The following is a 57671-nucleotide window of genomic DNA, read 5'->3' on the forward strand; positions in this document are numbered from 1 at the left end:
TTCAAAGAGGTCGTGTGGCCTCTGCTGACGCCGGTTGTCAACACCAATCTGCTGCTGAATATCATCGGCTCGCTGCAGGCGTGGCAGCTCTTCCTGGTCCTCCTCGGATACCGCAACGGGACCCAAGTCCTGGGCTATCTAATTTTCGCTCAGGGTTTCGGTCAGACATCGGGGAGCACCTCAAGCGCATTCCGGCAAGGCTATGCCGCAGCAGCTTCGATCGTTCTATTCTTCCTGGTCCTGGTCATCGGTATGGCCGTGCAGACGATTCTGCGGCGTAGAGAAGAGAGGATACTGGGATGAACATCATGACTGCGAAACCTGCATCCAACCAGGCGTTCAAATCGAAGCGTACAGACTGGGGGCGCATCGGCGCGTATGCGGCCCTGGTGCTCTTTGCTATTATCTACCTCGGCCCCTTACTCATGCTGGTCAACACGTCCTTGAAGACTCTGCCGGAGTTCATGAAGAATGCGACCTCGCTGTCCTCTTCATTTAACTTCAAGAACTTCGCCGACGCCTGGACCAAAGCCAGCTTCCCCCGCTACCTGACAAACACGCTGATTTACACCCTGTCAGCGACAGCCATCTACGTCGTCACGGCAGTGTTTGTCGCGTTTCCGATCTCGCGCGGCTATATCAAGGGCGCCAAGTATGTGCTGACCATGTTCGTCATCGCCCTGTTCTTGCCCGTCGCCCTGATTCCTCAGTTTCAGTTGATGTTGCGCGTCGGGCTGTACAACAATCCGATCGGGTACATCATGCTGTTCCTGGTCAATCCGATTGGAATCGTCATCCTGGTCAACTACATCAAGACCCTGCCCAAGGAGCTGGATGAAGCCGCCGCCATGGATGGTTGCGGATACATGCGCTTTGTGCTCTCGGTGGTCTTTCCGTTGATTCAGCCGGCGGTTGCCACGGTGGCGGTGCTGCATGCCATTGGCATTTGGAACGAGCTGATTCTACCCACGATCTACCTGACCAATAAGGCCTACTATCCTATCACGCGCGGCATGATCGTATTCCAGGGCGTTTACGGCAGCAATTGGCCGACGTTAGCAGCCGCGGTCTTGATCATGACGCTCCCGATGGTGATCATCTTCCTGGTCTTGCAGCGCTACATCGTCTCAGGTTTGACCCAAGGGGCCGTCAAGGGCTAAGCTCAGCGACTCACCTGACCAAAGGAACTTCGAAGATGACATTCCAACCCTGGCAGCTCGTCTGGCATGATGAATTCGATGACGCTGAGATTGACCGCACGCGGTGGTGTCTGGAAACCGGTTACATAGGCGCAAGCAACGCTGAGATGGAAATCTACACGGACCGGCCCGAGAACCTGCGACTGCAAAACGGTATGTTGGTGATCGAAGCCCGCCAAGAGCTGCTTCAGGGTTATCGTTACACGTCTGGGCGTCTGTCAACCTGTGGGTTGCATGCCTGGACGTATGGCCGGTTCGAGGCCCGTCTCAAACTCCCGTTTGGGCAGGGCCTCTGGCCGGCTTTTTGGATGCTTGGCGATGACGTCGCCGAGACAGGTTGGCCCGAGTGCGGCGAGATTGACATCATGGAAGCGAAGGGCAAAGCGCCGGACATGGTGCGCGGCACAATCCACGGGCCGGGCTATTTCCGCGACGACAGCGTCGGCCTGGATTATTTCTTGAAAGGCCAGCGCTTCGCGGATGACTTCCACCTGTTAGCCCTCGAGTGGGAGCCAGATCAGCTCCGCTGGTACGTGGATGACAAGCTGTACAACACCCTCACCCCTGGGGATGTACCAGGGAAATGGGTATTCGATCACCCATTCTACATCATCCTCAATGTCGCTGTGGGTGGTTTCTGGCCCGGTTTTCCCGATGAGACCACGACCTTCCCACAGTTCATGCTGGTGGACTACGTGCGGGTCTACCAGCGGCGCTAGGTGCATAGACTGTTGATTCTGGGGACGGAGGACGACGAACATGAAGAGCGCGCTCAACTCGATTCTGCTCGCAACGGCCCTGATCGTGGCATTGACTGGCTGCGGCGCCGCACCCCAACCGCCCACCGCCACTCCTATCCCTGCGCCGCCTGGTTGGAAGCTGGTTTGGCACGACGAATTCGACGGCGCCGCCATCTCCAGCTCCAACTGGACCTATGACATTGGGGGTGGCGGTTGGGGAAACGGCGAGGCCGAATTTTACACTGCGCGTCCCGAGAACGCGCGCGTAAAGGATGGTCTGCTCCTCATCGAAGCCCTGAAGGAGAAATACGAAGGCTCGTATTACACTTCGGCCCGATTGAAGACCCAGGGACTTCAATCTTTCCAGTACGGACGGATCGAGGCGCGCCTCAAGGTGCCGAGCGGCGCCGGCTTGTGGCCCGCGTTTTGGATGCTTGGCGCGGACTTCGATGGAAAGAACTGGCCTGACTGCGGCGAGATTGACATCATGGAGTACGTTGGGCGCGAGCCTGATCTCATCATGGGCACGGCCCACGGGCCTGGCTATTCGGGCGCTTTGGGTTTCAGCAAATGGAACCGGCAAAAATACAACATTGCCGATGAATTCCACACCTACGCCATCGAGTGGCAAGCCGACCAGATTGACTGGTTTTACGATGGCGTCAAGTATCACACGCTCACTCGCGCCGATGTGGGCGACCGGAAATGGGTCTTCGACCACCCCTTCTTCATCATCGTCAATCTGGCCGTGGGCGGCCAACTAGCCGGCATGATCGGCCTCAATACCGCCTTCCCCGCGCAGCTGCAAGTGGACTACGTACGCGTATTCCAGGCTTCTACCCCCTAAAACCCCGCCGTTACGTTTGGAAGATAGGAAGCGAAATGAAAAACCAAAGATGGCTCATTGCTGCTCTGCTCATTGCAGGCATTGTATCGCAATTCGCGATGCATCCGCCATTCGCTCTCCCGGCAGCGGCTGCGGGACGGCCTGTCTCGGTCACTTGGTCGCCCATCACGTTCGATGATCCGGCGATCACCTACACGCTGACCGACTTCGGCGGCACCAGTTCGAGCGTGGTCCTCGATCCCGCAGGCGGCTCCAACAAGGTAGCGAAGATCATCAAGACGCTGGCTGCCGAATTGTGGGCGGGCACCACGATCTCGACCGGATCGAACTTCTCAGTGCCGCCAATCCCGTTCTCGGCGACGGACAAGATCATGACGATGCGGGTCTGGGCGCCGGCTGCCGGCATCCCCATCCGGCTGAAGGTGGAAGATGCGTCCGACCCCACGAAGAGCTGTGAAACCGAGGCGGTCACGACGGTAGCCAATGCCTGGCAGACCTTGACCTTCAACTTTGCCAACCAGGCCCCGGGCACCGCAGCTTTGAACCTGGCCTACACCTACAACAAGGTGTCGGTGTTCCCGAACTTTGGCTTGACCGGCGCGCAGATTGGCGCTGACACGACCTACTACTTCGACGACCTGGCCTTTGCAGGGTCATCACCCACGACGCCGACGCCCACACCGCCGCCGGCGAGTTGGTCGCCCATCACGTTCGATGATCCGGCGATCACCTACACGCTGACTGACTTCGGCGGCACCAGTTCGAGCGTGGTTCTCGATCCGGCGGGCGGCTCCAACAAGGTAGCGAAGATCATCAAGACGCTGGCTGCCCAGTTATGGGCGGGCACCACGATTTCAACCGGGCCGAACTTCTCGGTGCCGCAGATTCCCTTCTCGGCGACGGCCACGACCATGACGATGCGGGTCTGGGCGCCGGCTGCCGGCATCCCGATCCGCCTGAAGGTGGAGGATGCGTCCGACCCGACGAAGAGCTGTGAAACCGAGGCGGTCACGACGGTAGCCAATGCCTGGCAGACCTTGACCTTCAACTTTGCCAACCAGGCCCCGGGCACCGCAGCTTTGAACCTGGCCTACACCTACAACAAGGTGTCGGTGTTCCCGAACTTTGGCTTGACCGGCGCGCAGATTGGCGCTGACACGACCTACTACTTCGACGACCTGGCCTTTGCAGGGTCATCACCCACGACGCCGACGCCCACACCGCCGCCGGCGAGTTGGTCGCCCATCACGTTCGATGATCCGGCGATCACCTACACGCTGACTGACTTCGGCGGCACCAGTTCGAGCGTGGTTCTCGATCCGGCGGGCGGCTCCAACAAGGTAGCGAAGATCATCAAGACGCTGGCTGCCCAGTTATGGGCGGGCACCACGATTTCAACCGGGCCGAACTTCTCGGTGCCGCAGATTCCCTTCTCGGCGACGGCCACGACCATGACGATGCGGGTCTGGGCGCCGGCTGCCGGCATCCCGATCCGCCTGAAGGTGGAGGATGCGTCCGACCCGACGAAGAGCTGTGAAACCGAGGCGGTCACGACGGTAGCCAATGCCTGGCAGACCTTGACCTTCAACTTTGCCAACCAGGCCCCGGGCACCGCAGCTTTGAACCTGGCCTACACCTACAACAAGGTGTCGGTGTTCCCGAACTTTGGCTTGACCGGCGCGCAGATTGGCGCTGACACGACCTACTACTTCGACGACCTGGCCTTTGCAGGGTCATCACCCACGACGCCGACGCCCACACCGCCGCCGGCGAGTTGGTCGCCCATCACGTTCGATGATCCGGCGATCACCTACACGCTGACTTCGGCGGCACCAGTTCGAGCGTGGTCCTCGACCCCGCAGGCGGCTCCAACAAGGTGGCGAAGATCATCAAGACGCTGGCGGCGGAGTTATGGGCCGGCACCACGATTTCAACCGGGCCGAACTTCTCAGTGCCGCAGATTCCGTTCTCGGCGACGGCCACGACCATGACGATGCGGGTCTGGGCGCCGGCTGCCGGCATCCCCATCCGGCTGAAGGTGGAAGATGCGTCCGACCCGACGAAGAGCTGCGAAACCGAGACGACCACGACGGTGGCCAATGCCTGGCAGACCCTGACTTTCAACTTTGCCAACCAGGCCCCGGGCACCGCGGCCTTGAACCTGGCGTACACCTACAACAAGGTGTCGGTGTTCCCGAACTTTGGCTTGACCGGCGCGCAGATCGGCGCTGAGACGACCTACTACTTCGACGACTTGACCTTCGGCAGCGGTAATGTGCCGCCCGTCGGCGGCAACTCGGTCATCGTGGATGACTTTGAAGACGGGCTGCTGCCATCCGGCACGGATCCAAACGGAATCGGCGTTGACTTCATCACGTGGAATCACCCGGCGGCCAGCGCGGCCATCTCGATCATTGACAATCCGCCGGCGCAGGTGCCGGGCGCGGACGCGGGCAACAAGGTGCTGCGTGAGGCGCTGACCATCGGCGGCGGGCAGTGGGCCGGCTACACCCACGCATTTACGAATGCGGCCGCCAACCAATGGCTCTCCCAGGACTGGAGCACCTACGAAGGCGTCAGTCTGTGGCTGTATGGCAACAACACCGGCGGTTCGCTGTTCCTGGATGTCATGGACAACCGCAATCCCGGCTCGACGACCGACGACGCTGAGCGCTGGAGCGTTGATATCCCGGACAACTTCACGGGCTGGCGCTTCTTCCAGTTCGCCTGGGGCGATTTCCATCGCAAGGATATCGGCAACGGCGCGCCCAACGACGGCTTTGGCCGCACCGAGATTCACGGCTACGGCATCGGCGGCTACGGCTCTGTCCCCATGGGTTCGCAGGTCTACTACGTTGACGACGTTGGCGTGATCGTGCGCACCACCGCTATTGACGATTTCGAAGATGGGCTGCTGCCGTCCGGCACCGACCCGAACGGAATCGGCGTTGGTTTCATCACGTGGAATCACCCGGCGGCCAGCGCGGCCATCTCGATCATTGACAATCCGCCGGCGCAGGTGCCGGGCGCGGACGCAGGCAACAAGGTGCTGCGCGAGGCGCTGACCATCGGCGGCGGGCAGTGGGCCGGCTACACCCACGCATTTACGAATGCGGCCGCCAACCAATGGCTTTCCCAGGACTGGAGCACCTACGAAGGCGTCAGTCTGTGGCTGTATGGCAACAACACCGGCGGTTCGCTCTTCCTGGATGTCATGGACAACCGCAATCCCGGCTCGACGACCGACGATGCCGAACGCTGGAGCGTTGACATCCCCGACAACTTCACGGGCTGGCGCTCCTTCCAGTTTGCCTGGGGCGACTTCCACCGCAAGGATATCGGCAACGGCGCGCCCAACGACGGCTTTGGCCGCACCGAGATTCATGGCTACGGCATCGGCGGCTACGGCTCCGTCCCCATGGGTTCGCAGGTCTACTACGTTGACGACGTGACGATCTACGGCAACACGGGCGGCGGCCCAGCGCCGCTGCAAGCCCAGTTTGCCCTGACCCACTACACTGTGACCGAGGGCGGGCTGGCTACTATCAGCCTGACGCTTTCGACCGCGCCTACCCAGACGGTGACAGTGGGCTATCGAACGGCCGAGGCGTACGCCCGGCCCAACCGGAACTACATTCCGACCAGCGGCAGCGTGATCTTCGCCCCGGACGAGACCGAGAAGACTTTTACCGTGCAAACCCTGGCCGACGGTAAGCCGTCTGGCGATCAACAGGTCATGCTCAACCTGAGCAGCGTCACCAACGCCGCCTTTGGGTACCGACGCCGCGCGCTTCTCACGATCACCGACACCAATGCCGCCAATCCGGCCATGGTGGATGACTTCGAGGGGCATCACCCCTTCCAGGCCGAAGGCCGCGTCAGGCTGACGATCAGAGATATTCCTGCGGGCAGCACCCTGGCCGTGCCTGGCCAGGGGCCGTATGAGCAGGTGCTGAAGATCAGCGTGCCTGCCCCCGCTGAGGCGAGCAGTACGGCCAGCATCACTCGCACCTTTGCCGCCGGTCAGAACTGGAGCGGCTACGGCAACCTGGCATTCTGGTTCTACGGCGCCAACAGCGGCGTCCCCGTCAAGGTCAAGCTGTTGGACAACCAGGCGCCTACGCTGCCGCCCCCCTCGCAATGGGTGATGGCCTGGAGCGACGAATTCAACGACGTTGCCGGATCGCCGCCCGATGCCAATGCCTGGGGCTATGAGCTCGGCGACGGCACCATGAACGGCATTCCGGGCTGGGGCAACAGCGAGGAGGAGTTCTACTCCGACAGCCCCGACAGCGTAGCCATGGACGGCAACGGCAACTTGAGGCTCCGCTTGCAGTCGCTCGATCCCGCCACCACAGACAAGGTCTGCTGGTACGGCCCCTGCAAATACACCTCGGCGCGGCTGCTCACCAAGAACCGCACGGAGTTCCGCTACGGTCGCATCGAGGCTCGCGTCCTGGTGCCGTCGGGCGAGTCCGGCCTCTGGCCTGCTTTCTGGAGCCTGGGCACCAACATTGACCAGGTTGGCTGGCCGCAAGCTGGCGAGATTGACATCATGGAGTATGTCAGCCGCATACCGACCGAAATCTTCGGTACGATTCATGGTCCGGGCTACTCCGGCGGCAACGCCTATGGCAATACCTACAACTTTGGATCGCCGGTTGCGGCCGCCTACCACACCTATGCCGTGGAGTGGGCGCCCAACGAGATCCACTGGTACGTGGACGGCATCAACTACCATAACGCCACCCCGGCCAACGTAGCCCCCAACGAATGGGTCTACAATCATCCGTTCTACCTGCTGTTCAACCTGGCGATCGGCGGCAACTTCGGCGGCTCAATCTCGCCCAACCTGACCTTCCCACAGGATATGCTGGTTGACTATGTGCGGGTCTACCAGGCGGCGGACACGGCCGAGCGCTTCGAAGCGACGTTTGTTGACAACATTCCTGGCTGGCGCCAGATCGTCATCCCGTTCTCGGCCTTCACGCGCAGCGCGGTGCAACCGGCCGGCGCGCCCAACGACGGCCTGACGCTAACCAACATGACAGGCTACGGCTTCGATCTGCAGGTTGGCCAGAACGCCGCCCCAGACAGCCGCACCTTCCACCTCGATCAGGTGCATCTCACGATCACCGCGCCGACGGCCGTGACCATCGCTGAAACCAGCCGGACTCAACCGGCGCCGTGGCTACCCCTGGCGGCGGCGATGACGGTCCTGGCGCTGCTCGTCGCGGCCCTCGTCGTGCGACGGCGCCTCGCCTAGCTCTTCCGACGCCAGACGCCGGGCCGCATGTCACTATGCGACCCGGCGTCTGGTGGTCATCCCCTCCTGCAAACCGATTGCGATCTGGAATGCGACCCATGATGCACCTGCGACACTTTTGTACGGCCCAGAACACCGCCTATCGCCTCACCGAGCTGCCGCCCCTCACCCCAGGCACTGCCGCCGATGCGCCCGCATCCGTCCTGGTTGACCCGGCGGTGCGTTACCAGGAGATCGAGGGCTTCGGCGGCGCGTTCACCGAAGCCGCGGCGCTCACCTTCTTTCGTCTCCCGCCGCCGCGCCAGGCCGAAATTTTGCACGCTTACTTCGATCCTGTCCACGGCCTGGGCTACACCCTGTGCCGCACCCACATCAACAGCTGCGACTTTTCCCTGGGCAACTACGCCTATGATGAGGTGGACGGCGACGTCGATCTGCGGCGCTTTTCGATTGAGCGCGACCGCCGCGCGCTGATTCCGCTGATCCGAGCCGCGCAGGCGGCCGCGGGCCGGCCGATCCGACTGCTGGCCTCTCCCTGGAGCCCGCCCGCCTGGATGAAGACCAATGGCGATATGTGCCACGGCGGCAAGCTCAAGCCAGAATACCGCGCGGCCTGGGCGGCCTATTACGGCCGCTACATCCGGGAGTACGAGGCTGAAGGCATCCCCATCTGGGGCCTGACTGTGCAGAACGAACCACTGGCGACCCAGGTATGGGAATCGTGCATTTATACGGCCGAGGAGGAGCGCGACTTCGTGCGCGACTACCTGGGCCCAACCCTGGCCGCGGCGGGGTTGGGCAAAGTGCGCTTGTTGATCTGGGATCACAACCGCGATCTGATGGTCGAGCGCGCCAGGGCAGTGCTGTCTGACCCGGCCGCGGCGCAGTACATCTGGGGCATTGGGTTCCACTGGTACGTGCATGATCGCTTCGACAACGTGCTGTGGACGCATGATGCCTTCCCCGACAAGAGGCTGGTCTTCACAGAAGGCAGCCAGGAAGGCGGGCCGCACCTGGGCGAGTGGCACGTGGGCGAACGCTACGCGCACTCGATGATCAACGATCTCAACCGCTGGACGGCAGGTTGGATTGACTGGAACCTGCTGCTGGACGAAACCGGCGGCCCCAACCATGTCGGTAACTTCTGCAGCGCGCCGATCATTGCTGACACACGAACCGGCGAGCTGCACTATCAAAGCTCCTTCTATGCGATTGGGCATTTTGCCCGTTTCGTCCAGCCGGGTGCACGGCGCATCCTGTGCGCGACCTCGCATGACGCGCTGGAAGCAGCCGCATTTCTGAATCCCGATGGGCAAATGGTCGCCATCGTGTTGAACAGATCAGACGAGACGATCCCCTTTGCGCTGCAGACGCCTGGCGCCGAGCGCACCCGCGACCCTGACTTCGGCGAGCTCAGTCCAGCCGCGTGGTCGGCCGCCGCCCTCCCTCATTCCATCGCGACCTATGTTTTCAGGACAAAGTGAATTCACTTATGAAATCATACCATTTCGATCCTCTCGACCGTTTCGTCATCGAAGACTACGACACGATGCCGCCGTTCTCCAGCTTCCTGCCCGGCATCGCGGGGCCACTCGGCATTCCCCTGTGGGCGTTTTATGTCAACAGGGGTCAGGCCATCGCCAGCTTCGGCGTTGGCAGCAAAGATATGCCGATCATGGAGTTCCAGCCCGCAAACAAAGCCTATCAGATGGCGCCGTACACCGGGTTTCGCACCTTCATCAAACGTCGCGACGCCGCAGGCGAGTGCTACTATGAGCCATTTTCTGCGCTGATCCCGGCCTCATCGCAGGACGCAGCGCAGCGCAGCGAGAGCGTCCGACCATCCCGCCGGATGTCTATTGGCCCAAACGAGCTGGAACTGGAAGAAACGAGCGCGGCGCATGGTTTGCGCACCACCGTCCTCTATTTCACCCTGTCGGGTGAGCCGTTTGCAGGACTGGTGCGCCAGGTGACAGTGACCAATGTCGGGGCCGCGGCGGTGACGCTCGATCTGCTGGATGGCTTGCCCATTGTCATCCCCTTTGGCATCAACGACAGGCTCTTGAAAGATATCAACCGCACGGCTGAGGCGTGGATGGCAGTCACAAACCTCGAGAACGACGTCCCGTTCTACCGCGTACAGGCCAGCGTTGGAGATGAGGCTCAGGTAGAAGCAGTGGAGGCAGGGAATTTCTACCTGGCTTTTGCCGATGGGCCGGGCCTTCCCGGTCTCGGCCGCTTTGTTGATCCAACCATCGTCTTTGGGACCAACACAGCCCTCAGCTTTCCAGACCGCTTCCTGGCGCATCCGCTGGCCGAACTCCAGACCATGCGCCAGATCACCGTGGGTCGCACACCGTGCGGCATGGGCAGCGCGACGGCAACGCTGGCGCCTGGTGAAGCCATGACGCTGTATGCGATCGTTGGTCACGCCAGCGACGTGGCGCTCATCAATCGAGCGCGCGGCCGTCTCAGCCAACCCGCGTACATCGCCGCCAAACGCACGGAAGCGCAGGCGTTGGCGCGATCTCTCAGCGATCCTATAGCCACGCAGACCAGCGATCCCCGGTTCGATGCCTACTGCCGGCAGAGCCTGCTGGACAACACGCTGCGAGGCGGTTGGCCGGTGCGCCTGGGCAGGCACATCTATCATCTCTATGGTCGCAAACACGGCGATCTGGAGCGAGACTATAACGCCTTCTACCTGGCGCCGGAGTTCTACTCCCAAGGCAACGCCAACTACCGCGATGTCGCGCAGAACCGGCGCAGCAACGTGCTGCTCAAACCTGCCATCGGCGATTTCGACGTGCTGGCTTTCCTCGGGCTGATCCAGGCTGATGGCTACAACCCCTTGGTGGTCAACGGCAGCCGCTTCACGGTGCCGCCTGACCGCCAAGGCGACATTCTCAAGCTGGCCCGGCAGCCAGCAGACCTGGCGATCCTATTGGGCAGGCCCTTTACCCCCGGCGGGCTGCTGCAAGCCGTCACCGATCGCGGCATCGGGCTGACTGTCTCACCGCAAGAGTTCATCGCGGCTGTGCTGACGCAGGCCGATGCAAGCTTCGAGGCCACGTTTGGCGAGGGCTACTGGGTTGACCACTGGTTCTACATCCTCGATCTGCTCGACGGTTACCTGGCGGTCTACCCCGACCACCAGGACGAGCTGCTCTTCGGCAAACCGGTGGCGCCCTATTTCGACAGCCCCGCGTTCGTGCAGCCCCGCGCGGCCAAGACCGTGCTGGCCGATCATGGGAAGGTGCGCCAGTACGGGGCCGTGATCGTAGATGACGAGAAGGCCGCGCTGATTGCGGCTCGCCGACATACGCCTAACCTGGCGCGGACCGCGCACGGTCTGGGCGAGGTTTATCGCACGACTGTCTTTGCCAAGCTGCTGGGGCTGGCGGTGATCAAGTTCGCCACCCTCGACCCGCTGGGCATGGGGATCGAGATGGAGGCGGGCAAGCCGGGCTGGTGCGATGCACTCAATGGCCTGCCCGGCCTCTTCGGCTCATCGTTGTCCGAGACGTACGAACTGGGGCGGCTGCTCGACTTCCTGCTGGCGGCGCTGGCCGAGAAGGGCGCAGCAGGTGGATCGCCCGTGGAACAGGCCGATCTGTTAAGGGATGTGGGCGCAGTTGACCGCGTATCACGCTACGCGACGCCGATCGCGATTTTCGTTATTGGGATGCGACGGCGACGCGCGCGAGGCCTATCGCAGGACCGCACTCGGTTGGGCTTCGACGGACGCACGGAGACCATTGATTTCGCAACCCTGACGCCGCGGCTAGCCCTGCGAGACAAAGTGGCCTCAGGCATCGCCCGCGCAGAGGAGCTTACAGCCGGCATCCCGCCCACTTACTCACCTACGAAGCCCTGGCTTACGACACCTTTGCCGACGCCAGCGGCAGCCGCTGGCGGACGATCATGGTCGGCCCGCGGTGCGCGTGGGTTTCGCGCAGAGCGTCTGCCTCCTTTTGAAGGCCCGATGCACGCCCTAAAACCAAAACGGACCTTGCTGACGCCCGCGCCCTCTACCGCCAGGTCAAAGAAAGCGCTGTACGACCGCAAGCTGGGCATGTACAAGGCCAATGCGCCGCTGGAGGCCTGTTCGCGAGATCGGCTGGCTGCGCATTCACGCCGGGCTGGTTGGAAAACGAATCGGTCTTCTTGCATGGCCTACAAGTACCTGTTGGAGGTGCTGCGTGCAGGCTTGTGCGACGAGTTCTTTACCGATGCGCCGCGGCTCGGCGCCGTTTCTCGATCCCCACACCTACGGCCGCAGCCCGTTGAGAACTCATCCTTTCTCGTCAGCAGCGCCCATCCCGATGAGTCGCTGCACGGTCGCGGTTTCGTCGCCCGGCTGACCGGCGCGGCAGCCGAGTTCATCAGCATCTGGTCGCTGATGATGGCCGGCCCGCGGCCATTTTTCATGCAAGATGGGGATCTTTGCCTGGCCTTCAGGCCAGCTTTGCCTGGCTGGCTCTTCCGTGAGGATGGTGCACTTACCTTCACTTTCCTGGGTCAGTGTGAGATCGTTTACCACAAGCCTCCGGGCGCAGGCGACCCATCCACAGTCACAGCCGTAAAACTGCACTTGCCAGCAGGCCAAGAGATCAGCCTGCCAGGCGGCCTGATTGGCGCCCCGTATGCTGCCATGGTGCGCAGCGGAGAGATCAAGCACATTGAGATGACTTTGAGTGAGAAAACGCAATGACAAATAACAAAACCCTGGGCTGGCAGTTCATAGGCGACGACGGCGCCTTTGTCTTGGACGCGCCCCACAAGAACAGCTATCTCTATTTCCCGTTGGTGAACGAGGCCGGCATGATGTCTGTCGCCACGCCGACGCTGCATGGAGACGTCAAGACCGGGCAGAACACTTTTTTGACGATGCCAGTTTCGGTCGAAGATCTGCACAACACGCGTAGTGCGCGCAATTTCTGGGTGGCCGTGCCAGGCGCGTCCCCCTGGTCGGCCACCGGCAACTCCGCTCCGCAGATCAGCCAGACCTTTGTGGAGGATGGCGATGAGACGGTCATGCTGCGCGCCGGGCTGCTGTGGCACCAGGTCACGCGGCAGAACCGGCGCCTTGGCCTGACCGCAGAAGTCCTCAATTTCGTGCCTGCGAGTGATGACCAGGTGGAGCTGATGCAGGTAACGCTGACGAACAGCGGGCGCGCGCCCCTGACGCTCACCCCGACCGCGGCCATTCCGCTCTACGGTCGCTCGGCCGACAATCTGCGCGACCACCGGCACGTGACCTCGCTGCTGCATCGCATCCGCACTGTCCACCATGGCGTGGTGGTGCGGCCAACCCTCACTTTCGACGAGCGCGGTCACCGGCCCAATAGCGTGAGCTATGCGGTCTTGGGCGCGGAGGGGGACGGCGCGCCGCCGGTGAGCTTCTTCCCCGTGGTCGAGGACTTCATCGGCGAGGGCGGCAACCTGGAATGGCCGGCGGCGGTGGTGCAGCCGGGAATGGCCGGCCTACCTGCGGGGGCGGCCGTTGACGGCTATGAAGCGATCGGCGGGCTGCGTTTCGCGGAGGTCACGCTGGCCCCAGGGGAAGCGCGCACTTACATACTGATCCTGGCCGTGGACTTCGGCGAGCTCAGTCGGGCCGCAGCCGAGGCCGAGCCAGGTGAAGAGCTGGTGCGCCGTTACGGCAGCGCGGCCCAGACCGCGCACTGGCTGCAGGTCACAGCGGCCCACTGGCAGGACATGGTGCGGCCGCTGGCCTTTCACAGCGCAGACCCTCGCTTCAACGGGTGGCTCAAATGGGTGGCCGTGCAGCCGTTTCTACGCCGGTTGTTCGGCAACTCCTTTGTGCCCTATCACGACTATGGCCGCGGCGGACGCGGCTGGCGGGACCTGTGGCAGGACTGCCTGGCGCTGTTGATGTTGGAGCCGGAGCCGGTGCACGATCTGCTCTTCAGCAGCTTCGCGGGCGTGCGCGTGGACGGCAGCAACGCGACCATCATCGGCAGCCGGCCGGGTGAGTTCCTGGCCGATCGCAACAACATCCCGCGCGTCTGGATGGATCACGGCGCGTGGCCCTATCTGACCACGCGGCTGTACCTTGATCAGAGCGGTGACCTGGCGTTTCTGCTGCAAGAGCAGGCTTACTTCAAGGATGCGCATATCAACCGCTGCCAGGCGCGGGACGCGAGCTGGACGCCAGAGCAGGGCACGCAGCTGCGCACCCGCGGGGGCGAAATCTACCACGGCAGCGTGCTCGAACATTTGCTGATCCAACACCTGACCGCTTTCTTCAATGTGGGCGCGTCCGGCAACAACATCCTGTTGGAGGGCGCTGACTGGAACGACGGCATGGATATGGCCCGCGTGCGTGGAGAGAGCGTCGCCTTCAGCGCGCTCTACGCCAGCAACCTGGCCGACCTGGCCGAGCTGGTGCGCGCCCTGAAGCGATTGGGGGTGGCCGAGGTCGCGTTGGCCGCGGAGCTGCGACCGCTGCTCGACACCCTGGGCGCAGCCGTGGATTACGAGGATCCGGCCGCCAAGCAGGCCCGGCTCGCCGCGTACTTCGCGACGTGCGGACAGGCCGTTTCGGGCGACAAGGTCGGCATCACGCTGTCTGATCTGGCGCATGATCTGGAGACCAAAGCCGCCTGGCTCAGCCATCACATTCGGACGCAGGAGTGGATCACCGACAGCCACGGGTGCGGTTGGTTCAACGGTTACTACGACAACGAGGGCCGCCGCGTCGAGGGCGATCACCCGCACGGCGTGCGTATGACGTTGACCGGCCAAGTTTTCGCGTTGATGGGCGGCATCGCGACCGACGCGCAGGCGGCCGCGATCGTGTCCGCAGCCGATCGCTACCTGTACGACCGACGCGTCGGCGGCTATCGGCTCAACACCGACTTTGGCGGCATGCAGTTCAGCTTGGGGCGCTGTTTCGGCTTCGCGTTTGGTCACAAGGAAAACGGCGCGATGTTCAGCCACATGGCGGTGATGTACGCCAACGCGCTCTATCGGCGGGGGATGGTGCAAGAGGGCTTCAAGGTGTTGGATGAGATTTATCAGCAGTGTGCGGACTTTGGGGTCAGCCGCATCTACCCCGGCATCCCGGAGTATATCAGCGAGCGGGGTCGCGGCCTCTACCCGTGGCTGACCGGTTCTGCAAGCTGGTATCTGCTGACGCTGCTGACCGAGGCTTTCGGCGTCAAAGGAGACCTGGGCGATCTGGTTCTGGAACCGAAGCTGGTGGCCGCGCAGTTCGACGCCGCCGGCGAGGCTTCTGTGCGTTCGCAGTTCGCTGGTCGCGACCTCGATGTGATCTATCAGAATCCGCAGCGCCTGCAGTACCCCGCGTACCGCGTCCTGCAGGTGACCGTGGACGGCGCGGCTGCGCCGATCGAACGGCCGGGCGCGTCGGCGCGCCTCAGTCGCGACGTCATCGCGCAGTTGACGGCCGGCGCCGTGCATCGGGTGACCGTGAATCTAGGGGCGTGATGCGCGGACGTTTGAGCGTGCCAGGCTGCTGACAGGCGCCTGCCACGCGTGGCTGCCGTTAGTTCAAGCCCGCCATGGGAGCGCAATGTGCACCCGCGGCGGGCTTCTGATTATTCAATGTGGGATAGACATGGCAAATCAGAACAGGAACAGCCAGGGCCGTGACCCTGCGGCCAGCAGTATCCCGCTCACGAGCGTCTACACCAACAATCTGCCCGCGATCCTCGACCACTTTGGCATCAGCCTGGTGGTCAGCACGTACCAGGCGGGAAAAGTGATTCTGGTGCGCAGCGATGGCGGCGGGATCAACACCCACTTTCGCGACTTCAACAAGCCGATGGGCATCGCCGTGGATGGCCAGCGGCTGACGGTGGGGGGACAGAACACGGTTTGGTACTTCCGTAACATGCCGGCGGTGGCGCCCAAGCTGGAGCCGAAGGGCAAACACGATGCCGCCTATCTCCCCCGCCAGGTCCATGTCACCGGCGACATTGATATCCACGAACTGGCGTGGGGCAAGGAGGACCTCTGGATTGTCAACACCCGCTTCTGCTGCCTGTGCACACTGGAACCCGATCACAGCTTCACGCCGCGCTGGCGGCCACATTTCGTGTCGGCGCTGGCGCCCGAAGATCGCTGCCACCTCAACGGCCTGGCCATGGTGGGCGGCAAGCCCAAATACGTGACCGCGCTGGGCCAGACTGACACACCCGGCGGCTGGCGCGCGAACAAACGCGGCGGCGGCGTGCTGATGGATGTGGAGCGCAACGAAGTGCTCCTGGAAGGGCTTTCTATGCCGCACTCACCGCGCTTGTGGGCGGGGCGGCTGTGGCTGTTGGAGTCAGGGCAGGGCAGCCTGGCCTATGCCGACCTGCCGAACCATACCTGGCACACCGTGGCCACATTACCGGGGTTCACGCGCGGCATTGACTTCGCCGGGCCGCTGGCCTTCATTGGCCTTTCCCAAGTGCGCGAGACCGCGGTTTTCAGCGGCATCCCCCTGGTCGAGCGGCAGCAGGAGCGCATCTGCGGCGTGTGGGTGGTCAACGTGGAAACGGGCGAGACCGTCGCGTTCTTGCGCTTCGAGACGGGCGTGCAGGAGATCTTCGCGGTGCAGATCGTGCCGGCGCGCTACCCCGAGATGCTGGAGTTCGGCGACGAAATCCTCAACCACTCCTATGTGCTGCCCGACGCGGCCATGAAGGACGTGCCCGCGGTGCTGCAGGAGCCTTTGCCCGCGGCCGGCCCGGAGCAGCCGGCCGGCTTCGTCGAGGAGATCAACCGCGGCGCCGCGCGGCTGGACCAGGACAAGGTCGCCGAGGCGATCGTCCACTTCGAGCGGGCCAAGGCCCTCGCGCCGGAGCGGGCCGAGGTCTACAACAACCTGGGCAACGTCGCGACGGCCGAAAACCGGCTGCACGACGCGGTCGCGCACTACCAGCACGCCATCCGCCTCGACCCTGCCATGCCCGACGCGCACATGAACCTGGGCATGGCCCTGCTCAAGCTGGGCGATCTGCCGGCCGGCTTCCGCGAGTTCGAGTGGCGCTGGCAGACCCGGCAATTTACCCCCTTCATGCCGCCGCACCCGCGCTGGGACGGCTCGCCGCTGCCCGGCAAGACGCTGTTGGTGCACACCGAGCAGGGCGCGGGCGACGCCATCCAGTTCGTTCGCTTCGTCCAGCAGGCGCGGCCACGCGTGGGCAAGGTGCTGCTGATCGCGCCCGACTCGCTGAGCGCGCTCTTCGCCACCGCGGCTGGCGTGGACGAGATTCGCGGCGCGGGCGCGATTGCCGAGCAGGCTTTCGACGTGCACATCCCCCTGCTCAGCCTGCCGATGGTGTTGGGCGCCACGCTGCAGACGATCCCGGCGCAGACTCCGTACCTCTCGGTTCCACCCGATCGGCAGGTGAATGTCTTGAGGATGGGCGACGGACGACCAACGACGGGCGGTAAGTCGCCGCTGCGGGTAGGGATCGCCTGGGCCGGCAGCCCCACCCAGGGCAATGACCGCAACCGCTCCGCCCGCCTGGCCGATTTTGCGCCCCTCTTCGAAATTCCGAGCATCGAATGGCACAGCCTGCAAGTTGGCGAGAAGTCTGACGATCTGGACTCCTCATTCCTCATTCATCATTCATCATTCATCAAAGACTGGGCCGACACCGCCGCCATCGTTAGCCAGCTCGACCTGGTGATCAGCGTGGACACGGGGGTGGCGCACCTGGCCGGCGCGTTGGGCGTACCGGCGTGGGTCCTGCTGTGCTATGCCCCCGACTGGCGCTGGCTGCTGGAGCGCGCCGACAGTCCGTGGTACCCGTCCGCCCGACTCTTTCGCCAGCCGCGGCCCAAGGATTGGGCCAGCGTCATGGCCGAGGCCGCCGCAGCGCTGCGTGCGCTCGCTGCCCGTTGACGCCTTGCCAGCCGGCCTCAAAGGGGAGCACAGCATTCTCCTGGGTACTTGTACGCTATTTGCACAATACCCGGTTCTGCATATACTGCGCGCGGCAAGAAACCCACGACAGGAGGAGACACACCATGAAGGAAATCGAGCAAGGCGCACGGCAGCCGGACGCCCGGCAGGCCTGGCAGCAGGCCCTGGCCGAGGTCCCCGCAACCCCGGCTCTGAGCGGCGCGCTGCGGCGGCCCAGGGATGATCTGTTCAGGCGCTTCGCCGCCTGGTACGGCCGGCTGGGCAGCCGGCCGCGGGCCGAGCGGCGGCGCTGGCAGCGCCAGCTTGGCCTGAGCCTGGCCGGGATCGCGCTGCTGCTGGCCGTCAACGGCGCGCCGGCCGGCGCGATGGCTCCGGGGGCGACCATCAACGTTGATGGGGTCACATGCACGCTGACCGATGCCATTACCGCCGCCAATACCGACGCAGCCACAGGCGGCTGCACCGCCGGCAGCGGCGCAGACATCATCAACCTGCAGACGAACGTGACCCTGACGGCGGTGAACAACACGACCGACGGCAACAACGGCCTGCCGGTGATCGCCAGCGCGATCACCATCGAAGGCAACGGCAACACGATCAGCCGCAGCAGCGCAACTGCCTTTCGCATCCTGGCCGTGGCCGGCGGCGCCAACCTGACCCTGAACAGCGCCACGGTCAGCGGCGGGCTGGCCAGTGGGGGCGGCGGCATCTTGAACCGCGGCGCGCTGACGGTGCAGAACAGCACCCTCTCCGGCAACTTGGCCAGCAACGGCGGCGGCATCAGCAACTTGAGCACGCTGACGGTGCAGAACAGCACCCTCTCCGGCAACTCGGCCACCAGCACCGGCGGCGGCATCAGCATCAGCAACTTCAGCACGGTGACGGTCTCGAACAGCACCCTCTCCGGTAACTCGGCCACCTTCTACGGCGGCGGCATCCACAACCGCTACGGCACACTGACGGTGCAGAACAGCACCCTCTCCGGTAACTCGGCCAGGCGGGGCGGCGGCATCAGCAACTACGGCATCGCCAGCAGGGTGACGGTCTCGAACAGTACCGTCTCCGGCAACTCGGCCACCTACGTGGGCGGCGGCATCTATGCCGGCAGCGCGGCCACGGTGACGGTCTCGAACAGCACCCTCTCCGGCAATTCGGCCGGCATCAGCGGCGGCGGCGTCTTGAACAACGGCGTGTTGAGGGTGCAGAACAGCACCCTCTCCGGCAACTCGGCCGTCAACGGCGGCGGCATCTTTAACGGCAACCCTGGCGGCAGCGGGCTGACGGTCTCGAGCAGCATCGTAGCGGCGCAAACTGGGGGCAGTACAGATTGTGCTGGTTTCCTTGTCGCCTCCGGCGGCTACAACATCGAGAGCGCCACAACCTGCGGGTTTGCCGGCACGGGCGACCTGCAGAACCAGAACGCCGCAGCGCTGGCCCTGGGCGCGCTGGCTAACAACGGCGGGCCGACGCAGACGCGGGCCCTTGGCGCGGGAAGCGTGGCGATCGACCACATTCCGATCGGAACAAACGGCTGTGTCGCTGGGACGAGCACCGACCAGCGCGGACTGCCGCGCGCCGGCGGCGTGAACGCGGGCGGCTCAGCCTGCGACGTAGGCGCGTACGAATATGCATCAACGGCGCCGACTCCAACCCCAACACTGACGCCGACCGACACGCCGACGGCGACGCCAACCGACACCCCAACGGCCACGCCGACCGACACCCCAACGGCCACGCCGACCGATACACCCACGGCGACGCCAACCGACACCCCGACGGCCACCCCGACGGCGACGCCGACCGACACCCCAACGGCCACGCCGACCGATACGCCAACGGCCACGCCGACCCACACCCCGACAGCGACGCCCACGGCGACGCCAACCGACACCCCAACGGCCACGCCGACCGATACGCCAACGGCCACGCCGACCCCTGGCTCGCCGACCGGTGTTGAGTTGAGCAGCCTGGACAGCGGCTCGACGCGCAGCCCGGTGAGCGCCTGGCCGATGGTGGTCCTGGCGACGCTGACCGGCGCGGCAGCCCTCCTGCGCCGCCGCAACGCTCGCTAAACCAGCCAGGGTCCACCTGCTGACCAGATCAGATGTGGCCTCACCAGTTTGAATCAAGACGAGATAGACCGTGGCGGTCTATCTCGTTCTGCTTCGTGCGCAATCGTGGTCAAGGTGCGAAATATCGGCTCAGGCTCAATCAGCTTCGCCTCCCTGTGGCTCTGGACCGTCGTCGCCATCCGGATGATGCGTATGTTGAAGAATTATGCTGGATCGGGTACAATCAGCGCAGGAGATAGCACCATGCCCTACCAAATTTCTGATCCTGTGGACATTCCGCGCCTGCAGCAAATCCTGGATGGGTTACAGGTCGAGATTGACGAACGGGAGCGAGCGACCGCGGCGTTGGCGCGCAAGAACGCCGAACTCTATGACGCGCTGCAGCGGCGGCTGGCCGAGAGCGAGAGCTTCAACCGCGTCCTGGTGAGCTTGCTGCAGAAGACGGTCCTGGAACAGGTGCTGAACATCGTCTGCACCGAAGCCCAGGGCTTAGTGGGAGCGACGGGCAGCGCGGTCCTGCTGCTGACCGACCAGGCCTGGCTGGAGGTCAAGCACCGCCTGGGCAAGCCGTTGGCGGCGGTCGAACCGGTGCCGGTGGATGGCTCATTGGCGGGTCAAGTCGTGCGCCAGGGCGCGCCCGTGCTGCTGAATGATCCAGCTTCCTTCGAGCGGGTCCAGGTCTACCAGTGGCCTTCGGATCTCACGGCGCTGCTCGCTGTGCCCTTGCACGTCAATGGCGGGGTCATCGGCGTGCTCGACGTGGTGAATAAGGCGGGCGGCTTTACCGAGGACGATGTCCCGCTCATGTCCGTCTTTGCCAACCAGGCCGCGATGGCCATCGAGCACGCGCGGCTGCAAGAGCAGGCGGAGCAGTTGGCCGTGCTGGCAGAACGGCAGCGGTTAGCCCGTGAGCTGCACGACTCGGTCACCCAATCGCTCTACAGCGTGACCCTGTACGCCAACGCCGCAGCCCTGGCGCTGGCAGCCGGCAAGGTTGATGTCACGGCCGGTTATCTACAAGATCTGCAGGAGACCGCACAAGAGGGGATGCGCGACATGCGGCTCCTCATTTTCCAGCTGCACCCGCCGGTGCTCGAGACGGAAGGGCTGGTGGCCGCGCTGCAGCTGCGCCTGGCGGCGGTCGAGGGTCGCGCTGGGCTGCAAACTGAGTTCCACGTCGAGGGAGAGCGGCGGCTGCCCATTGCCATTGAAGGCGACCTCTATTGGATCGCGCAAGAGGCGCTCAATAATGTGCGCAAACATGCGGCGGCCCGGCATGTGGCCGTGCACCTCTACTTCACCGCGGCGACCACTTCCCTCGAGGTGGTGGATGACGGCGTGGGATTCGATCCGCAAGCGGTGCCGGTCGAGGGTCGGGGCGGCCTGCGCACGATCGCTGAACGCGCCGCGCGCGTCGGCGGAAGGTTGACGTATGAGAGCACACCAGGCGAGGGCACACGGGTGAAGGTTGAGGTGACCATATGACAGAAGAAAACGCTCGATTGGCAAAACCGAGCGTTCGTGTCTTGATTGTTGATGACCATGCGATCGTGCGCAAGGGCATTCGCGCGCTGCTCTCTGAAGCCGACGGCTTCGAGGTGGTGGGAGAAGCCGACACCGGGCAGGAAGCGGTGCTGCGCGCGCAGGAGACCCAGCCTGACGTTATCCTGATGGACCTGTTGATGCCGGGTATGGATGGCATCGAGGCCACGCGCCAGATTACCAGCCGTCAGCCACAGACGCGCATCCTCGTACTGACCAGCTTCTCCGCGGACAGTAAAGTTTTCCCCGCAATCAAAGCGGGCGCCCTAGGTTACTTACTCAAGGACTCCTCGCCTGAGGAACTCGTGCGGGCCATCCGCCAGGTGCATCGCGGCGAGCCATCGCTTCACCCAACCATCGCCCGCAAGCTCCTGCAAGAGATCGCGCGGCCGGTTGAGATGCAGCCGGCCCCGGAAGCGCTCACACCGCGCGAGATGATGGTGCTGCAATTGATTGCCCAGGGACTGAGCAACCAGGAGATTGCGGACCAGATCGCGGTCAGCGAGCCGACCGTGCGCACCCATGTGAGCCGTATCCTGGGCAAACTGCACCTGGCCAGCCGCACGCAGGCCGCGCTCTACGCCGTGCGGGAAGGATTGATGGACCCGACGACAGCGGAAGAGGCGTAGCCGCCGCCACGACGTTTCTCATGGAACGTCCACATCAAACCATGTACATCAAACGTACCAAGGGCTGCCTTCCCAGGCGGCCCTTTTTGCTGTGCAAAGTCAATCGTAATCGCAGACGACAAGACCCATCGCTTCCGATATACTACGGCCAGAAAGAAGAGCGATCCGCCAGGTTGCTGGCGGAGACAGCCTTCTCGTAGAATCAGGAAAGGGTTGGATCATGGGTATTCTTGCATGGATCGTCGTTGGTTTGATTGCTGGTTGGTTGGCCGGCCAGGTGATGCGCGGTGGGGGTTATGGCCTGATCGGCGACATCATCGTGGGCATTGTGGGCGCCTTGATCGGCGGCTTCCTGGCCTCAACGTTGTTGAAGATGCCAGATGCCGTCAACGGTATCAACGTTACCAGTATCCTCGTCGCTTTCATTGGCGCGGTGATCCTGATTGCCATTCTGCGGATGGTGCCCGGCGGCCGCAGACGTTAGTCAAAATTAGCCGGTGAATCTGCACTCTGCAGTTCACCAATCTGGAGGGAACTATGTCGAATAACACACAAAAGGCCAAGGATGCCGTTCAAGACGTGAAGAACACCGTCAAGGATGCTGCTCACGACGCCAAGGATAAACTCGAAGACACCGTACGCGACGCCAAGCACAAGGCTGAGGACATGGCGCACGACGCCAAGACCACGGTCGGGGACATGGCGCACGACGCTAAGGCCACGGTAGGGGACATAGCGCATGATGCCAAGACCACCGTCCAGGGCATCGCTCACAATGCCAAAAAGGACGTCAAGGCCGCAGCTAATCGCAGCAAGCGCAGAATCGGCCGCTAAGCAGCTCCCCGCCCAGGTTATGACGCCCGACGAGGCGACAGCGACCCCGCCCTGCTGCCTCGTCGGCCCGATGCCGCTGCCTTTCTGCTCAGGGGCCGTCCTATATGTGGTTTATCAATAGGAATGTACACGGGTCGTGCCAGTGAAGGACGCCCCGGGAGAGGGCAATTATCATGGTCGTACACAACACTTCGCCAGTCCCCAAGATGGGCGGGATGCCCACCAAGGCCCGCCATATAATCTTGATGCGGGTGATGTTCTGCCTCGCGCTTTGCGCCCTCATCGGCGGTCTCGCGCCGCTTGCAGCCGCTTCGTATCGTGATACGATGGCTTCGCCCCAGGCGAACACACCCGGCCCCGATGCGTCACAGGCCACCTATCGCGCCATCAGCCAGCGAGATGGCGCCACGCAGGTGCAGCGCAGCACCGACGCCGGCCGCACCTGGGCGGACGCGGGCATGGTCCCAGAGCGTGTCTTGCAGTTGGTGTCCAACCCTGTGAACGATAATGTCGTATTCGCTCGCACCGGCACAAACGTCTGGCGCAGCGAGACCGGCGGCGCCAACTGGACCAGTGTGGCTTCGCTGCCTGGCCGGCCGCTGGCGCTGACGATGACCGGCCATTCCGACCCATCGGGCGTGCTCTTCCTGGGGACTGATACCCAGGGCCTCTATACCAGCCTGGACAGTGGTCGAACCTGGCAAACGGCCGGCGGCCGGCTGTCCCAGGTAGGAGCCGGTTCACTCGCGATCAGCGCCCTGGCGGTCAGCCCCGGTGATGAGCAGGTCGTCTATGCCGCGGCAACCTTTAGCATGGCTACGCCTCAAGGCCTGCACAGCATTCAGCTCGCATTCATCAGCGTGGACGACGGCCGCCATTGGTTTGAAATGACGCCGGCGCAGCGCCTGGAGCATTCCATCACGCAGCTAACCCCGCTTGCTGGTCCGCTGCTCGCCGTTTTGATTCCAGGCGCCCTGGGAACTCAGGTGGTTGGTTTGGACGTAGGCCTCCCGTTCGCGGCCGGACTCTCTGCCTCCGACCCCAGTCTGCGCGCCGCGACTGCGCGCACCATCGGATTCTCTCGCAATCGCGCGCTGCTGCCCATCCTTCTCCTGCACCTGCGCGATCCTGACCTGTTTGCCGGCGACCAGGTGGCTGAGGCCATCGGCCGGCTGGGCGACGCGGCCGCTGCGCCGTTGCTCATGCCGCTCCTGTCTGACGCTGACGAGGCCATCCGCGGTCGCGCAGCCACGGCCCTGGGCTGGCTGCATCTTGAAGAAGCGATCCCGCCATTAGGCGCCATGCTGCGGCACGATGGGCCCTGGGCCGGCCGCCACGCGGCTGAGGCGCTGGCCGCCATCGGGACCCCGGCGGCGATGGCCGCGCTCACGGCGCCGCTTGCCGACCAACCGATGACGCCGGCGCGGCACGCGGCGATGGGCGCGCTGGAGAAGGCCGGCCAACCTGCCGTGACCGCGGTGGTGGCCGCCCTCAATGATTCGAGCGCGGTGGTGCGCACGAATGCCGCAGAAATGCTCGGTTGGCTCAAACCACCCAGCGCGGTGGCCGATCTGGCCCGTTTGCTCGCAGACCCGGACCCCGCGGTGCAAGCCCAGGCCGCCTGGGCTTTGAGTGAAATCAACACCGAGCCAGCGCGCCTGGCGCTCAATCCGGCGCCGGCTGCACTGCTGGTCGCGCCAGTCCCACCGGCCGCCGTCGTTATGCCGGCTGACGCCTGGACCCTGGCGGCGATGGTAGCCCTGCTGCTGCTTGGGCTGCTCGCCATCGTGCTGATTTGGAAGGGGCCGCGGCCGACATCGCACCTGGGGCATACGTGATCTGGCATTTTGATTCAGGCTTGCAGAACGAGCGCAGGAAATGTTGAACGCTGACCAGGGAGCGCAGGGGAGTGCCGAGTGACATGGGCATGTTGAAAGCAAGGCAGTCAGCCACGCAGTCGCAGTCCAAACCGAGAACCGCCCATTGGCCGTGGCTGGTGGTCGTGGTTCTCGTGCTGGCCGGCGTGGTGGTGCGAGAGACCGTCGTGCGCGCGAGCGGCGCCACGCCGGGCACGGCCGTGACGCGAGAAATCACCAACGCGCCGGCTCGGCTGACGCTGCGCGATGGCATTGCCGGGTATGAACTCGATTACCCGGCCGGCTGGCGTGTGGAAGAGAAGGAAGGCGGGCTGACGACCCTCTACTCCTACCCGGCCACGACGGAGGTGGGCGTGGTGCAGGCGCCGCAAAGCAAGATTGAGATTGCGCCCACACCCGACGTTTCTCCGGGAAGCCCCGCTGGCGTAACCACCCTGGCGCAGTTGGCTGCACAATTGATGCAGGCGCACGAAGGCGCGCCGCCCATCTTGCGCCAAATGGTTATCAACGGCATCCCTGCAGTGCGCGCCGACATCGTTACCTTCAGCGGCGAGCCCGCGCGCGTCATCCTGATCGTCCTGGACGGACAGGCCCTGCAGGCCGTCGGTTACGGCGATTTGGGCGCCTTCGATTCCATTATGTCAACGTTGCGACGGGCGCATCCCGTGGTATAATGAGACCAGAGTCTGAAGACTGGAGAAACTTCTATGCCAACAACATCACATTCGGATCAACAGCATCGTGTCATCTTGCAGAACATTGCCCAGCGCGCGATGCTGGAGCGAGGTTTACTGCCCGATTTTTCGGCCGCGGCGCTGGCCGAACTGGACAGGATTCAGGCGCCCGCAGACGTGCACGATGGGTCTGTTCGTGACCTGACGGACCTCTTGTGGGCTTCCATTGACAACGATGACTCCCGCGACCTGGATCAGCTGACTGTTGCTGAGACTCTCCCCGGCGGCAGCGTCAGGATCAGGGTGGCCGTGGCGGACGTGGACGCGCTGGTCAAGAATGGATCAGCCATTGACGAACACGCGCGCCACAACACGACTTCGGTCTACACAGCGGCCCAGATCTTCCCGATGCTGCCGGAAAGGCTTTCCACCGATCTTACCTCCCTGAATTTCGCTGAAGCGCGCCTGGCCGTAGTCGTGGAGATGGTGATCGGCGTGGACGGCTCCCTGCAAGGCTCGGACATTTACCGGGCGCGCGTCCGCAATCAGGCGAAGCTGGCCTACAACAGCGTGGCCGCCTGGCTGGATGGGCGCGGCGCGATCCCAGATGGACTTGCCGCCGTGAAAGGTCTGGCGGAGAATCTGCGCGTGCAGGATCGGATCGCCCAGAGTCTGAAGAATTTGCGGCACATCCACGGCGCGTTGAGTCTGGAAACCATCGAAGCGAAGCCGGTCTTCGACGGCGACCAAATCCGTGACCTGGAAGTCGAAGAGAAGAACCGCGCCAAGGAGATCATCGAGGATTTCATGATCGCAGCCAACGGCGTGACCGCGCGCTATCTCGCGGCCGCGAAATTCCCTTCCATCCGCCGTGTGGTGCGCATGCCCAAACGTTGGGACCGCATTGTGGAGCTGGCCCAGGAACACCAGTTCAGGCTGCCTGCGAATCCAGATTCAAAGGCGCTGGATGAGTTTCTGGTTAAGCAAAAAGCAGCCGATCCACTGCGCTTCCCTGACCTCTCTCTCGCCGTGATCAAACTGCTGGGCGCGGGCGAATATATCGCCGAGCTGCCCGGCGACGCCGCCCCAGGGCACTTTGGCCTCGCGGTCAAAGACTATGCCCATTCCACCGCGCCAAATCGCCGTTACACTGACCTGATCACGCAGCGCCTGTTGAAAGCCGCCGTCGCGGGCCGCGCGGCGCCATACAGCTTTGCGGAACTGGACGAGTTGGCGAAGCATGTCACCGCGGAAGAAGATGCCGCCAACAAGGTTGAACGACAGGTCGGCAAATCCGCGGTCGCGATCCTCCTGGAATCGAGGATCGGCGAGCAGTTCGACGCCATTGTCACGGGCGCGTCCGACAAAGGCACCTGGGCCAGGCTGCTCACCATCCCGGTGGAAGGCAGGGTGGCGCGCGGGTTCGAGGGCGTGGATGTAGGCGACCGGATTCGCGTGCAACTGATGTCAGTGGATGTTGAGCGCGGCTTTATTGATTTCAAGCGGGTGGGTTCATCACGACGTTGATACGGAAATAGTGAAGTCTGTTTCGGAGTTACCAGATGAAACCAATCAGCCTTCTTCCCGGAAAATCCCAGGCCCAACCATCTGGGACGATTGCAGCCCTGGCGGCCTATTGGACGCTTACCAGCGAGCAGCTTTTTGCCGCCCTGCACACCAGCCAGAATGGCATCCAGCAGACTGATGCGGAAGGCCGCATCAAACAATACGGGCTGAACGCGCTCAAGGCGCAGCGCCAAACCACCGCATTTTGGCTGCTGTTAAGCCAGTTCAAAAGCCCGCTCGTTCTGATCTTGATTTTCGCCGCGATTGTCTCCGCCTTTGTGGGCGAGTGGACCGACGCCATCATCGTGCTGGCCGTGGTCATCGGCAGCACGATGCTCGGTTTTGCGCAGGAGTACCGGGCCAGCAAAGCGGTTGAGCAACTGCGTTCGCAGGTGACCATCAAATCAAGCGTGTTGCGCGACGGCAAACCGCAGATGCTGCCCTCCGAGCAGGTGGTTCCAGGTGATGTGGTTCTGCTCTCCGCGGGCAGCCTGATTCCAGCCGATGGGGTTGTGCTGGAGGCCACCGACTTCTTTGTGAACCAGGCGGTGCTGACGGGCGAAACGTTCCCCGTGGAGAAATCCCCGGGCATTGTCCCGGCCAAAGCCAGCCTGGCCGAACGCACCAACAGCGTCTTCATGGGCACCAGCGTGCGCAGCGGCATGGCCCATGTTTTGATCGTGCAGACTGGCAAAGCCACCGTGTTTGGTCAGATTGCTGAACGGCTCAGCCTGCGCCCGGCGCAGACCGAGTTCGAACGCGGCGTCCAGAAATTCGGCTACCTGCTCACCCAGGTGATGCTCGTGATGGTGGTGCTTGTCCTGGCGATCAACATCTTCCTCGCCAAGCCGCCCATTGACTCGCTGCTCTTTGCGCTGGCGCTGGCCGTTGGCCTGGCGCCCGAACTCCTGCCCGCAATCATCAGCATCACCCTGGCGCACGGCGCGCAGCAGATGGCCAAACGCGGCGTGATCGTGCGCCGCCTCAACGCGATTGAAAACTTCGGCAGTATGGACGTGCTCTGCACCGACAAGACCGGCACGCTCACCGAAGGCGTCGTCCGCCTGGATGGCGCGCTCGACCCGGATGGGCAGCCATCCACCACCGTTCTGAACTACACCTATCTCAACTCCCAGTATCAGACCGGGATGGACAATCCACTGGACGACGCCGTCAGCGCCTACGCCCAACAAGCCGGGGCCAAGAGCGGCGCTGAGCAAAAGGTTGATGAAATCCCGTATGACTTTGTGCGCAAGTGTTTGAGCGTCGTCACGGCCAATGCCCAGGGCGAGCGCACCTTGATCACCAAAGGCGCGCTGGAAAACATCCTCAAAATCTGCACGCAGGTTCAGGCTGGAGATGGCAGCCATGCGTTGGATGAGAAAACGCTGGCCGCGATTGATGAGCACTACAGCGCATGGAGCGATAAGGGCTTCCGCGTGCTGGGCGTGGCCATCCGAAGCCTGGACGGCCAGGCCGCCTCCTATTCGAGCGCCGACGAAAAGGGAATGACCTTCATCGGTTTCCTGCTGTTTTTCGATCCGCCAAAGGCCGATGTGGAGCAAGCCATCGTTGATCTGGCGCAGCGCGGCGTAGATCTCAAGATCATCACGGGCGATAATGAGAAAGTAGCCCGGCATGTGGCCGAGGCTGTGCATCTGCCGATCACCGGCGTACTGACTGGACGCGCGCTGAACGACATGACCGACGAGGCGCTCTGGCACGCCGCCGAGCGCACCACGATTTTTGCCAGCGTGGATCCCAACCAGAAAGAGCGCATCATCCTGGCCCTGCGCAAGACCCAGCACGTAGTTGGTTACATGGGCGATGGCATCAACGATGCGCCGGCGCTGCACGCGGCCGATGTGGGCATCTCCGTGGACACGGCCGTGGATGTGGCCAAAGACGCCGCCGATTTTGTGCTGCTCAAGCAAGATTTGGACATTCTGCGCGAAGGAATTGACGTTGGCCGCGTAACGTTCGCCAACACGCTCAAGTACATACTGACGACCATCAGCGCCAACTTCGGCAATATGTTCAGCATGGCCGGAGCTTCGCTGTTCCTGCCGTTCCTGCCCCTGCTCGCATCGCAAATCCTGCTCAACAACTTTTTGTCGGACATTCCCGGCACCACCATCGCCAGCGACAACGTGGATCCGGAGTGGGTGGCGAAGCCGCGACGCTGGAATACCGTCTTCATACGCGACTACATGGTGCTCTTCGGCCTGGTCAGCTCGGTCTTCGATTTCCTGACCTTTGGCGTGCTCTTGTTCGTCTACCGCGCTTCGCCTGCGGAATTTCGCACCGGCTGGTTCATCGAGTCGCTGTTGACGGAATTGGTCATCGCGCTGGTCGTGCGCACACGCCGTGTGTTCTTCCGCAGCCGGCCGGGCAAGCTGCTGTTGGCGAGCACGCTGATCGTTATCGGTATCACCCTCGTGCTGCCGTATGTGCCCTTCAATTTCCTGTTTGGCTTCATTCCACTGCCGGCGCCGCTGATGCTGATGATGCTCGGTCTGACGGCGCTGTACGTCCTGGTCACTGAAATAGCCAAAAAGGTGTTCTACTCGCGGTTGGAAAATGCGATCGCCTGATTCGTCCAGGCGTGTCTTCGAAACTTACAAAAGGTAGGGAAAGTATGGCGCTCTATCCACCCTCGCAGCCGTATCACTGGACATTTCGCCGCGTCATGTGGGCGACGCTTGTTCTCGTCCTTGTCGTGCTTGGTTTTTGGCTGCTCTATCGGTTCAACCAGGTCATTTTTATCTTGTTCATCGCCATCGTGATGGGCACGGTGATCAGGCCGCTGGTGACCAGGTTGCACCAGCGGGGACTCCCCCGGATGGCAGGGGTCATTCTTGTCTCCCTCTTGCTGCTCGCCCTGCTCATCGGCTTCGTGCTGTTACTATTCCCGTTGATTGTCGAACAGGGTGCGACGATTGTGGCCGCGGCGCCGGGCTATTACCAAAACCTGCGTGCGTGGATGGCGCACTATCCCAATCAATTGATCGTGCGCCTCGGTGAGTTCCTCCCCGTCACACTGCCAGGCTTGACGCCGACGCCGCAAACGGGGCCGCAGATGCTGGCTTCTGCCAGTCACGCGTTGGGTTACGTCAGATCCGCGGCCAAGATCATTTTTACGGCCATCGTCATTCTGCTGCTGGCCTTTCACTGGACGCTGAATGGCCCGCGCACCATTCAGTCGCTGTTATTGTTGGTCCCCAAGAACCATCGCGAGAGCTTCAGCGAACTCGTGTCGGCCATGGAGAGCAAGGTGGGTTTCTACATCGCCGGCCAAGGCGTCCTTTGCCTGGTCATTGGCGTCATGGCGCTGATTGCCTACCTGATCATCGGCTTACCGAATGCCCTGGTGCTGGCGCTTGTGGCCGGCGTGCTGGAAGCTGTACCGATGGTGGGGCCGCTGCTTGGCGCCGTCCCTGCGGCGGTCATCGCTCTTTCCATCTCGCCTTCCAAGTTGATCTGGGTCATCGTCGCCACGATGATTATTCAGCAGTTGGAAAACAGCTTGCTGGTGCCGCGCGTCATGCGCAGAGCCGTAGGGGTCAATCCGTTCGTTTCCTTGCTGGCATTCTTTGCCTTTAGCTCTCTGCTCGGCATCGCCGGCGCACTGATGGCGATTCCCATGGCTGCCATTCTGCAGCTCTTGCTCGATCGCTTCGTGTTTCATCCCACCGCGATGGAGCCGGAGGTTACGGCTGGCCGTGATTATGCCAGCCGGCTGCGCTATGAAGCGCAAGACCTGGCTCAAGACCTGCGCAAGCAGGCGCGGCTGCAGAAGGGGGGCACGGACCTCAGAGTCAAGCAGATTGATCAGGTGATGGACGAGATTGAAACCATTACAACCGATCTTGATGCGCTGCTGGCGCAGGTTCGACCTGTAGGTGCAACATGACGAAGCAATTGGTAGGGTTCGGCGTGGCGGTGATGACCACGCTGCTGGCGCTCGTGGTGCTCTGGCAATTCCGCGGCGTCGTCGTTTACGTGTTGATCTCGCTGACGCTGGCGGCCGTGCTGCGCCCATTGGTTCAGCGCCTGGTCGGGCGAGGCCTGGCTGCGCGCGCAGCCTGGATTCTGCTCTACCTGGCGGCCGTGGGCGGTTTCGGTTTCCTGCTCTTCCTCACCGGCGAGGCCGCCATCAATGAGATTCGGCTGTTGGCCCATACGGTGTCGGTGCAGGATGAGTGGAAGCTGCCGGTGTGGCTGGCCGGCAGCACATTCCAACCGACGCTCGCCGCCGCGTTGCCCGCGCCGAGTAAGCTCTTCGAGGCGCTGACAGGCAGCCAAGGCCAGCTGGTGCTTCCGGCCATATTCGGCTTTTCGCAGAACATTGGCAATGTCGTCAGCGGCGTACTCGTGATTCTGTTCTTGAGCCTCTATTGGACCATCAATCAGGTTCATTTTGAACGACTCTGGCTCTCGTTGCTCCCATCGGGCCAACGCACAGAGGCGCGCAGTATTTGGCGGACGATCGAGCGCGACATCGGCGCTTATCTGCGCAGCGAGATCATCCAGAGCCTCCTGGCCGGACTGCTGTTGGCTTTCGGCTATTGGCTGCTCGGATCTCCATACCCAGCGCTCTTGGCGGTGGCTGGCGCCCTGTTATGCCTGATACCCGTGGTTGGAATCGCTCTGTCGGTCGTCACCGTACTCCTGGTTGGGCTGTTGACCAGTGTACAGCTCACCGTGCTGACGGCGCTCTATGCGCTCGTCGTCCTGATTGCTTTGGGGGCAATGGTCAAGCCACGGCTTTTCAATCGCCGATGGGATAATCCCATTCTGACCGTCGTGCTGCTCATTGCCCTGGCGGACGTTTTTGGCTTTGTCGGCATCATCGTCGCTCCGCCTTTGTCTGTTGTCTGCCAGATCCTGTGGAACCGTCTGGTCAGCCGCCGTGCGGCTTCAGGGGCGGCGGCCCAGGTTTCAGACCTCAGAGAACGGGAAGCGCGCCTTCGGGCCGCCATCGAAGCCATGCAGGATCCTCCGCCCCCTTTGGTGACCAGCAGCATGGAGCGGCTAACCCATCTGCTGGTGAAAGCCGAACCCATTTTGCAGGCGGCTTTGCCGGCTGAGTCTCCCAATCTACTGCTGCCCCTTGCGCACCCGCCCGAGCCGAAAGCCTGAAATGGCCGCGCCCAAAATGCCGAGAGGCCTGGCGCGGCTGCAGCAGCAGGGCATCCGCCGCGCCCACCGGTTGGATGAGCGGACGCACGGTTGGTTAGGGATATTGACGCGCGCGGCCAGCGAATCGCTCAAGCCCGATTCGGCGATTACGGCTGCGGCGATTGCCTACTTTGCCCTCTTCTCCCTATTTCCCCTCACCCTTCTGAGTATTTCGATTGCCAGCTTCACGCTGGGCCCGCTGATGGACCAGCACCTCGTCATACGAAAGCTCGAGTTCATCACACCTGCCCTCGGCCAGTTGGTCGGCCCGAACATTGACCAAATCATTCGGGCGCGCGGCCCAGTGACCGGCATCGCGTTGGTTGGTCTGATCTGGTCGGCCTCGACCGTTTTTTACACGCTTACCCAGACCTTGAATCAAATTTGGGGCAATAAACAAAGTCGCTCGATTTGGAAACGACGCGGCCTGGCCATCCTCTTTGTCCTCGCCTTCGTTGGCCCCGCGCTCTTCCTGGCTTCGTTCGCCAGCAGCATGCTTGCCAGCCTCCGCACGCTGCTGCCAAACCAGGTCATTCCGATCGGGGCCGGCATCAGCCTGGCGTTGGCTATCTTGCTCGATGTGGTCTTGTTCATGGTGCTTTACATCATGCTTCCCCATGCGGCTGCCACCTGGCGCGAGATTCTGCCCGGGGCAATCGGGGCCGGCCTGCTCTGGGAAGTGGCCAAGAAAACCTTCTTGCTCTTCGTTTCCACCTACATCTCTGTTTCGAACCTGGTTTATGGTTCCGTGGCAGCCATTGTCGCGATCCTGACCTGGGCCTATGTGAGCAGCGTGATCTTTCTTTTTGGCGCCTACGTGAGCGTCTCCTATTACCAGCGCCAGCAGCAGCGCCCAGAAGGGGACAAACCGTAATCTTACGCCCGCGCCGGAGATACATCGAACAGCATACAACAAAAGTTGCACAAGCCGCCCTGTGGGCGGCTTTTATGCGACGAAAAGCCTGGCGTTTGCGCTGACGCCAGAACGGCGCGCTTCTGCTATGCTATGCGCGGAAGAAATGACGACGAATAATCACACAGGAGAAGCAACATGGACAACCATAACCACAATGTCGAAACAGAAAACCCCAATCACGATGTCGAAGATGAGAACAATGTCCGAGAGCCATGGAACTTTTGGATCGGCTTGCTGGTCGGCTTGCTGACCGGCGGCCTGGCAGGCGCAGTGGCGGCGCTGCTGTTGGCGCCCCAATCAGGGAAGAGAACGCGGACGAAGCTCCTGCGACAGGGCGATGAACTGCGCCAGCAGGCGGCCGAAACCGTAGAAGACGCGATGGCGCAAGCCCGCACCAATGTTCGCCATGCCCAGCGCGATGTACGCAAGCAGGCAGCCGAGCTGGAGCAGCGCGGTCAAGCCATACTCGACGAGCAAAAAGACAATCTGGCTACCATCGTCGAGGCCGGGAAAAACGCGCTGCAAGGTAACCGGGCCTAAATGGGTCGTCTTATCGTTTCGTTTCACCGAGGAGGTATCAATCATGCTTAAGCCCATTCGTTTGGCAGTGGTCCTGCTCGTTGGGATCACGCTTCTGACTGCAACGGGCAGCCCCTTGTCTCAGATGGCCGCGGCTGCGCGTCCATCGGGTACCTCACCGATACTCGTGGCGGCGGAGAGTTACTCGGTTTTGGGTTACTCGACCGTGACCAATACTGGCCTCACCACGGTGACCGGAGATCTCGGTGTCTATCCAGGCTCCGCAGTAACTGGCTTCCCTCCGGGAACCATCGTCCCCCCGGGCATGATCCATGCCGCTGATGGGCACGCGGCTGCGGCTCAGCTCGATAACAGCGCGGCATTCGGCTTTCTGGACCAGCCGTGCGATTTCACCTATCCCAGTGGGCAGAACTTAGCCGATCTCTCCCCACTCGTGCCGGGCGTCTACTGCGCTCTCGGCTCCTTTGAACTGACTGGCAATCTAACCCTCACAGGATCCGCTGGCGTCTGGATTTTCAAATCCAGTTCAACGCTCACGACGGCGTCTGGTTCCTCTGTGACCGGCGGCGACCCCTGCAATGTCTGGTGGAGGGTCGGCAGTTCCGCCACGCTGGGCACCGCCTCTGAGTTCAGAGGAAACATCCTTGCGTTCGCGTCCATCACGCTGACGAGCGGCGCGAACCTGAACGGGCGAGCACTGGCGCAAAATGGCGCGGTGACGTTGGACACCAACAACACCTACCTGAGTTGTCCCGTGGCCCCGACGGCAACCGTGACCGCTACCTCTACGGGGACGCCCACGCCCACGGCGACGGCCACCCATACGCCCACGGCGACGACCACCCGTACGCCCACGGCAACGGCCACCCGTACGCCCACAGCGACGGCCACCCGTACGCCCACGGCAACGGCAACACTCACCCAGACGGGTACACCCACGATAACCGCAACGGCAACTGTTACGGGCGCCCCGACCAACACGCCCACACCAACTGCGACCATGACCTGGACGGCCACGCCCACGCTCACGGCGACGCCAACTTCTACGAGCACGCCGACCCCAACCAACACGCCGCCGCCCACAGCCGTGGAACTGCTCTATTTCATGGTGAGCTGGGATGGACAGACCGTTGTCCTGAATTGGGCCACCGCAGCGGAAATTGACAACTATGGCTTCAATCTGTACCGCGCGCCCGTAGACGATTTCTCGCTGGCTCAACGGATCCACTTCGAGCCGTCGGCCATCCAGGGCGGCGCTGGCTCCGGCGCGACCTATCGCTATCCCGACATGCCTCCGGTTCAAGGCACATGGTGGTACTGGCTGGCCGACGTTGACACCCAGGGCGCCGAGACGGTCTACGCCCCATCCATCGCCATCGCCCTGCAGTTCCGGACCCAGATCTATCTGCCCTGGATTGGGAAGCGTTAGCCGCAGCTGTGCTCTGCCTGAAGGAGGATTCCATGAACCGCCATACGCTTGTCTACCTTGTCATGAGTCTGTTCATTGGCCTGACAACGGTTTCGTTGCTCTTCGACGCCCTGCCGCTCGCCCAGGCTGACGCCTCGCTGGCGCCCGTCGGCCTGACCGAAACCTTTACGCCGACCGACACGCCGATTACGCCAGCGCCAACCGAGACGCCAACAATGACGCCAGCGCCAACAGAGACGCCAACGATGACGCCGGCCCCGACAGAGACGCCCACGATGACGCCAGCGCCGACAGAGACGCCCACGATGACGCCAGCGCCGACAGAGACGCCGACAATGACGCCGGCGCCAACACAGACGCCGACGATGACGGGCACGCCGATACCAACAAGCACGCCGGGCCAGGCGCCGACAAACACCCCAGCCCCGTCGCCTACCGGCACGCCGACGGCCTTTGTTGGTTTGCCCGTCACCGGCGCTGCTGCTCCCCAGGGCGAAGCGTTTCCCTGGCTCCTGATGTGGGCCGCGGCGGCGGTTGGCAGCCTCGGCCTTCTGGCCTTTGGCCTGAGTAACCGGGCGCGCCGCCCCACGCGGCGCTAGGGTCACACCAGGCATGTTCCGCATCCGCCGGTGGGTCGTCACCCTGCTGGTTTTGGCGCTGACGTCTGGAAGTGCGGGCGACCTGGCACATGCCTCGTCGCCCGCACCCATGTTCCAGGCATCCTCCCCCGTGGTGAACGCCCTGGCGGACGGATTGAGCCTGGAATGGCGCGCGGCCCTGCCTGACCTCAGCCGCGGCGCCGACGGAACCGTTTCGGTCAACATCTCCGGTTATGCCCAAACCGATACGCCCGGCGCGCCGCTGCTGCCGCTGACCTCTGTGCTTGTGGCCCTGCCCCCAGGCGCGCGCCCCGCATTCCAAATCATCCAGGCAGAAGCAACCGATCTGCTTCTGCCCGGCCCAGTGGCGTTGGCGCCGCGTCCGGCAGGCGTTCGACGTGACGCAGACGGTCAGGTCATCGGCGGCGCCTTTACCGCCAACACAGGTGCGTTGGCTGATGAGGTTGACGCGCTCCCGCTCTCAGAAGGGCGCTCCGAACCAGGCGATGGTCCTATCACGCTGACCCTGCTTGGCGCCTTGCGCGGCGTGTCCATTGCCCGGCTCACCTTTTTTCCAGCGCGCCCCGCAGCGAATCAACTGCGCGCCACGACACACATTCACGTTGTGCTCAGATTCAATGCCAATGCTGCTGAAGACCAGGGTTCGTGGCCGCGCTCTTCTATGTCCGCGCCAGCGGATCCGCTCCTGGCAGTCTTGAGGCGCTCTGTGATCAATCCAGAGCAAGTCCAGCCTTCCCCATTACCTTCCATCCCCGCTCCGATCCCGAGGCAGACCGGGCCGCCGCGCGCGATCATCTCCGTGGCGCAGCCCGGCCTCGTTGCCATTTCCTACGCCAGCCTGGCTGCGATCGGTTTTCCCCTCGTGGGCCATGACCCGCAGTTTTTACATCTCACCCGCGCAGGGGCCGAAATTGCTATGCAGTGGGACGGCGACGGGGATGCGGTTTTCGAAGCGGATGAGCGGCTGCTGTTTTTTGCTGACCCCCGCTTCAGCCGGTGGACGACCGCCGATGTTTACTACCTCACGGTCGGCGATCAACCCGGCCTGCGCATGGCGAGCCGGCCGGCCAATCCCGCGCCGCGGCCCACCGGAACCGCCTGGCTCACGCAGACGATCGAAATCAACGCGCTTTATACGCCAACCTGCTATTGCGGGCGTCTGTCGCCGGGGCGCGACGGCGATCGCTGGGCGTGGGATGATGTGCGCCAGCCCGATCGCGGCCACCCCGTCTATCCCTTTGGCGCGCTGCCTGCCCTGGATGCGACGCAGCCCGCGACCGTCACCCTCTGGCTCATGAGCTACACCGACCTCCCCAACCTGGCGCCGGATCACCGCGTGGACGTTGCTCTCAACGGGTTTGATCTGGGCCGCATCGCCTGGGATGGTCGGCAAGCCATCACGGCCACGCTGGCTGTGGCGCCGGGCGTGCTGGACGCGGCCAACAACGTCCTCAGCCTGCATCTGCCTGGGGTGGGCAGCATGGTCGAAGGGATGTGGCTCGATGGGTTCGCGCTGCGCTACGCGCGGGGAAATAGCTCCACGGGCGCTTCGGTTCTCTTCGCGGGGGCTGGCGAGCCGCGCACGTACAGCCTGGGGCTGGCCTCGACCGTCGGCCTGCGCGGCTACGATGTGACGCGCCCGGAAAACCCGGTGAGCCTGCTTGGGATCGCGCCAGCTTCCATCAGGGTGACCGATCCCGCTGGCGGCGGCGTCCACCGTTACCTGCTGACCTCGGCGGCGGCGATTCAGCCGCCGGCAGCCATGCGTCTTGCCGTAGAGTTGCAGCCAGGGCGCGGAGCCGATTATCTGATCCTTTCCTCCTCCCTTTTCATGCCGGCATTGACCGATTTGATTGCGCTGCGGCAGAGCCAGGGTTTGCTGGTGGCCGTCGAAAACCTGCAGGCGATTTACGATGCCTTCGATGGCCGCCCCACGCCCGCGGCGATTCACGCCTACCTGCAAAACGCCTACCAGACGTGGAACCCGCGGCCGGCGTACGTGTTGCTCGTGGGCGACGGGTCGTTCGACCCCAAACTCTATCGCGCCGATTCAAAAGCAACATTCTTGCCGCCTTACCTGGCTGACGTGGATCCGTGGATGGGCGAGACCGCGGCCGACAACCGCTATGCGCTGCTCGACGGCGACGGCGACATCTTGCCCGACCTGCTCGTGGGCCGTCTGCCGGTCAATACGCTGGCAGAAGCGCAAATCGTCGTGGACAAGATCGTGCGTTATGAAACCGATCCAATGCCCGGCGGATGGAACAGCCACGTTGTCTTCGTCGCGGATGACGCGGACGACGCCGGGGACTTTGCCGCCGACGCCGACCAGTTGGCTGCAGCGTTCGTGCAAGCGCCATTCACCCCCCACCCGATTTACTATACGCCGCCAACCATGACCGTTGCGGATACGCGTCAGTCCATCCTCACGCGTTGGAACGGAGGCGCGGGGCTGATCTTGTACAATGGGCACTCGTCGGTGCGCCAGTGGGCCGCCGAGCGCCTTTTTCACCGCGACGATGTCCCTGCGCTGCACAACGCCCGCCGATGGCCCGTCGTCCTGGAAATGACCTGCTTCACCGGGCGGTTTCACGAGCCGGGCGGCGCAACCCTGGATGAAACCCTGCTGCGCGCCGCAGACGGCGGCGCGGTGGCTGTCTGGGGTGCGACCGGTTTGGGCGTCGCCACCGGCCACCAATCCTTGGCGCAGGGTTTCCTGGCCTCGACTCTGCAAGGCCATGAAGGGACCATCGGCGTGGGAACATTGGCTGGCAAGCTGGAATTGGTGGCGAGCGGTTCGAGCGCGCTGGACCTGGTAGACACCTTCACCCTGCTGGGCGACCCAGCGACGAACCTGAACCTGACTCTCGTCCCCTGGGCCAACAACGCTTATTTTCCGGTTATTCGTCTGAATCTGGCGCCCCGCATCAGCCAGGCGTATCTTCCGGTTATCCATGCTGCCAGCATGAATTGATTTCACTTTCCCGCCCCAGGAAAGGCGAACCATCATGCAGGAGTCCAAAAATGAAAGCTGCGCCCGCTCGAAATCTACGCTGAACATCGTACACCAAAAGTTGCGCGGGCTGCTTTCGGGGTCTGCCCTTTTGCGACGAAAAATCTGGCGTTTGCGCTGATGACAACGCGACGCCCCTCTGCTATGCTATGACGCAAGGAAGAGCATTCTTCCAGAGCGTTGACGGCGAGAGCTGTCTCTGAAAAAAAGGAAGGGTAGAACCATGGGTATTCTTGCATGGATCGTCGTTGGGTTGATTGCTGGCTGGTTGGCCAGCCGAGTGATGAAGGGTCGCGGCTCCGGCCTGGTCGGCGACCTGGTGCTGGGGGTGGTAGGCGCCCTGTTGGGCGGCCTCATCGCGTCGACGCTGCTCAATATGCCGAATCCTGTGAACGGCATCAACGTCCCCAGTATTCTCGTGGCCTTCCTCGGCGCGGTAATCCTCATCGCCATCCTGAGGGCCGTTTCCGGTCGCCGCAGGCTGTTTTAAGTTTGACACTCAAGTTGAATCGGGAGGTTGAAACATGGCGCGCTACGAATTTGTGAAGGGCTTGCCTGTCATCACGATGGCAGAGGGCAAGCAAATTGGTAAGGTTGACGACCTGGTCGTTGATGCTGAGCGCAAGGCGGTCAGGTGGCTGCGCATTCGCAGCGGTGGGATCGGGATACTCGGCGGGGAGCGGCTGTGGGTATCGGCCGACGCCGTGCATGGGGTCGGCGAAGATGCCATTACGATCAACGCCGAAGCCGACGCTCGAACTCCTGCCGATGCGCCCGAAGCCCTCGCTTTGGTCAAAGCCAAGCGTGAGGTCATTGGCAACAAAGTGATGACTGAGAATGGGGAACGCTTGGGCGAGGTGCGTGACTACGAGTTTGACTCAGGTACTTTCGCCTTGACCTCTCTGTCTGTCCCGCCAGGCATGAACGTTGTTGGCGAGATTCTGACCATCCCAGGCGACAAGGTGCTTGCCATCGGGGAAGACTCCATTGTTGTCGCAGGGGACTCGGTGAAGCGGTTGCAGGGGACCGCAGACCTCGTGAACCAGCCGTCCGTCTGAGCGCAGACGGACGCTGCAATTGCGGCCGGCAACGCGCCGGTTCTGAACCTATGGCGCACGTTGAGGAAAGGGAAACATCATGAAAGGCTTTGTGCAAGACATCGAGAGCCTCGCCGTCAAGAATGACGATTTTCGCCGGGTGCTGTACACGGCAAAGCACTGCCAGCTCGTTCTTATGGCGTTGAAACCCAAAGAAGAGATCGGGGCGGAAGTCCACACGCTCGACCAGTTCTTTCGCGTGGAGGAGGGGACCGGCGAGGCAATTCTCGATGGCGTTCGGAATGCGATCGGAGCGGGCTACGCCGTGCTTGTTCCGGCGGGAGCGCATCACAACATCATCAATACCGGCAGTGTTCCACTGAAGCTCTATACGCTCTATGCGCCGCCGAATCATCGAGATGGCGTCGTCAACCCAACCCGCGCCGATGCAGAGGCCGACGACGAACAGTTCGAGGGCGAAACGACAGAATAGAGAGATTAACGGCAATCGGTTGAGTGGAATGAGAAAGTCTCGAATAATCACACTGGAACATGACTGAAAATACGCCGGGCTAAGACAGGCGAGCGAAGAAGATGACGCGATGGCAAAAAAAACTATTCAGTTCATAGAATCAAGCGTTCGCGTCTTGATTGTTGATGACCATGCCATCGTGCGCAAGGGTATTCGCGCGCTGCTTTCTGAAGCCGGCGGCTTCGAGGTGGTGGCTGAAGCGGACAACGGCCAGGCAGCCGTGCTGCGTGCGCAGGAGAGCCAACCCGATGTCATCCTCATGGACCTGCTGATGCCAGGCATGGATGGCATCGAGGCGACGCGGCGGATCATCAGCCACCAGCCACAGGCGCGCATCCTCGTGCTGACCAGCTTTGCAGCCGACAACAAGGTCTTCCCCGCCATCAAAGCCGGCGCTATGGGGTATCTACTCAAAGACTCTGCTCCGAGCGAACTCATACGGGCGATCCGCCAGGTGCATCACGGCGAGCCATCGCTCCATTCGACCATTGCCCGCAAGTTGTTGCAAGAGATTGTACACCTGGCCGATCTGCAGTCGGCGCCCGCTGCGCTCACCCTGCGCGAAGTCGTGGTGCTGCAGTTGATCGCCCAGGGCTTGAGCCACCAGGAGATTGCCGATCGGATCGCAGTCGCTGAGTCCAGGATACGCGCCTACGTGAACCGTATTCTTGCCAAACTGCACCTGGCCAGCCGCACCCAGGCTGCGCTGTACGCGGCGCGGGCAGAGTTGATGGATGAGGGCGAGACTGAAGAGGGGTAGCCGCATCTACCATGTTCTTCATGGAACCTGTCCACCAAACACCGTACATCAAACGTATCAAGGGCTGCCCGTGGGGGCTATGTTTCTGTTACGAAAAATGTGGCGTTTGCGCTGATGACAGGGTCGCCCTCTTATGATACACTATGTACATGAGGAACAGCGACCCGCCAAGGTTATGGGCGGAGATCGCCTTCTCTCTTGGAGGGTGCATGATGACAATTGGACAACGTGACGAGCAGGCCGCCGATGTTGGCCCCCTGAATGTAAGCACAGGCAGCACTGCCCGCACAACGGCGCAGCAGACGGAGACCTTCACCAGCGACCCGTACGCTGTGCGACGCGAGGGGACCCTCAGAGTCCAGAATGGCATTTATCTGCTTTTTGGAATTCTGGAGGGGCTGCTGGCTATCCGCTTCGTCTTGCCTCTACTGGGCGCGAACCCGGCCGCAGGCTTTGCGCAGTTCATCTACGGCGTCACGAAACCGTTCCTCGCCCCGTTCGTGGGGCTGTTTGGGACGACGCGCTTTGGGAACAGCGTGTTCGAGGTGAATCCACTGGTGGCGATCCTCGTCTACGCACTGATCGCGTGGGTGCTAGTGAAGGCGATAGGGCTGGTGATCGGCGATACGCGGCGTGGCGTGCGCACGACATCAAGCCAAATAGACACGCGTGTCAGATAGATCTGTTTGATAGGTAGTTCACGATTTCACCCATTTGGAGGAAAGTATGTTTACCCACATTAAGAATGCTGCTCAGGACGTGAAGGATAAGGTCGAGGATGTGGCTCACGACGTCATGGACAAGGTCGGGGACGCTGCTCACGCCGTGAAGGACAAGGTCGAAGATGTGGCTCACGCCGTCACTGGCAAAGCCGAGGACGCTGCTCACGACGCGAAGGGCAAAGTTGAGGACGCCGCTCACGATGTCAAGGGCAAGGTCGAGGACGCTGCTCACGATGCCAAGGGCAAAGTCGAAGACACCGCTCACGATGTCAAGGGCAAAGTCGAAGACGCTGCTCACGACGCCAAGGGCAAGGTCGAAGACGCTGCTCACGACGCCAAGGGCACGGTCACGGATGCTGCTCATGATGTCAAGGGCAAGGTCAAGGACGCTGCTCACGATGCCAAGGGCAAGGTGACGGATGCTGCTCACGATGTCAAGGGCAAGGTCACGGATAAGGCTCACGATGTCAAGGGCAAGGTAGAAGACGCTGCTCACGACGCGAAGAGCAAGGTCGAAGAGGCTGTTCAGGACGCGAAGAGCTGAGGGCAGTTGAGCGGTATCCTTCTACCATGAAAGTAACTATTCAGGCAGCGCGCCGTGGCAAGCGAGCGGCGGCACGCCCTTGCGGCCCGAATTCATTCGGCGGCTGCAGTCGGCGCAGGATGCCTGAATAGTTACCCATGAAAAACCATTCTATAGGCGGCGCGGCCAGCGGTCTTGCCGCTTATAGAATTGGGCCATCTGATGCCTTGCCCAAACGGGCGTGTGAGGCAAGAAGGAGGCTACGAACGATGGACGAAATCAAGCGCATCCTCATCTTGATGGCTGACGCAGGTTCCGGTCACCGCAGCGCAGCCGAGGCAATTGCAGAAGCCTTGAAGGAACTGCACGGCGCAGAATGCCTGGTGGAGATCGTCAATCCGTTGGATGATGCCCGCACGCCAGGTTTTTTGCGCGATAGCCAGACTGCTTATGACCAAATCGTGCAGCGCATGCCGGAGCTGTACAAGCTCGGCTATGACCTCAGCGACGCGCCCTTGCCCACGGCTGTCATGGAGAGCGCGCTGACGGTCGCCTTGTTCGACATCATGCGCGATCTGGTGCGCAGCCGCCGGCCGGATGCCATTGTGACGGTCTACCCAGACTATCTCGCGCCGCTTGGCGCGGTCTTCACCCTGGCCGGGCAGCACGTGCCCCTCATTACCGTGGTCACGGACCTGGTGACGGTGCACCGATTATGGTTCAACGACAGCAGTGATCTTTGCCTGGTGGCAACGCAGGACGCGTATGATCTTGCTGTCGGATCCGGTCTCGCGGCGGACAAGGTCAGGATCACCGGCATCCCGGTTAATCCCAAGTTATCAAGCGATGTACGCGCACCAGCGGCCATCCGCGCCGCTTTGGGCTGGCAGCCTGACGTGACGACCGTCCTGGCCGTCGGCGGCGCGCGCGTCTTGCACCTGGTGGAGACGCTGCACGCCCTGGATCAAGCCGGATTGCCGCTGCAAATGGCGGTGGTCAGCGGCGGCGACGACGAGGTCTATCGGCAGTTGTGCGACACAGACTGGCATACCCCGACCCATGTTTATGACTTTGCGGAGGATATGCCCAGCCTGCTGCGGGCAGCCGATGGCATCATCTGCAAGGCCGGTGGGCTGATCGTCTCCGAAGCGCTGGCCTGCGGGCTGCCGATCTTGCTGGTCAGCGTGATCGAGGGCCAGGAGACTGGCAATGCCGAGTATATCATCGCGGGCGGCGCCAGCGAACGCGCTGGCAGCCCAGCCGAAGCCCTGGAGATCATGCGCCGCTGGCTCGACAACGGCAGCGAGCTGCTGGCTGAGCGCGCCCGCAAGGCGCGCGGGCTGGGGCGTCCCCGTGCGGCGTATGACGTGGCCGAACAGGCGTGGGCTGCGGCTGTGCGCGGCCCTTATCCTTCTCCCGATAACGAAAAACTGCCCAGGCTGACCAGCCTGCTCAATCTATTCAACCTCCCCCGGGGAGACTGAACGGGAAGGAGAGCTTCATGAGCAACAAGAAGAAAATCAGCGGTATGGGTGCGATCCCGCACGCCGGGGGAGTCGCGTTTCGGGTGTGGGCGCCCAACGCAAAGCGAGTCTCCGTCGTCGGCTCGTTCAACGGATGGGACGGTCAGAAAAATCCCATGCGCGCCGAGGGTAATGGTACGTGGTACATTGACATTGCCAACGCGCGCGTTGGTGATCAGTACAAGTTCTTGCTGACAACCGCGCTGGGCGAGTTGATGCGCATTGACCCCTATGCCCGTGAGGTGACCAATTCAGTCGGCAACGCGATTATCTACGACTCGAGCTTCGACTGGAAGGGGGATGACTTCCAACTTGCGCCCTGGAACGAGCTGGTTATCTACGAGCTGCATGTCGGCACCTTCAACGAGAAGGAAGACAACGTGCCCGGCAAGTTCGCCACGGTCGCATCCCGCCTTGGGCACCTGAAGAAGCTCGGCGTCAACGCCATCGAGATCATGCCCATCGCCCAGTTCGCGGGCGAACGGTCATGGGGTTACAACCCTTCCCATATTTTTGCGGTTGAGACCGACTACGGCGGCCCCCTGGGGTTCAAGCGATTCGTCAAGCGCGCCCATGAGCAGGGCATCGCGGTGATTCTCGACGTGGTTTACAACCACTTCGGCCCCAGCGACCTCGATCTGTGGCAGTTCGACGGCTGGTCCGAAAACGGGCGCGGCGGAATCTACTTCTACAACGACGAACGGGCGACCACGCCGTGGGGCGACACCCGGCCCGATTATGGACGCAGCGAGGTCCGCCAATACATCCTCGATAACGCCCTGATCTGGCTTGAGGAATACCACGTGGATGGTCTCCGCTTCGACGGCACCGTTTACATTCGGACCCCCGCCGGCCCAGGCAGCCCTGACCTGCCCGAGGGCTGGAGCCTACTGCAGGACATCAACAGCTTGGTTGCTCAGAAATTCCCCGGCCGCCTCACGATTGCCGAGGACTTGCAGAACAACGCATGGCTGACCGCGGACGTTGCGTCTGGCGGCGCCGGATTCGGCTCGCAGTGGGATTCCAACTTTGTCCACCCCATCCGCCAGGCGGTAATTGCGACACAGGATGAGCAGCGCTCGCTCGCCGCCATCCGCGACGCGCTCTGTTATCGCTACAACGATGACGCCTTCGAACGGGTCATCTACAGCGAATCGCACGACGAGGTGTCGAACGGCCAGGCGCGCGTGCCGCACGAGGTCAACCCAGAGGACCCCACGGGCTGGTACGCACAGAAACGTTCGACCCTGGCCGCGGCGATGGTCTTTACGGCCCCCGGCATCCCCATGCTCTTCCAGGGCCAGGAGTTTCTCGAAGGAGGTTGGTTCCGCGACACCGTCCCGGTGGACTGGGATCAGCGCGAGGAGTTCCAGGGCATCGTGCGACTGTACCGTGATCTCATCCGGCTGCGGCTGAACCGCAGCGGCTGCACGCGCGGCCTCTGCGGGCAGTTCACGCAGGTCTATCACCTGGACGATGATCGCAAAGTGATCGCTTTCCACCGTTGGGACAAGGGTGGACCCGCGGATGACGTCGTGGTCGTGGCTAACTTTCTCAATGAGCTGCAGGATGGCTACGTCATCGGCTTCCCGGCTGCAGGAAAATGGAAGCTCCGATTCAACAGCGATCGGCAGGATTACAGCGAAGCCTTCGAAGGTCATGCGAGCACTGATGTGGTGGCCGAAGCGGGCGAGTACGACGGCCTCCCCTTCCACGCCGCGCTCTCGATTGGCCCCTACAGTGTGTTGATCTTCTCGCAATGATCGAGCGCGGTTTTCCAGCTGGTCACCAGCGCCTTTGGCCTGAATGCGCCGGCCTGCGACTTCAACAAGGACGGAACCGTGAACGTGGCGGATATTCAGTTTGCGGCGAATCGCTGGCGGATCGGCTGCTAGACGATAGCCGGGGCGTGGGCGGTTGAATCCGCGGCTACCGTTACGAAGACTTCGGCGAGCCGTCGGCCGCTGCCGACTGGCAGCAACCGCCGCAGGGCGGTTTTGTCGTTGTTGCAGCGACTTCAGTCGCCCGGCGTGTACAACAAACGTGAAGGAGCCAGCCCGGCAAGTCATTCGTATGTCACACAGACAACCATCGTTTGTGCTGATGACCGGGCCGCGCCGTTCGGCTATACTTTCACTGATGATAATCGTAACCCACGAGATTAATGATCGTACAAGAGCGCCCACGGGGCAATGATCGCACAAAGGAGTTCAGATGATGGTAGACGAGACTAAAAAGACCGATGAATTGGCTGCTCACATTGAGGGGATTACCCCACCGGCATCTGCGGCCAAAGACGCGACTGCAGCGCAGCCTGCTCGCGCTGGAACCGGGCCCGCGCACAAGCGGCTGTCTTATGGCGAACGCAAACATCTGCGGCGGCAAAAGCAGGCCGGTGAGATCAAAGTAACGCCGCGGCGCTAACGGTTTCGTTCAGGTCGCAAGTCACTACCCGGAAGAATTTTGCAGACAAGACGCCAAGAACTGTTTTCTCTTGGCGTCTTCGCGGTTCCCCACACTTGTACATTTCCAAATACCGAACTGCCAAGACGCAAAGGCATTTTCGTGCATGGTGGTGCGCCCAGGGCATGGCGGGCTGGTTTGAACAAACCGATGGCGGTTTCATTTGACAAACTCCGCTCTGCGCGAGATACTTTGCGCAATTTGTCACTTAGTGTGGGCCGACGAGAGCGTCGGCCCACAAAGTCTATCTTGCGACATCGAAGGAGATGCCATGCCAAGCACCGTCTATTATGCTTCGCCCCGCCAAACGCGGCTGGAAGCCAACGAAACGCTGCCGATCAAGCTGGACCTGATCGTGGACAAGCTGGGAATACGCGACCGCGTCAAGGGTGAGAATGTGGCGATCAAGATGCACCTGGGCGGCAACGTCGGCTACTCGACCTTGCACCCGGTGTTCGTGCGGCGTGTGGTGCAGGCGGTCAAAGAGGGCGGCGGCCGACCTTTCATCGTGGATCTGAACTGGTCCGCGGGCGACGCGGCCGGCCGCGGCTACACCCCTGAAACCCTGGGCTGCTCGATCTTCCCCATCGGCGGCATGGACGAGCATTACTACTACCGACATACGCACCCGTTCAAGAACCTGAGCGAGTGGATGCTGGGCGGCGGCATCCAGGATGCAACATTCCTGATTGACCTCTCGCACCTCAAGGGCCATCCGTCGTGCGGCTTCGGCGGCGCATTCAAGAACCTGGCCCTGGGCTGTATGATGCAGCCAACGCGCGGGGCCATGCACGACGCCTGTCATTTCGATCCGTACTGGTTCCCTGAGCGCTGCCCCGATCCCCAGGTGCGCGCAGCCATCATCGCCGCGTGTCCGCATGGGGCCGTGGTGCAAGACAAGGAAAACGCAGACAGCCTGCACCTGCACTTCGAGAACTGCAACCAGTGCGGCCGCTGCCTGCAGGTGGCGCCGGCCGGCTCCTTGAAGATTGACCCGGTGAACTTCCACGCGTTTCAACAGGCGTGCGCGATTTCGGCCAGCCTGACCCTCTCCACCTTTGCGCCGGGCAAGACCACTTTCATCAACATCGGTACGCATATGACGCCGGTCTGCGACTGCTTCGGCTTCACCGGCCTGCCGATCCTGCCTGACGTCGGCATCTTCGGTTCGGACGACATCGTCGCAATTGACCAGGCATCCCTGGACATGATTGCCCGCAGCCGCTTGATCGAGGAGAACGTCCCGCTCTCGATGGAACCCTGGTACACCGAAGGCCATCCCTTCCAGCACCTGCACGGCCCGCTCAAGGATCCGTACAAGGTCGTCGAGTACGGCGAGAAGCTTGGCCTGGGATCGCGCAGCTACGAGCTGATTGACGTGATGCCGGTCGAGCAGATCGCGCGCGCGCCCCTGGGCTACATCAATCTGCATGCCGACTGACTTGAAAATAGCCCTGTAACGCAATCCGCCGGATTGCAGCGCCCCGCGCCCTGTAACGCAATCCGCCGGATTGCAGCGCCCCGCACCCTGTAGCGCAATCCGCCGGATTGCAGCGCCCCGCACCCTGTAGCGCAATCCGCCGGATTGCAGCGCCCCGCGCCACGCAGGCAAGCCGCCGGCTTGCGCACCATTTTCGTTCACGGTTGTGCGCCGAGCGCATGGACAACTGAATTGAAGACGCTTTAACGCCAAGACGCAGAGGCGCAAGGATGCAAAGGCATTCTCATTCACGGTTGTGCCCCCGGAGGATGGCGAACTGACATGATGAATCGCCGGCAGTTCTGCCAGAAGGTATTTTGGTTCGGCGGTGTGCTGGCCCTGGCACCCTTCATCGAAGGCTGCGCCGAGCCAGCATCAGCGCCGCCTGCAGACACCCCCTTACCCACGGCAACGTCAAGGGCGGCCGTTGGTCCAACCGCCGCGGCGCCGACCGCCACGGCGACGAATCCGCCGACAGCCATCTCTCAGTCTACGCCAGGCGCCACGGCCTCTCCCACCGTCACGCCTGATTCCTCCTTGGCGACGGTCGCGCTGGTCAGCACCACCGACCGCGTCATGGGCGTGCGTCGCGCCATCGAGCTGCTCGGCGTCCACGCGATTGGCGGGCGCCATGTGTTGCTCAAGCCGAACTTCAACAGCGCGGCCGCGACGCCTGGTTCCACGCATGACGACGTGCTGCGAACGCTGCTCGCCAGCCTGCGCGACCTGGGCGCACGCTCGATCACCCTGGCCGACCGCAGCGGTATGGGTGCGACGCGCCGGGTCATGGAGCAAAAGGGTATTTTTGCCCTAACCAAGACGTTTGGGGCGACGGTGGTGGTGTTGGACGAACTCCCGGCCGACGCCTGGGAAATCAGCAACGGGAACGACACCCATTGGAAGCGCGGCTTCCCGGTGCCGAAGCTCCTGCTGGACGCCGAGTGTGTGGTTCAGACCTGCAATCTAAAGACCCACCGCTACGGTGGGGATTTCACCCTCTCCCTGAAGAACTCGGTCGGCTTCGTCGCCAAATCGCATGGCGCCTACAACTACATGAACGAGCTGCACGGCACAGACGACCAGCGCCGGATGATCGCCGAGATCAATACGGCCTACCAACCGGCGCTCGTCGTTCTGGATGGTGTGGAGGCGTTTGTCAAGGGCGGGCCAGACACCGGCACGCGTGCTGCGACCGGGGTTATCCTGGCCGGCGTTGACCGCGTGGCGCTCGACGCCGCCGGGGTGGCGATTCTGCGCTTGTTCGGCACGACGCCAGAAGTCAGCCACGGCCACGTCTTCGAGCAGGAGCAGATCGCGCGCGCGGTCGAGCTTGGCTTGGGCGTGGACTCGCCGTCCAAGATTCGCTTTGCCACCGGTGACGAGGCCAGCCAGGCGTATGCAGCTCGCATCGAGGCGGTGTTGGGGGCCTAGCCGGGGTCACGACAAACAAAGTTGGAGGGGCTTTCATGACGGTAAACAATTCCATCCCAACGAACTTGCGGAAGATCACGGTGATGTTGCCCGAAGCGCTCTTGTCGAGACTGCGTGAGCATGTGCCGGCTCGACAGCGCAGCCGGTTCATCCTTGAAGCGATCGAGGAGCGCCTGGCGCTGGAGGAACAGATCACCGCACTGGCGGAGACAGCGGGGGCGTGGTCTGACCAGAACCATCCCGAGATGCCCACCGATGAAGATATTGATCATTGGTTGGACAATCTGCGCCAGTTGTGGAGTAAGAAGGAATCATAGAACCAGGCCGACTTCTCAGGCATCTCGGGCCTCAGCCTGGCTCCCCTGCCCGAGGAATTCGCGTAGTACACAACGATTCCACCATGCGCAGATTATACAGATTTCCGTCCGTTGTCAAGGCGCCAAAGTCGAGTAACGAGTTGGAACGAATGGCGAGAAGCTCCGATACCTCACCGCCTCACCGATCCAGAGCGCAATGTTTGACGATGGCTTGCCCCCTACAGTTTTGAACGAGCCGCCGACATAGAGGTTGCGCTGCCCGTCCACCGCCAAGGCGTTGACGTATGGATATGGACGGTATCCCCACATGCCGGAGCCGAGGGAGTGCCAGGCGCTGCCGTCCCAACGCGCAACGTAGGGGGTCATTATACTCCCCGCGTAGGTGAATTTGCCGCCAGCATAGACATTGCCCTGCCGGTCCGGCGCCAAAGTATACACGAAATAGTTTACACCGGAGCCGAGGATGTGCCAGGCGCTGCCATCCCAACGCGCAATGTTGCGGGCGTGCTGGTCCCCCGCGCTGGTAAAATTGCCGCCGACATAGGGGTTGCCCTGCCCATCGAAGGCCAGGGCCCAGACCGTGGGGTAGGCCCCCTCCACACCGCGACGGAGGGGATGCCAGGCGCTGCCGTCCCAGCGCGCAATGTAATTGGCATCCACACCTCCCGTGTTGGTGAACTGTCCCCCGGCATAGAGATCGTTCTGTCTGTCAAGCGCCAGGGCGCTGACATATGGATACCAGTAACCAACCATGCCAGAGCCGAGGGGATGCCAGGTGCTGCCGTCCCAGCGCGCAATGTAGTTAGCGTTCACGTCCTCCGCCATGGTGAACCGCCCACCGGCATAGAGGTTTCCCTGCCCGTCTAGCGCCAGGGACATGACGGTGCCGTCAGTGCCGGAGCCAAGAGGATGCCAGGCGCTCCCGTCCCAACGCGCAATGCGGTTGGCATCCGCGCCCCCTGCCGTGGTGAAGTCGCCGCCGGCATAGAGATTTCCCTGCCCGTCCACCGCCAGGGCGTATACCCCATGGTTCATGCCGGAGCCGAGCGGCCCCCAGGCGCTGCCATCCCAACGCGCCACCCGGCTGGCGCCCACGCCCCCCGCAATGACGAAGTCGCCTCCAGCATACAGGTTCCCCGACTCGTCCATTGCCAAGGCGTGAACGGTATCGGCCATGCCGGGTTCGCCAAAGCCGTCCACCCAATATTCGTCTCCTGGAACGAAGGGCGCGAAGCGCAGCGCTCCGCCAGATGCGCGCTTGAGTTGATGGCCCGCCGGAACATCGCTGCCGGCAAAGCCGGTCGGCAGGTCCAGTGTCCCGCCCGGTTGCAAGAAGTCGGCAATCGGGGGCGCCAGATGCGCGATCGCGGCCACAGACGTGGCGACCCACTGCAAGGTTGACGGCTCGGCATGGGAAGACGCAGACGGCAGGTTGGCCATCGCCGGCAGAGATGAGAGCGTGAAGCTGGCTACGCCTGCGAGGGCAAACGCCGCAGCCAACAGGAAGCGCCGCGCGCGGGGGAACATTATCCTGAAATGCATGACCACCTCATCTGAAAGGTGTCGGCTCTAAACTGCTGCCAACGTGAGATCGACATGCTGATGCGCTCGATGTTTGCACGGTTTACCTTAGCAGCAGCATAGGTGGCTGTTTTGGTTAATCGCCTCGACTCGTTGCCGACAGTGTCGAACCTGCGAGATTTGTTGCGATCGCTGGTCCTGCCTCAATCCCAGCAAGTTTCATTCCAACGACTGGTCACCAAGATGATGTCCGCCACACTCACAAGATCGTCACGGTTAAGGTCCACGTCGGGGTTGAACGTGGTAACGCCCCACTCCATGGTGACGGCCATGAGATCGAACAGGTCAACGGCACATGAGTTGTCGACATCGCCGCGCAGGCCGAACTGGCGATAATCGTACAAGCCTGTAACGTGCACGTTGTTCGCCGTCTGGGCAAGCACACCTCCCAGGCCCAAATCATACAGGAGTACGTTGGTGATCGTGTAGGGGCCACTCGACCTTGCCCGGTGGATGTCACGTCCCGGGAACGCCAGGGTTACCGTCTGGGTACCGGTGGCCAGAACGGTTGTTGTCATCACGCGCAAGGTTTCGGCCACACCGGTCGGCACCAGGTCGGCTGTAAACGACATGGTCACCGGTGCGGCGGCAACAACCCCCATGTCAACGAGCAACGCGTCGTAGCGGCCATCAGTATTGAGATCGGGCGTGCGCACGGCGTAATGCCCGTTCAGGTGCGCGGCTTGGGAGCTGATCGCAAACACGAGCGCAGCCTCCCGGTTGTAGGGCGTCCCGCCGTCGCTTCCAGTTGCCACAACGCGGCCCAAGACGTACCCGGGGGCGATTGGAATGAGATAGCTTGCCTGATAGCTGCCGCCGCCCAAATCGGTCAAGGTGATCGTGTCAGTGATTCCATCGGTGCGCGGTAAGATCGCCTGTACCGTCGCCCCGGCCAGACCGGATGCGCCATTGGTCAGGGTTGCTGTCAATGTTGCCGTGTTGCCTACCTGGTACAACTCCTGGTTTGCCCCGGCCGCCAGCGTGCGTGCCGTCTCCATCCACACACTGGTGTGATAGCCACTACCCGTGGTGGGGGTCGTGGCGCCGCCCATCCACAACGTCCAGGGGCCGGGGACCGTCTGCGTGAAGGCATAAGCGGCCCAGGCGGGCTGCTCTCCGCTGGCAGCGGCTGTTGTGAAGCTCACGATGCCGGGATTGGCGGCCGCGTAGGCTGGTGTAATCAAGACGCCTGACGGATTGGTGAGAGTATAAGCCAGGGCGCCATCCAGCCAGGAGAGCATGAACACACTGTGTTCGCTGGTGTCAACCGCCACGGTGTAGCAAACCACCTGACCCTGTTGCACGGAGCCAACCCTATCTTGGGTGTGACCGGACAGAATAGGATCGTTGGCCGGGCCGAAGCCTTGCGACAGCACGTCCGCGTCGGCGCAGTTTCCGCTCAAACCCAAGCCACGGCGAATACAATCGTAGCGGGTGGCGCCGGTGAAATAGCCGCCGTGGTCGCTGGACGTCTGCAAGCGTTGCACCTGGCTGCCGCTGACAGCCGTGCCAACCGGCCAGTAGCGACCCGTCGCACTGGCGAGCCCCACCCAGCTGTCGTTTAGTCCCTCTGAGAGCAGCCAACGCAGGCTGCTCGCGTCGCTCCATGTGCCGCCGATGAGGGTGTAGGGAACGTTGCTGGCGCGCGTATGGTAGATCCAGTTCAACGCTACCATGTTCGTGAACTGACAGAGGGCCGGCTGGAAACCGCAAACGATCGTTGCCCCTACAGGAATCGGGTAGATAAGGGCCGCAGGGTAGTTGACGCCCCCATGCGGCGATCCGAGGGTGATCAGACGCTCGACATCACCCTGATACAGATTGGAATCCTCCAGGTAAATACGGCTGACCAGCCCCCCCATGCTATGACCGATGAGGATGACCTTGTCTTGCTGGGATTGAGATATGACCGATGCGACCTGGCGCTTGAGACAGGCGGCATTGACTTCCAGCGGCGGCGTGTAGGACCGATGCGTCTGGAGGCTCGCCACGTAGACGGGGTAGTGATCATTATTCAGACGGCCAGCCACATCGGCCCAGGAGCTGTGCGCTGGGTTAGAGCTATCAAAGGGCGCCGCCGTCAAGGTACAGTCACGACCCTGGTCTTCAGGGTACGCGCCTAACCAGCCGTGCACGAGCAGTACGGGGTAATGAACCGCCGGGTTTGGCGTTGGCTGCGGCGTGGGCGTCGGATACGCCGTGGGCGTGGGCGCTGGTGGCGGCGGAGTTGGACCGGGTTGGCCGGCCACGCCGGTCCAGAGCGCGATGCGTGATGATGGCTTGCCCCCCGCGGTGGTGAACGAACCCCCGGCATAGAGGTTCGCCTGCCCGTCAACCGCCAGGGCAGATACCGGACTGTCCATGCCAGAGCCGAGGGCGTGCCAGGCACTGCCGTCCCAACGCGCAATGTAGTTGGCGCTCACGCCCCCCGCGGTGGTGAAGCTGCCCCCGGCGTAGAGGTTCCCCTGCCCGTCCACCGCCAGAGCCTCTACGTAATGGTTCATGCCGGAGCCAAGGGCGTGCCAGGCGCTGCCGTCCCACCGCGCAATGTAGTTGGCGTTCACGCCCCCCGCGGTGCTGAAGTAGCCCCCGGCATAGAGGTTCCCCTGCCCGTCCACCGCCAGGGCCTCTACGTAATGGTTCATGCCGGAGCCGAGGGCGTGCCAGGCGCTGCCGTCCCAGCGCGCAATGTAGTTGGCGCTCACGCCCCCCGCGGTGGTGAAGCTGCCCCCGGCATAGAGGTTCCCCTGCCCGTCCACCGCCAGGGCCTCTACGTAATGGTTCATGCCGGAGCCGAGGGCGTGCCAGGCGCTGCCGTCCCAACGCGCAATACCGTTGGCGCTCACGCCCCCCGCGGTGGTGAAGTAGCCCCCGGCGTAGAGGTTTCCCTGCCCGTCCACCGCCAGGGCACGTACCCCATCGTTCATTCCGGAGCCGAGGGTGTGCCAGGCGCTGCCGTCCCAGCGCGCAATGTAGTTTGCGCTCACGCCCCCTGCGGTGGTGAAGGCGCCCCCGGCGTAGAGGTTCCCCTGCCCGTCCACCGCCAGGGCGTAGACATATGGATAGTTAACGTATCCACCCATGCCGGAGCCGAAGGCGTGCCAGGCGCTGCCGTCCCACCGCGCAACCCGGTTGGCGCTCACGCCCCCTGCCGTGGTGAAGGCGCCCCCGGCGTCGAGATTCCCCTGCCCGTCCACCGCCAGGGCATATACCCCATCGTTCATGCCGGAGCCGAGGGTGTGCCAGACGCTGCCGTCCCAGCGCGCAATACGGTCGGCGCTCACGCCCCCCGCAGTGGTGAAGTCGCCGCCGGCATAGAGGTTGCCCTGCCTGTCCACTGCCAGGGCAAGAATGAATGGATAGTATCCACCCATGCCGGAGCCGAGGGGGTACCAGGCGCTGCCGTCCCACCGCGCAATGTAGTTGGCGTTCACGCCCCCCGCGGTGGTGAAGTAGCCCCCGGCATAGAGGTTCCCCTGCCCGTCCACCGCCAGGGCATATACCCAACTGTCCATGCCGGAGCCGAAGGCGTGCCAGGCGCTGCCGTCCCAACGCGCAATATAGTTGCTCCCGGCATAGAGGTTGCCTTGCCCGTCCACCGCCAGGGCAAATACGTAACTGCCCATGCCGGAGCCGAGGGGGTGCCAGGCGCTGCCGTCCCAGCGCGCAATGTAGTTGGCGCTCACGCCCCCCGCGGTGGTGAACAAACCCCCGGCATAGAGGTTGCCCTGCCCGTCCACCGCCAGGGCTGCTACCCCATCGTTCATACCGGAGCCGAGGGCGTGCCAGGCGCTGCCGTCCCAGCGCGCAATCCGGTTGGCGCTCTCGCCCCCTGCCGTGGTGAAGTAGCCCCCGGCATAGAGGTTGCCTTGCCCGTCCACCGCCAGGGCACGTACCAGACTGTCCATGCCGGAGCCGAGGGCGTGCCAGGCGCTGCCGTCCCAGCGCGCAATCCGGTTGGCGCTCTCGCCCCCTGCCGTGGTGAAGTAGCCCCCGGCATAGAGGTTGCCCTGCCCGTCCACCGCCAGGGCACTTACCCAACTGTCCATGCCGGAGCCGAGGGTGTGCCAGGCGCTGCCGTCCCAACGCGCAATGTAGTTGGTGCTCACGCCCCCCGCGGTGGTGAAGCGGCCCCCGGCATAGAGGTTGCCCTGACCGTCCACCGTCAGGGCATTTACGTAACTGCTCACGCCGGGATAGCCAAAGCCGTCAGCCCAGTATTCGTCCCCCGGGTCGGAGGGCGCAAAGCGTAGCGTGCCACTGGGTGCGCTAATGAGTTGATAACCGGTTGGGTCAAGGCCGCCGGCAAAGCCGGTCGGCAGGTCCAGTGTCCCGTCCGGCTGTAAGAAGTCGGCCACAGAGGGCGCCGCCACGCGGTGCAACGCCGAAGGCGCGACCGCAGCCACAGACGTCGCCACATGCGGCGACACGCTAATAACCGCCCAGAGCACGACAACCAGGAAATAAGCGACCAGTCGTTTCGTCCACATTTGGGACCTCCATATGGGGAAAACTCCCTCAGTTCTGAATCCGATAGTCCAACAAATGAGGCTCTTTTTGCAGAAGCTCAAGCAATACCTTGGTCGAACCGGAGGGCGAACGTTTGCCTTGCTCCCATTGGCGCACTGTGGACGCGCTGACGTTCAGGGCCTTGGCGAAGACGATCTGACTCAGCCTGGTCTTCCTCCTGATTTCTTGAATATGGACAGGAGACATTTCAACCTCTGGGACGATGACCCCGAGGTCGTCGAGTTGTTTCTTGGTGAATGTGGTGGGAAGGCCCAAGTCTACAAGACCCTGGACGGTCTCGCCGATGGCCTCGCGAATACTACTTCTCATCGGATCCCTCCTCGATTCTGCACAGTTCCTCGTTACTCTATCACATTTTCCCATGCCCGAACTGGTCGTTTTGGCGGCTGACGAAAATGGGCAGATCACCGCCGTCAATCATTAGTCCAACAGATTATCCATCATGCGGCTCAGCGGCTTCCAGACCAGCGCACTCAGGACGTTGGATACGAGCCACCACACCGCGACCCCCACCATGTACCGGGTTCTCCCGGCGGGTAGAAACTGCGACACGGCCCAGAACACCGCGCCGAACGTGAAGCCGTAGCAGGCAGTCCAATAGGCGGCTTTCAGCGTGGCCTGGCTCACCGCCCGCGAGGGCGAGTAGATGCGTTCGTAGGCCACCAGGTGTTCCCAAAGCATGTACGCTGCGTACAGGATCAGCACTACGCCGATTACGACACGATCCCACGGCACGTTCAAATACCACACCATGCGCTGATTATAGTGAATATGCGGGATGGGGGCCAACTGACAGCAGGTGGGGAGAAGAGCGGAGCGAGAAAGTACATTAACCCATCGTCCCGCGCCTGACCCAGGGTGGCGAGCCATGTAGCGACGTACTCAGGCGCAATCCTGGGATTGGCATGCGTAAACACCTTGACGCTTGGCGGATTATGTGTATAATTAAGGCACAATAGACTGTGCCTAATGGAGTGCACCATGACGCTTGCGTCTGCTTCTGTCCGTATGAACGTATTGCTGCCGGCCGATGTCGCCAGGGATCTGCGCGCACAGGTTCCCCCGCGCAAGCGGGCGCGCTTTGTGGCCGAGGCGGTGGCACGCGAGCTGCGCCGCCTGGAGCTGCAAGCGGCGCTGGATGACAGCGCGGGAGCCTGGGAGGACGCCGATCATCCCGAACTGATTGACGGTGCGGCGATTGACCGCTGGATTGCGGAAGGACGCGCCCAGATGAACTGGGATCGCCGTGAGGAGAGTTAGCGATGCCGGCCTACCTGCTGGATACCGGCATTCTGATTCGCCATTTGCGCAAGCGCCCCGGCTATCGTGAGCTCGTGCAGCGGTTGAACCAGGGCGGCGACGTCTACATCTCCGCCTTCACCCGTGTCGAGGTGCTGCGCGGGATGCGAGACCACGAACGCGCTCGCACCTTCGTCCTGCTCGACAGCTTCTCGACGCACGTCATTGACCGCAGCACGGCTGATCAGGCCGGCGAATGGCTGCGCGCCTGGCAAGCCCGCGGGATCCTTCTGGGCGGGCCGGACGCCGTGATCGCGGCCTCAGCCCTGCAAGCCGGCGCGGCGTTGGTCACCACCAATGCGCGTCATTTTCCCATGCCCGAACTGGTCGTTTTGGCGGCTGACGAAAATGGGCAGATCACCGCCGTCAATCATTAGTCCAACAGATTATCAATCATGCGGCTCAGCGGCTTCCAGACTAGCGCACTCAGGACGTTGGATACGAGCCACCAGACCGCGACCCCGACCATGTACCGGGTTCTCCCGACGGGCAGAAACTGCGACACAGCCCAGAAAACCGCGCCGAACGTGAGGCCGTAGCAGGCGGTCCAATAGGCGGCCTTCAGTATGGCCTGGCTCACCGCCCGCGAGGGCGAGTAGATGCGTTCGTAGGCCACCAGGT

Annotated in this window: 45 protein-coding genes (2 of these 45 running past the window's edge); 40 read left to right on the forward strand and 5 right to left on the reverse strand. The window is 62.7% G+C overall.

From position 1 onward, the window contains the following. The 38 genes from ACPQ6D_RS05745 to ACPQ6D_RS05930 all read left to right on the forward strand — a co-directional run. A protein-coding gene (locus ACPQ6D_RS05745; RefSeq protein WP_423223341.1) for a carbohydrate ABC transporter permease crosses the window boundary here: on the forward strand, positions 1-303 show its 3' portion. 627 nt of this gene lie to the left of the window's left edge; 303 of the gene's 930 nt are visible here — the last part of the coding sequence; its start codon lies beyond the left edge, outside the window; the stop codon is at positions 301-303. Continuing rightward, complete coding sequence (locus ACPQ6D_RS05750) at positions 300-1160, forward strand: carbohydrate ABC transporter permease (RefSeq protein ID WP_423223342.1); 861 nt, start codon at positions 300-302, stop codon at positions 1158-1160. Before ACPQ6D_RS05745 ends, ACPQ6D_RS05750 begins: the two co-directional genes overlap by 4 nt. Positions 1161-1195: 35 nt before the next feature. Beyond that, positions 1196-1918, forward strand: coding sequence for a glycoside hydrolase family 16 protein (locus tag ACPQ6D_RS05755; protein ID WP_423223343.1), 723 nt, complete (start codon positions 1196-1198; stop codon positions 1916-1918). Positions 1919-1958: 40 nt separating this feature from the next. Continuing rightward, positions 1959-2786 (forward strand): glycoside hydrolase family 16 protein, encoded by an 828-nt coding sequence (locus tag ACPQ6D_RS05760; protein ID WP_423223344.1) that lies wholly within the window; start codon positions 1959-1961, stop codon positions 2784-2786. Positions 2787-2821: 35 nt separating this feature from the next. After that, positions 2822-4777, forward strand: a complete 1956-nt coding sequence (locus tag ACPQ6D_RS05765) for a hypothetical protein (RefSeq protein WP_423223345.1) — start codon at positions 2822-2824, stop codon at positions 4775-4777. After that, positions 4663-8052, forward strand: coding sequence for a carbohydrate binding domain-containing protein (locus tag ACPQ6D_RS05770; protein ID WP_423223346.1), 3390 nt, complete (start codon positions 4663-4665; stop codon positions 8050-8052). Before ACPQ6D_RS05765 ends, ACPQ6D_RS05770 begins: the two co-directional genes overlap by 115 nt. A gap of 98 nt (positions 8053-8150) precedes the next feature. Next, entirely contained in the window at positions 8151-9536 is a 1386-nt protein-coding gene (locus ACPQ6D_RS05775; RefSeq protein WP_423223347.1) for a glycoside hydrolase family 30 protein, read from the forward strand. A gap of 8 nt (positions 9537-9544) precedes the next feature. Beyond that, positions 9545-12766: a cellobiose phosphorylase gene (locus ACPQ6D_RS05780; protein ID WP_423223348.1), complete on the forward strand. Its 3222-nt coding sequence runs from the start codon at positions 9545-9547 to the stop codon at positions 12764-12766. Continuing rightward, positions 12763-15528 (forward strand): GH36-type glycosyl hydrolase domain-containing protein, encoded by a 2766-nt coding sequence (locus ACPQ6D_RS05785; RefSeq protein ID WP_423223349.1) that lies wholly within the window; start codon positions 12763-12765, stop codon positions 15526-15528. Before ACPQ6D_RS05780 ends, ACPQ6D_RS05785 begins: the two co-directional genes overlap by 4 nt. Before the next feature lie 130 nt (positions 15529-15658). Further along, entirely contained in the window at positions 15659-17938 is a 2280-nt protein-coding gene (locus ACPQ6D_RS05790; RefSeq protein ID WP_423223350.1) for a TIGR03032 family protein, read from the forward strand. Positions 17939-18063: 125 nt separating this feature from the next. After that, positions 18064-20031 carry a beta strand repeat-containing protein gene (locus ACPQ6D_RS05795; RefSeq protein ID WP_423223351.1) on the forward strand — a complete coding sequence of 656 codons (1968 nt, stop codon included), beginning with the start codon at positions 18064-18066 and terminating at the stop codon, positions 20029-20031. Between the two features lie 243 nt (positions 20032-20274). Then, positions 20275-21516 (forward strand): GAF domain-containing sensor histidine kinase, encoded by a 1242-nt coding sequence (locus ACPQ6D_RS05800; protein ID WP_423223352.1) that lies wholly within the window; start codon positions 20275-20277, stop codon positions 21514-21516. Then, positions 21513-22202 (forward strand): response regulator, encoded by a 690-nt coding sequence (locus ACPQ6D_RS05805; RefSeq protein WP_423223353.1) that lies wholly within the window; start codon positions 21513-21515, stop codon positions 22200-22202. Before ACPQ6D_RS05800 ends, ACPQ6D_RS05805 begins: the two co-directional genes overlap by 4 nt. Positions 22203-22422: 220 nt before the next feature. Further along, positions 22423-22686 (forward strand): GlsB/YeaQ/YmgE family stress response membrane protein, encoded by a 264-nt coding sequence (locus ACPQ6D_RS05810; RefSeq protein WP_423223354.1) that lies wholly within the window; start codon positions 22423-22425, stop codon positions 22684-22686. 53 nt (positions 22687-22739) lie between these two features. Beyond that, on the forward strand, positions 22740-23036 hold the full coding sequence (locus ACPQ6D_RS05815; RefSeq protein ID WP_423223355.1) for a hypothetical protein: 297 nt from the start codon (positions 22740-22742) through the stop codon (positions 23034-23036). A gap of 326 nt (positions 23037-23362) precedes the next feature. Continuing rightward, positions 23363-24874, forward strand: a complete 1512-nt coding sequence (locus tag ACPQ6D_RS05820; RefSeq protein WP_423223356.1) for a HEAT repeat domain-containing protein — start codon at positions 23363-23365, stop codon at positions 24872-24874. Between the two features lie 83 nt (positions 24875-24957). Continuing rightward, positions 24958-25587 (forward strand): hypothetical protein, encoded by a 630-nt coding sequence (locus ACPQ6D_RS05825; protein ID WP_423223357.1) that lies wholly within the window; start codon positions 24958-24960, stop codon positions 25585-25587. Between the two features lie 33 nt (positions 25588-25620). Continuing rightward, entirely contained in the window at positions 25621-27114 is a 1494-nt protein-coding gene (locus ACPQ6D_RS05830) for an RNB domain-containing ribonuclease (protein ID WP_423223358.1), read from the forward strand. Positions 27115-27149: 35 nt separating this feature from the next. Then, positions 27150-29747, forward strand: coding sequence for a magnesium-translocating P-type ATPase (mgtA, locus tag ACPQ6D_RS05835; RefSeq protein ID WP_423223359.1), 2598 nt, complete (start codon positions 27150-27152; stop codon positions 29745-29747). Between the two features lie 44 nt (positions 29748-29791). Beyond that, entirely contained in the window at positions 29792-31066 is a 1275-nt protein-coding gene (locus ACPQ6D_RS05840) for an AI-2E family transporter (protein ID WP_423223360.1), read from the forward strand. Further along, positions 31063-32295 (forward strand): AI-2E family transporter, encoded by a 1233-nt coding sequence (locus ACPQ6D_RS05845; RefSeq protein ID WP_423223361.1) that lies wholly within the window; start codon positions 31063-31065, stop codon positions 32293-32295. The genes ACPQ6D_RS05840 and ACPQ6D_RS05845 overlap by 4 nt, the downstream gene beginning before the upstream one ends. Positions 32296-32311: 16 nt before the next feature. Further along, entirely contained in the window at positions 32312-33208 is an 897-nt protein-coding gene (locus tag ACPQ6D_RS05850) for a YihY/virulence factor BrkB family protein (RefSeq protein ID WP_423223362.1), read from the forward strand. Between the two features lie 177 nt (positions 33209-33385). Continuing rightward, positions 33386-33790, forward strand: coding sequence for a YtxH domain-containing protein (locus tag ACPQ6D_RS05855; RefSeq protein WP_423223363.1), 405 nt, complete (start codon positions 33386-33388; stop codon positions 33788-33790). Between the two features lie 43 nt (positions 33791-33833). Beyond that, positions 33834-35219 (forward strand): ice-binding family protein, encoded by a 1386-nt coding sequence (locus tag ACPQ6D_RS05860; protein ID WP_423223364.1) that lies wholly within the window; start codon positions 33834-33836, stop codon positions 35217-35219. 32 nt (positions 35220-35251) lie between these two features. After that, positions 35252-35818, forward strand: coding sequence for a hypothetical protein (locus tag ACPQ6D_RS05865; protein ID WP_423223365.1), 567 nt, complete (start codon positions 35252-35254; stop codon positions 35816-35818). A 13-nt stretch (positions 35819-35831) separates the two neighbouring features. Further along, positions 35832-38813 (forward strand): C25 family cysteine peptidase, encoded by a 2982-nt coding sequence (locus ACPQ6D_RS05870; protein ID WP_423223366.1) that lies wholly within the window; start codon positions 35832-35834, stop codon positions 38811-38813. 262 nt (positions 38814-39075) lie between these two features. Further along, the gene (locus ACPQ6D_RS05875; RefSeq protein ID WP_423223367.1) at positions 39076-39342 is read left to right on the forward strand and encodes a GlsB/YeaQ/YmgE family stress response membrane protein; all 267 of its coding nucleotides are present in this window, start codon (positions 39076-39078) and stop codon (positions 39340-39342) included. 34 nt (positions 39343-39376) lie between these two features. Beyond that, entirely contained in the window at positions 39377-39910 is a 534-nt protein-coding gene (locus ACPQ6D_RS05880) for a PRC-barrel domain-containing protein (protein WP_423223368.1), read from the forward strand. A gap of 79 nt (positions 39911-39989) precedes the next feature. After that, positions 39990-40382, forward strand: coding sequence for a cupin domain-containing protein (locus tag ACPQ6D_RS05885; RefSeq protein WP_423223369.1), 393 nt, complete (start codon positions 39990-39992; stop codon positions 40380-40382). A gap of 109 nt (positions 40383-40491) precedes the next feature. Beyond that, positions 40492-41181, forward strand: a complete 690-nt coding sequence (locus tag ACPQ6D_RS05890; protein WP_423223370.1) for a response regulator — start codon at positions 40492-40494, stop codon at positions 41179-41181. A gap of 209 nt (positions 41182-41390) precedes the next feature. After that, positions 41391-41861, forward strand: coding sequence for a YggT family protein (locus tag ACPQ6D_RS05895; RefSeq protein WP_423223371.1), 471 nt, complete (start codon positions 41391-41393; stop codon positions 41859-41861). A 46-nt stretch (positions 41862-41907) separates the two neighbouring features. Further along, on the forward strand, positions 41908-42447 hold the full coding sequence (locus ACPQ6D_RS05900; RefSeq protein WP_423223372.1) for a hypothetical protein: 540 nt from the start codon (positions 41908-41910) through the stop codon (positions 42445-42447). A 248-nt stretch (positions 42448-42695) separates the two neighbouring features. After that, entirely contained in the window at positions 42696-43910 is a 1215-nt protein-coding gene (locus tag ACPQ6D_RS05905; RefSeq protein WP_423223373.1) for an MGDG synthase family glycosyltransferase, read from the forward strand. Between the two features lie 17 nt (positions 43911-43927). Further along, the gene (locus ACPQ6D_RS05910) at positions 43928-45712 is read left to right on the forward strand and encodes an alpha-amylase family glycosyl hydrolase (RefSeq protein ID WP_423223374.1); all 1785 of its coding nucleotides are present in this window, start codon (positions 43928-43930) and stop codon (positions 45710-45712) included. Positions 45713-46163: 451 nt separating this feature from the next. After that, the gene (locus ACPQ6D_RS05915; protein ID WP_423223375.1) at positions 46164-46373 is read left to right on the forward strand and encodes a hypothetical protein; all 210 of its coding nucleotides are present in this window, start codon (positions 46164-46166) and stop codon (positions 46371-46373) included. 310 nt (positions 46374-46683) lie between these two features. Continuing rightward, a complete protein-coding gene (locus ACPQ6D_RS05920; protein ID WP_423223376.1) occupies positions 46684-47853 on the forward strand; it encodes a DUF362 domain-containing protein in 1170 nt (389 codons plus the stop codon). Between the two features lie 321 nt (positions 47854-48174). Further along, positions 48175-49323, forward strand: a complete 1149-nt coding sequence (locus ACPQ6D_RS05925; protein WP_423223377.1) for a DUF362 domain-containing protein — start codon at positions 48175-48177, stop codon at positions 49321-49323. Between the two features lie 35 nt (positions 49324-49358). Beyond that, entirely contained in the window at positions 49359-49640 is a 282-nt protein-coding gene (locus ACPQ6D_RS05930; protein ID WP_423223378.1) for a hypothetical protein, read from the forward strand. A 114-nt stretch (positions 49641-49754) separates the two neighbouring features. On the opposite strand, the gene ACPQ6D_RS05935 is transcribed toward ACPQ6D_RS05930, so the two are convergent. The 4 genes from ACPQ6D_RS05935 to ACPQ6D_RS05950 all read right to left on the reverse strand — a co-directional run bounded on the left by ACPQ6D_RS05935 (position 49755) and on the right by ACPQ6D_RS05950 (position 56504). Next, positions 49755-51182 (reverse strand): NHL repeat-containing protein, encoded by a 1428-nt coding sequence (locus ACPQ6D_RS05935; protein ID WP_423223379.1) that lies wholly within the window; start codon positions 51180-51182, stop codon positions 49755-49757. A 182-nt stretch (positions 51183-51364) separates the two neighbouring features. After that, positions 51365-55711, reverse strand: coding sequence for an alpha/beta fold hydrolase (locus tag ACPQ6D_RS05940; protein WP_423223380.1), 4347 nt, complete (start codon positions 55709-55711; stop codon positions 51365-51367). Positions 55712-55739: 28 nt separating this feature from the next. After that, positions 55740-56060, reverse strand: coding sequence for a helix-turn-helix domain-containing protein (locus tag ACPQ6D_RS05945; protein WP_423223381.1), 321 nt, complete (start codon positions 56058-56060; stop codon positions 55740-55742). A gap of 111 nt (positions 56061-56171) precedes the next feature. Continuing rightward, complete coding sequence (locus ACPQ6D_RS05950; protein WP_423223382.1) at positions 56172-56504, reverse strand: hypothetical protein; 333 nt, start codon at positions 56502-56504, stop codon at positions 56172-56174. A gap of 228 nt (positions 56505-56732) precedes the next feature. Between ACPQ6D_RS05950 and ACPQ6D_RS05955 the strand changes: the two genes are divergently transcribed. Together ACPQ6D_RS05955 and ACPQ6D_RS05960 are read left to right on the forward strand one after the other, a co-directional pair. Next, a complete protein-coding gene (locus ACPQ6D_RS05955; protein ID WP_423223383.1) occupies positions 56733-57011 on the forward strand; it encodes a hypothetical protein in 279 nt (92 codons plus the stop codon). A 2-nt stretch (positions 57012-57013) separates the two neighbouring features. Further along, on the forward strand, positions 57014-57427 hold the full coding sequence (locus tag ACPQ6D_RS05960; RefSeq protein WP_423223384.1) for a PIN domain-containing protein: 414 nt from the start codon (positions 57014-57016) through the stop codon (positions 57425-57427). On the opposite strand, the gene ACPQ6D_RS05965 is transcribed toward ACPQ6D_RS05960, so the two are convergent. Then, positions 57424-57671: the 3' portion of a hypothetical protein gene (locus ACPQ6D_RS05965; RefSeq protein WP_423223385.1), read on the reverse strand. Its footprint extends 85 nt past the window's final position; 248 of the gene's 333 nt are visible here — the last part of the coding sequence; its start codon lies off the right edge, out of view; its stop codon occupies positions 57424-57426. The two genes, ACPQ6D_RS05960 and ACPQ6D_RS05965, sit on opposite strands and share 4 nt — an antisense overlap.

This window comes from Candidatus Amarolinea aalborgensis (assembly GCF_900491745.1).
GTDB classification, from domain to species: domain Bacteria; phylum Chloroflexota; class Anaerolineae; order SSC4; family Amarolineaceae; genus Amarolinea; species Amarolinea aalborgensis.

Excerpts from the sequence above, each read along its gene's own strand:
- ACPQ6D_RS05760 (WP_423223344.1), top strand. The coding sequence starts at position 1,959 with ATGAAGAGCGCGCTCAACTCGATTCTGCTCGCAACGGCCCTGATCGTG.
- ACPQ6D_RS05750 (WP_423223342.1), top strand. The coding sequence starts at position 300 with ATGAACATCATGACTGCGAAACCTGCATCCAACCAGGCGTTCAAATCG.
- ACPQ6D_RS05855 (WP_423223363.1), top strand. The coding sequence starts at position 33,386 with ATGGACAACCATAACCACAATGTCGAAACAGAAAACCCCAATCACGAT.
- ACPQ6D_RS05830 (WP_423223358.1), top strand. The coding sequence starts at position 25,621 with ATGCCAACAACATCACATTCGGATCAACAGCATCGTGTCATCTTGCAG.
- ACPQ6D_RS05905 (WP_423223373.1), top strand. The coding sequence starts at position 42,696 with ATGGACGAAATCAAGCGCATCCTCATCTTGATGGCTGACGCAGGTTCC.
- ACPQ6D_RS05900 (WP_423223372.1), top strand. The coding sequence starts at position 41,908 with ATGTTTACCCACATTAAGAATGCTGCTCAGGACGTGAAGGATAAGGTC.
- ACPQ6D_RS05780 (WP_423223348.1), top strand. The coding sequence starts at position 9,545 with ATGAAATCATACCATTTCGATCCTCTCGACCGTTTCGTCATCGAAGAC.
- ACPQ6D_RS05825 (WP_423223357.1), top strand. The coding sequence starts at position 24,958 with ATGGGCATGTTGAAAGCAAGGCAGTCAGCCACGCAGTCGCAGTCCAAA.
- ACPQ6D_RS05950 (WP_423223382.1), bottom strand. The coding sequence starts at position 56,504 with ATGGTGTGGTATTTGAACGTGCCGTGGGATCGTGTCGTAATCGGCGTA.
- ACPQ6D_RS05785 (WP_423223349.1), top strand. The coding sequence starts at position 12,763 with ATGACAAATAACAAAACCCTGGGCTGGCAGTTCATAGGCGACGACGGC.
- ACPQ6D_RS05805 (WP_423223353.1), top strand. The coding sequence starts at position 21,513 with ATGACAGAAGAAAACGCTCGATTGGCAAAACCGAGCGTTCGTGTCTTG.
- ACPQ6D_RS05765 (WP_423223345.1), top strand. The coding sequence starts at position 2,822 with ATGAAAAACCAAAGATGGCTCATTGCTGCTCTGCTCATTGCAGGCATT.
- ACPQ6D_RS05800 (WP_423223352.1), top strand. The coding sequence starts at position 20,275 with ATGCCCTACCAAATTTCTGATCCTGTGGACATTCCGCGCCTGCAGCAA.
- ACPQ6D_RS05850 (WP_423223362.1), top strand. The coding sequence starts at position 32,312 with ATGCCGAGAGGCCTGGCGCGGCTGCAGCAGCAGGGCATCCGCCGCGCC.
- ACPQ6D_RS05925 (WP_423223377.1), top strand. The coding sequence starts at position 48,175 with ATGATGAATCGCCGGCAGTTCTGCCAGAAGGTATTTTGGTTCGGCGGT.
- ACPQ6D_RS05935 (WP_423223379.1), bottom strand. The coding sequence starts at position 51,182 with ATGCATTTCAGGATAATGTTCCCCCGCGCGCGGCGCTTCCTGTTGGCT.
- ACPQ6D_RS05885 (WP_423223369.1), top strand. The coding sequence starts at position 39,990 with ATGAAAGGCTTTGTGCAAGACATCGAGAGCCTCGCCGTCAAGAATGAC.
- ACPQ6D_RS05810 (WP_423223354.1), top strand. The coding sequence starts at position 22,423 with ATGGGTATTCTTGCATGGATCGTCGTTGGTTTGATTGCTGGTTGGTTG.
- ACPQ6D_RS05880 (WP_423223368.1), top strand. The coding sequence starts at position 39,377 with ATGGCGCGCTACGAATTTGTGAAGGGCTTGCCTGTCATCACGATGGCA.
- ACPQ6D_RS05815 (WP_423223355.1), top strand. The coding sequence starts at position 22,740 with ATGTCGAATAACACACAAAAGGCCAAGGATGCCGTTCAAGACGTGAAG.
- ACPQ6D_RS05775 (WP_423223347.1), top strand. The coding sequence starts at position 8,151 with ATGATGCACCTGCGACACTTTTGTACGGCCCAGAACACCGCCTATCGC.
- ACPQ6D_RS05960 (WP_423223384.1), top strand. The coding sequence starts at position 57,014 with ATGCCGGCCTACCTGCTGGATACCGGCATTCTGATTCGCCATTTGCGC.
- ACPQ6D_RS05940 (WP_423223380.1), bottom strand. The coding sequence starts at position 55,711 with ATGTGGACGAAACGACTGGTCGCTTATTTCCTGGTTGTCGTGCTCTGG.
- ACPQ6D_RS05755 (WP_423223343.1), top strand. The coding sequence starts at position 1,196 with ATGACATTCCAACCCTGGCAGCTCGTCTGGCATGATGAATTCGATGAC.
- ACPQ6D_RS05915 (WP_423223375.1), top strand. The coding sequence starts at position 46,164 with ATGATGGTAGACGAGACTAAAAAGACCGATGAATTGGCTGCTCACATT.
- ACPQ6D_RS05860 (WP_423223364.1), top strand. The coding sequence starts at position 33,834 with ATGCTTAAGCCCATTCGTTTGGCAGTGGTCCTGCTCGTTGGGATCACG.
- ACPQ6D_RS05920 (WP_423223376.1), top strand. The coding sequence starts at position 46,684 with ATGCCAAGCACCGTCTATTATGCTTCGCCCCGCCAAACGCGGCTGGAA.
- ACPQ6D_RS05945 (WP_423223381.1), bottom strand. The coding sequence starts at position 56,060 with ATGAGAAGTAGTATTCGCGAGGCCATCGGCGAGACCGTCCAGGGTCTT.
- ACPQ6D_RS05910 (WP_423223374.1), top strand. The coding sequence starts at position 43,928 with ATGAGCAACAAGAAGAAAATCAGCGGTATGGGTGCGATCCCGCACGCC.
- ACPQ6D_RS05845 (WP_423223361.1), top strand. The coding sequence starts at position 31,063 with ATGACGAAGCAATTGGTAGGGTTCGGCGTGGCGGTGATGACCACGCTG.
- ACPQ6D_RS05875 (WP_423223367.1), top strand. The coding sequence starts at position 39,076 with ATGGGTATTCTTGCATGGATCGTCGTTGGGTTGATTGCTGGCTGGTTG.
- ACPQ6D_RS05795 (WP_423223351.1), top strand. The coding sequence starts at position 18,064 with ATGAAGGAAATCGAGCAAGGCGCACGGCAGCCGGACGCCCGGCAGGCC.
- ACPQ6D_RS05865 (WP_423223365.1), top strand. The coding sequence starts at position 35,252 with ATGAACCGCCATACGCTTGTCTACCTTGTCATGAGTCTGTTCATTGGC.
- ACPQ6D_RS05895 (WP_423223371.1), top strand. The coding sequence starts at position 41,391 with ATGATGACAATTGGACAACGTGACGAGCAGGCCGCCGATGTTGGCCCC.
- ACPQ6D_RS05930 (WP_423223378.1), top strand. The coding sequence starts at position 49,359 with ATGACGGTAAACAATTCCATCCCAACGAACTTGCGGAAGATCACGGTG.
- ACPQ6D_RS05790 (WP_423223350.1), top strand. The coding sequence starts at position 15,659 with ATGGCAAATCAGAACAGGAACAGCCAGGGCCGTGACCCTGCGGCCAGC.
- ACPQ6D_RS05890 (WP_423223370.1), top strand. The coding sequence starts at position 40,492 with ATGGCAAAAAAAACTATTCAGTTCATAGAATCAAGCGTTCGCGTCTTG.
- ACPQ6D_RS05820 (WP_423223356.1), top strand. The coding sequence starts at position 23,363 with ATGGCTTCGCCCCAGGCGAACACACCCGGCCCCGATGCGTCACAGGCC.
- ACPQ6D_RS05840 (WP_423223360.1), top strand. The coding sequence starts at position 29,792 with ATGGCGCTCTATCCACCCTCGCAGCCGTATCACTGGACATTTCGCCGC.
- ACPQ6D_RS05955 (WP_423223383.1), top strand. The coding sequence starts at position 56,733 with ATGACGCTTGCGTCTGCTTCTGTCCGTATGAACGTATTGCTGCCGGCC.
- ACPQ6D_RS05870 (WP_423223366.1), top strand. The coding sequence starts at position 35,832 with ATGTTCCGCATCCGCCGGTGGGTCGTCACCCTGCTGGTTTTGGCGCTG.
- mgtA (WP_423223359.1), top strand. The coding sequence starts at position 27,150 with ATGAAACCAATCAGCCTTCTTCCCGGAAAATCCCAGGCCCAACCATCT.